Below are 56,206 nucleotides of genomic sequence, written 5' to 3'. Positions count from 1 at the left end.
TTTATTTTGATACACCTGATGGACGGATGATCTTTGCCATCCCGAGAGCCGGTAAAGCTTATGTAGGGACTACGGACACTTTTTATGATGGTGATCCTGCAGTGCCAACCGTTACATCCGAGGACCGTGCCTATTTATTAAAGTCGATACATTATATGTTTCCAGAAGTGGAAATTTCCGATGATGATATCGAATCAAGCTGGGCTGGAGTAAGGCCGTTGATTCTTGAAGAAGGAAAAGACCCTTCTGAAATATCAAGGAAAGATGAAATATGGGAGTCCGATTCGGGTCTTATCACGATTGCGGGAGGTAAATTGACCGGTTATCGCAAAATGGCAAAAACGACGGTCGATCTTGTGGCAGGGAAGCTTTCCCAGCAATCTAATAAGACTTACCCAACCAGCAGCACTAAAGGAATGCCGATTTCAGGAGGGGATGTCGGAGGATCAAGCAACTTCTCCGATTATATCAAGCAACATATTCAAATGGGAGTGGACTCAGGAATTGCCGTTAAGGACTCCGAAGAAATATTGGCCATGTACGGGTCCAACGCACCTGTGTTATTTGATATCGCAAAAAGCGAAGGAGACGGAGCAGCAAGCATTGGCCTTCCGCAGAAATTGTTCGTACAGCTGAAATACGCACTAGAACATGAAATGGCCGCAACTCCAGTGGACTTCTTCTTCCGAAGGACCGGGACCCTGTTATTCGATATCGATTTAGTCCAAACGCATAAAAGTGCAGTGATTGAATATATGGCTGGATACTTCGGGTGGACGGAATCAACAAAAATGGAGAGAACCAATCAGTTGGAACGGGAAATACTCGGTGCGATTAGAGTATCTTGACTTAAATGAAAAAAACATGACGCCGGCGGAATCGCTGGCGTTTTTTTCGATTCGGGAAGGAAAGGAAAGACGAAACTATTATGTTAGGTTTTCCATGTTCGCCTTAAAGCTCATCATACTAGCAGCCAGTTTCTATGGACCCGTCCGTACGGCAGAGCTTGCTTGGGCATTTGGGGATGCTGGCTTGGGCATTATGGTTTGGCTTAATGTCATTGCCATTTTAATTCTGGCCAAACCGGCGCTTATTGCGTTAAAGGATTACGAAACGCAAAAGAAGGCGGGGGTGGATCCGGTTTTCGATCCCAAAGCTTTAGGCATAAAAAACGCCGACTTTGGGAGCATGAATACACCGGAGACAAGGAAAACGTTTCATGAAGAGAAATGCCCTGAAATAAATTAATAAATATATGGAGATACATGAAAAACCAGCTCTAGGTATTTGAGAGCTGGTTTTTTATCATATTGCGATAACTAGGACAAAACTGAAATTGTGAACATAACCAGTGAGGCTTTAGTTTACATAGAAAGACTATAAGGATGGAATATTATTGAGAAAATAATCATATTATTTAAGATTGTAATTATATAAGTGTGTGGGGGAGTTTGATTAAAGATGAAGCTGACAAAGGTCGATACAGTATATCAACTATCTTTCATGCCACGCGTATTTCCCGTAAACTGTTATTTCATAGAAGAAGAGGATAGCCTTACACTAGTAGATGCAGCTTTACCCTACAGCGGAAAAAGTATTTTGAAGGCGGCGCGGATTATTGGAAAACCGATAACAAGAATAATAGTTACTCATGCACATGATGATCATGTCGGTGCACTAGACGGGCTAAAAGCATTAATGCCTGATGTGCAGGTGAGTATTTCTATCAGGGAAGCGTCATTACTGGCTGGTGATTCCAGCCCCTTACAAAATGAAAATCCAATCCGCGGTGGAGTCCCCAAAAACATTCAAACTCAACCAGACTTGCTGCTTAAAGAGGGCGACCGTATCGGTTCATTGGAAGTGATTTATTCACCTGGGCATACCCCTGGTTCAATATCGCTTCTTGATACCCGGAATCATAGTTTAATTGTCGGGGATGCCCTGCAGACAAGAGGCGGAACTGCAATTTCTGGAATCATTAAACCTTTATTTCCATTCCCGGCCTTTGCTACATGGGATAAACTCCTTGCCCTTGAAAGTGCAAAGAAATTAAGAAGTCTTAATCCGCATTTGCTTGCTGTAGGTCATGGAAAGATGCTAGAACAACCTGGGAATTCCATGGACAAAGCAATAATTGAAGCTGAATTAAAATTCCAGCAATGAAAGAATGGGAAAGTGCCGGCATATTGAGATGTTATCCCAAAAAGAGTGAGGAACACGGCTGATGGGTCTCCGTGCTCCTCACTCTTTAGCTGTTTGAATCTTTTAACCGTAAAAGCGAAATGCCTTAAGATTTTTGCTTTATAAGCTGTAAATCGATGTAGAGTTGTATTCTTGAGTGTAAGTCATCAAAATCGATTGAAGTGAGATCGGCTATTTGGTTCAATCTATATTTCAATGTGTTGGTATGAATGTATAGCTGCTCAGCTGTCGGTTTGATCCGGCAATTGTTCAACAGATATATTTCCAATGTTTGAAGGAGTTTCGTTTGGCTTTCCTGGTCCTTCTTTTGAAGAATCTGTAAATCCATATTGATATAATTCGTTTTAGTATGATGATGGGAGATCATTTCGAGGTAACGGAAAATCCCTAGCTTGCTATATTGGAAAGGAAGCTGTTCAGGTTTACCGATGAACTTCGCTGCATTGATCACTTCCAGGGCTTCGAGGTAGGATTTTCTTAATTGAAGAATCGAAGAATATTCATTTCCGATTCCCGGGAACACCCTTTGATCATTGAATTGGGAAAGAACCGTATTCGTTAAATCATTGGCGCTTTCAGAAAGGAGTTCTTTCCCTTTTCCGTTGCTGCCAATTAATACGATAATCTTCAATTGGTTTGTGAATACATGGGAAAAATGATTCAAAGCATTGGCGAATAGACTGACTGTATCCGTTAATTCATCGAAATGTTCCGCATCGGATTGAGCGATGGTAAAGACATTTACAAGGAAAGTTTCCGGAATGAGGAGATTCATATTGGCGGCTTCCCATTTTATTTGGTTTTCAGTTTGATAGACTTCATCAATGACCTTTTGATAAAACTCATTTTTTTCTTCATCTTTTTTCATGTTTATCTGTTTTTTCTGATAAAGGAGCTTGCCGATATGATGGGAAACCTCATGCAAAAATTCCAAGTCTGAATCAGTCATCATTTCCGTCTCTTGAACCCATATGAATCCGAAGACTTGCCCTTTGTGTACCGCGCTTACAACGACTCTTTGATTTAAACCGATTTCCTCGATTTGTTTCACTCTAAAGGGATGCTGCACCGTTTTAAGCTGTTCGACAATGCCCTCATCCATGAATTTCTCCAAGATTGGAATCGGCCAATGCTTTGTGAAAATGGTTTGCCGATTGGCTTGGTCGAAGTGATCGATATAATATGAACTATATGACAGCAATAAAAATTGGTCATTTTCGATGACCACTGGTTTTTTTAAATAAGTGCTGACCATATCCGTTATATCGTTGATGTTTGTGAGAGTAAGGATTTTTTCTAATGACATATATGGCCCCCTGTTTTTTGAATTGGATGATAACTTAGTCTAATAATACTTTTAAACGGATGATGTGTATAGGGGCAAGCACAAAGAAGGAACGGTATATGAAAAAAATTTCATATACCGTTCCTTTCAGGGGATTTATTATTGTTTTAATGTTCTTTCGAATTCTTCGAACTTTTCTTCTACTTCCCTAGATGGTTTCGCTGTAAGAAGACTGACCACGATGATGGCAATCAAGCTCGCGCCAAAACCAGGAATCATTTCATAAAGCGTATCGGATAATCCTGCCATGGACCAGAAAATTACAGTCCCGGCACCGACGATCATCCCGGCTAAAGCGCCCCATCTTGTCATCCGTTTCCAGCAGAGGCTTAGTATGACCAATGGACCGAATGAAGATCCGAATCCAGCCCATGCATAGCCGACAAGTCCAAGAATCGTGTCATTCTGTTCCCAAGAGAGAATGAGCGCTATGATGGATATGGTCAGTACGGAAAGTCTGCCCAGGAAAACAAGCTCTTTATCTGAAGCGGAACGACGGAAGAAAGTTTTGTACATATCCTCCGTTAAAGAGCTGGCCGTAACCAAAAGCTGCGAAGAAATCGTGCTCATGATGGCTGCCAGTATCGCTGAAATCAAGAAACCAGTGATAAGTGGGTGGAATAGTATTTCACCTAACTCTATGAAAATCGTTTCAGGATTATCTAACTTCAGGTTGTTCTGATGGAAATACGTGATACCGATGAATCCAGTCAGCATGGCACCGATACTGGAGAAAATCATCCAGCCCATCCCGATAGTACGGGCTTTCTTGATTTCCTTAATAGAACTGATCGCCATAAAGCGGACAATGATATGCGGCTGTCCGAAGTAACCCAGTCCCCAAGCAAATAATGAGATGATTCCTAAAAAGCTCGTCCCCGTGAAAATATTCAATAGAGCTGGATCAATGGAACGTGGCGTATCTATGGAAGGACCGAAACCGCCAACATGGAAAAGGGTGACGATCGGTACAAGAACCAAGGCAACGACCATGATGATTCCTTGAACAAAGTCTGTCCAGCTTACTGCCAGGAATCCACCGAATAAAGTATAGGCAACGGTGACGCCTGTTAAGATCCATAGACCTGTATGGTAATCAAGGCCAAATGTACTTTGGAATAAGACTCCGCCGGATACCATTCCGGAAGAAACGTAAAAGGTGAAGAAAATCAGGATAACCAAAGCGGAAATGAGCCTTAGGATCCGTGAACCCTCGCCAAAACGATTTTCCAGGAAAGCGGGGATCGTAATGGAGTTATTGGCGACTTCCGTATAGGTTCTTAATCTTGGCGCAACATACAGCCAGTTCGCATAGGCTCCTAGCGTCAGGCCGATTACGATCCAGATGGAACTGAGTCCTGTTGCGAACATGGCACCAGGCATCCCCATCAAAAGCCAACCGCTCATATCCGCAGCGCCGGCGCTTAATGCAGTGACAGCAGGACCAAGGCCCCGGTCGCCCAACATATAATCATTTAAATTGGAAGTCCGTTTGTAAGCGAAGTAACCAATGAAAAGCATGCCAGCCATGTAAATGCTGATGGAAATTATTAATGCGTAATCCATAAAAGACTCCCTTCAGGTTGAAATATATATTTTTTTGTTTTAAAAGAGGAAGCAACCTATTTGTCACTTCCTCCATTTACCCTCGTTTTGGTTTTGTATCGCAAAATGGAAGATACATAACCAAAACGAGTATTCAAACTGCTTGATGGAACATTATCAGAACGTTTCTGATGTTGTTTTAGCTTGCATATGAAGCTGCAAGTAGTCCGGTCCGCCTGCCTTGGAATCGGTTCCTGACATGTTGAACCCGCCGAATGGCTGATAACCTACGATTGCACCAGTACAGCCGCGGTTGAAATACAAGTTCCCCACATGGAATTCTTCACGTGCTTTTTCCATGTTAAGGCGATTTGTCGTAATGACAGCCCCAGTCAAACCATATTCTGTGTTATTGGCAATTTCAAGAGCTTCGTTAAAGTCTTTGGCTTTTGTAAAGGCAACGACTGGTCCGAAGATTTCTTCTTGCATCAAACGGGCTTTCGGATCGACATCAGCGACGATTGTCGGTTGAACGAAGTAGCCTTTAGAGCTATCTCCTTCTCCTCCAGTCAGAATGCGTCCTTCTTGGTTCCCGATTTCAATATAGCTCATGATTTTGTCGAAAGCTGCTTGATCGATTACAGGACCCATGAAGTGGTTCTCTGTAGGGTTACCGACAGTCAGTTGTTTAGTTAACTCGACAGCGCGATCCAAAACTTGATCATATACATCTTCTACAATGACAGCACGGGAGCAAGCAGAACATTTTTGTCCCGAGAAGCCAAATGCCGATTTCACGATCGATTGAGCTGCCAATTCCAGATCAGCCTCTTTGTCGACGACGATCGTATCTTTTCCGCCCATTTCAGCAATGACACGCTTCAGCCAAACTTGGCCTTCGTTCACTTCTGAAGCACGTTTGTAAATGCGCAGACCTACATCACGTGAACCGGTGAAGGAAATGAAACGTGTTTTTGGATGATCTACCAGGTAGTCGCCCACTTCGGCTCCGTTCCCTGGAACGAAATTCAATACTCCTGCTGGAAGGCCTGCTTCAAGCATCACTTCAACGAATTTCGCAGCAACAATAGGAGTAGTCGAAGCTGGTTTCAACAGGATTGTGTTACCAGTAACGATAGCTGCAACAGCTGTACCTGCCATGATGGCAAATGGGAAGTTCCAAGGAGAAATGATGATGCCGACTCCTAATGGAATGTAATCATAGCGGTTATATTCTCCTGGACGGCTTTGTACAGGCACACCATCTCTAAGCGTCAACATTTGACGGGCATAGAATTCAAGGAAATCGATTGCTTCAGCTGTATCGGCATCAGCTTCATTCCAAGGTTTTCCTGCCTCTTTTGTCAATAAGGCAGAGAATTCATGCTTGCGTCTGCGAATGATGGCAGCGGCTTTGAATAAAACGTCAGCACGGATTTCCGGCTTCACTTTTTTCCAGCTTTCAAAAGCTAAAGACGCTTCCTGCATGGCTTTTTCAGCAAGATCCCTGTTCGCTTTCGATACTCGGCCGATGACCTCTTCCTTATCTGCAGGGTTATATGAAACGATTTTCTCATCTGTCGTCACTTTCTCTGCCCCGATATAAAGAGGGTAGTCTTGCCCTAAGTAGCCTTCAACAGTTTGAAGAGCTTCCTGATACGCTTTTTTGTTTTCCTCGTTTGTAAAATCAACAAATGGTTCGTGTTTATATGAAATCATTGATTACTCACACCTTTTTATAGATTTTTTGTAACAATTAGAATATTAAATGTATATTTAGCTTTTGACCATCCCTTTGAAGGCAAAGGCAATATTGGATGGCCTTTCTGCAAGCCTTCTCATGAAGTATCCATACCAATCCAGACCATATGGTACATAGACGCGCATTTTGTAACCTTGCTTGACCAACTCGTATTGTGTTTTGTTTCTCATGCCATAAAGCATTTGAAATTCGAATTGTGTATTTGGAATGTTGTGCTTCTTAGCCAACTCTTTTGTATACTCGATGATTTTGTCATCATGTGAGGCAATGGCCGTATAATTACCGTTAAGAAGACTTTGCTTAATCAACTTTTTATAGTTTTCATCTACATCATCCTTTTCGGGAAAAGCCACCTCTGGAGATTCCTTGTAGGCACCCTTTACGAGACGCAGGAATGGCTTATATTGGGCAAGGTCCTCCAAATCTTTCTCTGTGCGGAATAAATATGCTTGCAGAACAGTACTTATGCAGCTGTATTTTTCCTTGAACTGTCTAAAAATGTCGATTGTTGCCTGACAGCGAACTTCATCTTCCATGTCGATCGTGACCATGACTTTATGCTTTTCTGCCGTATCAAGAATTTTCGTCATGTTCTCTATGACCAGATTATGATCGATATCGAGTCCCAAAGAAGTCATCTTTAGAGAAACTTGTGAATCAAGTTTTTCCCTGCTGATCATTTCGATGGTTTCGATGCATTCTGCCGTCCTTTCCTGAGTCACTTCCTTAGAATCAACGAATTCCCCAAGATGGTCGACTGTAACCGACAAGCCACTATTATTAAGTTGTTTAATAAATTTAATGGAACTTTGGAAATCAGTTCCCCCAATGATCTTTCCAGCAGCAAAATTTCCTCCGCTTTTTTTAGCAATATTATTAAGCAGATTATTTTTAGATAAAAATAAGAAAAAGTCCCTTGTAATGGCTTCCATATAAAGCGCACCCCCTAAGAAGATGTATTTCAATAAATTAAGCTTACGATTATTCGACAATATTCACAATGTTTCAAAAAAACAATAATTATGCCTTCCGTTTGTTGGTTATGGACAAATGAAAAGGTTTACATTTTTTCTTTTATGATCGGATAGAAACGAAGGTTTATATTTTAGCTTAAAGAGAAACGCTAGAAATAAAGGCTTTATCAGGAAGCGATGATGTGAAGGTCATCAATAAATACGTTTAAAAGTGGCACCTCGACCATAATCATCCAATGCGTTATAATGAACCTAATTTAACGGAATGGGTGCAAAGTTCGAAGATAAAACGATTAATGAAGCTTTCAGAAGTAAAATGGGTGATAAACCGTAAAATAAGTCGCATCGGCAAGCCGGGGAGGATAAGGAATGGATGCTGTACTTGAAGAACTTAGAGAAACATCGGGTTTGATAATAGGATTAATAATGGCCCTGGTAATATTGGGGCTGATCGGTTATGCCCTTACGAATGTACATGATTCCATTGTGTCGCCTGTGGTTCAGTTCATAAAGAAAATGGTTAGTCGAAAATAGCTGAAGCGAAATAAATAACCCTTTGTCCCTAATCGATAACAAGCCCTTGATAATAGAAATCCCTGCAGGGTTTGTCTAAAAGGAACAAAAGAACTGCAAGAAATGAAAATGAAGAAAATCCCCGCTCCTAATGGAGGTGGGGGATTTCAGACTGTAGGCAAATTCGAATAATTTGCCTACAGTCTTTTTATTTTATAAACGTTCCAGTTGATTTCAGAAATCCACTCCCTTTCTGCCGACTGGCTGCCAAGCCTCCTCACCGCAAGCGCCTGGACAATCTCCCGACCGGTATGATCTTTGGTGTATGTAAGCTTGAAAATTGTTTGAAGGTAATTGAAAATAACGGGATGCAGGCAATACTGGAAGATGGACAAGTGGAATCAAGGCAATGATTTTTTTTAGGAGCCTTCACAGTGGGAGAATACGCCTGGGAAGTTAAGGACATGAGGCTGTTCCAGCGAAAGGAAAGCTTGGACTAAGGGAACATGGATAATGAGAGTATCAACATTTAGCCCCGGCCATTACGCTGGGGCCTTTTTGTTTATAAATCAAAGTAGTCATCTGCCTTTGCGCCAGCATCTATACTTCGAACCGCCTTCATGATTTTCTTTAATACTCCGGCTGACGGCACATACTTGGGGTCGCTGCAAACTCTGCTTATCGTATTGCGTGAGATTCCGGACGCACTTACAAACTCCTCTTGTGAATATCCGTGCTTATCGATGAATTTGCCTACCTTACTTCGTGGCTTTCCCTTCCCGAATCTAAACATTTTGATAACCTCCTAGATTAATTTACTAGCAGTCTCGTCCAACTTTCACAAAAATATACGCATAGTTTCGCAAAAATTTGGTATACAAACGGTTGGTCGGAACAAACGAGATTTGAAATGCATTTTTTGTGGTCTTTCCAAATAGTTATGACAGGATGTATGATGAAGTTCTAAGTTCTTTGAATTTATTTCCATTTGAATTACAATAATAAATGGGCATTTGTAAGCGAACACAAACTGAATAATTTAAGGATATAGTTAATTCTTGTGTAAATTAGGAGGAAATCATGGGAAGAATAGTTCATTTCGAAATTCATGTGAATGACATGGAACGGGCAAAGAAGTTTTATGGAGAGGTATTCGGATGGACATTTCAAGACTGGAGTGAGTATGCAGGAATGCCTTACTTTGGAGCAGTAACTGGTGATGAGAATGAACCTGGGATCGATGGTGCTTTGATGCAGCGTCATAGTGCTCCACCGGAAACAAACCAAGCGTTAAATGCATTTGCTTGTACCATGGGAGTGGAAAGTTACGATTTAACGGAAGCTAAAATTATTGAAAATGGCGGCAAGGTCGCAATGCCCAAATTTGCCCTGCCCGGAATGGCTTGGCAAGGATACTATATTGATACCGAAGGCAATACTTTTGGAATTCATCAACCCGATGTGAATGCAAAATAGAGTTGATAATAGGTGAATTAAAACATGAAACACAAGGGCACGGCAGCCATGCTTTAAAATGTACGATATATCTGTCTGACCTATCTAATTCAAGAAGCCTATTTACGTGCGGCACCGAAGCGATTGGTTAAGAAATGGAATGAGTTGCATAAGTGAAGAAAGGCGGATGATCTGCCTTTCTTTATTTTTTCGTTCTTTTAATCAGCTTTACAAATACTGAGGACAATAATAACGACCTCATCCATACACACATAGTTTAAAATTGCATTGGAGCGACCAAGAAAGTCTTAGTAAAAGGGACTCCGGAATTTGCAAAATATAAAGAGTGATTGTTGTCTCTCATCAGAGGGTGTTTCTACAAAAGATTTATGCTTATATAAAATAAAGGAGTTAGCTTCAAAAATCGCGAATATCAATTAAGATTTGATTGAGACGGAAGGGGTATGGTTGAAGTGAATGTTGAATCTTTTTTTTCTGAAAACATTAAAGCGGCACTTAAGAATGATCCGCCCGGTGCATGGATGTCAGACCTGCCAGATGGTTGTATTCGTTTGAGTTCAGGCTATCCTGATCCTGCGCTCGTCCCTGCTGAGGAGCTCAAGGTAGCTGTAGCCGGACTTCTTGATGAGGAGCAGGATTTGCCGCTCCATTATATCGGAAGTCCAAGGATTGTAAGACTGAAGCAGCAACTCCAGAAAAGACTTGAAGATCGTGGAATTCGCGTTTTGGAGGAACAGCTTTTGATTACATCAGGTGCTTGCCAGGGGATTGATCTTATTGCCCGCATTCTCCTTGATGATAAAGCGGTCGTAGCTGTAGAATCTCCCACCTATATGGAGGCTTTAGAGATTTTTCAAAACTATACGAAGCAGATTATTAGTATACCTATAGATGAAAATGGACTCCAAACGTACCTATTAAAAGAAATGCTGGATGAAAGGAAACGTAAAGGTCTAACCCTCCCGCGTTTTCTATATACCATCCCAACCTTTCAAAATCCAACTGGGACGACTATGACAACTGAGCGGCGGAAGCATTTATTGGAACTTTCCATCGAGTTTGATTTCCTCATTCTAGAGGATGATGCATACGGAGAATTAGCCTTCGATGAAACTCCGCTGCCAATAAAATCTTTTGATACACGCGGACGAGTCCTCCACGTCGGTTCATTATCCAAAGTAGTGGCACCGGGAATGCGGATTGGATGGATAGCAGGAGAAAGTGAATTCATTAAGGCATTAGAGTGGTTTAAAAAAGATTTAGACCATCCATTTGCTCAAAGTACAATGGCTGTATACTTAGAAAACACGGATTTTGAGAAACGAATCGACCTTCTGAAAAATGTGTATCGTGCTAAATGTACTGCGTTAATCCATTCGTTGGAACAATTCCTTCCAGAATCCGTTTCCTGGTATGTACCAGATGGTGGTTACTTTGTATGGGTGAGAATTCCAGGTATGGATACGTCGCAATTATTATCACAGGCTCTAACTGAGGGTGTTTCGTATGTTCCAGGGAAGTACTTTTGCTTGGATGAAAAGGATGGAACCGAGTTTCTCCGGCTCTCGTTCAGTTATGCTAATGAGGAAGAAATAATCGAGGGAACTAGAAGACTAGGGCAGCTTATCGCATCTTTTTTTCATAAAATGTCCTGAACGATTGTTAGTTTTAAATTTGAATGCGCCTACTTCCTTAAAGGGGGTAGGCTTTTTTTATAAAAGGATTCTGTATCTCTTTCGCGATGATCATATCGACAAATTCTTTCAAATCTTAGCTGGGATATGCATGCAAAGAAAAGTGGCATCTGGGCAAATACATATTCACATGTTCTTCCAAACATGCAAGAAGAAGTGGTTTTAATTAGATGAAATCATTAAATTGTGACCGTTTTTATGACCAAAATATGATCAGTGCGCGACGTTTTTCTTTTAAGACAAAGAAAAAAACCCTTGCTACACAAGGGTTTTTCGGATATGGAGCATAGCGGGATCGAACCGCTGACCTCTACGCTGCCAGCGTAGCGCTCTCCCAGCTGAGCTAATGCCCCGAATTGAGGTACAATAATTATTTTATCGGATTTTGGGAAAAAGTCAATATAAAAAATGAGATTTTTGCAAAAACGATAAAAAAACCGTTTGATAGTAGTCAAACGGTTCTTTTATTATGAATTTTCGATTTCTACCCGTGCAATTTCCTTAAGATTGGAGACGGTGTAATACACTTCAGATGTTCTAACTTTATGATCGACCAAAACTTTAAGTGTCAAAAGGTGGTGGTCTTCTTCTACATCTTTGATTCTAAGGTTCTTGATGAATATTTTTTCCTCTTTGATTTTTTTCAATACGACGGCAATGTCATCTTTGTTTTTGACCACAAGCTGCAGAAAGATTTCTTTTTGCCGTAACTTCATCGGTCCGAGCCAGGTGACCATTGCTGGCACCAATTCGACACTGATGATCAATAGTATGACGCCAGCTATTGCCTCAAGAAAAAATCCTGCTCCTACGGCAATCCCGATTCCGGCCGCTCCCCATATGATGGCGGCTGTCGTTAAACCGGATATGCTGTTGTTGCCCCGCCGGAGAATGACGCCTGCCCCGATAAAGCCGACGCCAGAAACAATCTGAGCGGCTAGACGCAAGGGGTCCATTGTTATATTTACGTCGTCACTTCCTGGGAACTTATAAGCGGACTCCATGGAAACGATCGTTAATAAACAGCTGACTATTGAAATGACCAGGCTTGTTTTTAATCCAACGGGTTTTCGTTTCATTTCTCGCTCTAGTCCGATAATTAGTCCTAGGAGAGCTGAAATCCCCAATTTGATAAGGATTTGCAGTTCCGATTGAGGGTCGAATGTCCATTCCATTTTGTTTCACCACTTCCGAATTATTATCGAAGAAAAAGATCGTCTGTTGCCATATACCCGTTTTTCAAAAAAGCTTACCCTATTAATTTTAACATAGTAGAATAGAGTTCAATGTTAAGTAATTCCCTTTGATAGGAGGAGTTTGAAATGCAAATGCCAAAAGTGAATCCTTATGTTGCGTTGGCGATTGGTGTGGCATCCGTTTCATTTTCGGCCATCCTTGTTAAATTAGCGACTGCTCCATCGGGTGTTATAGCCTTTTACCGTTTATTATTTACTGTCCTTCTTATGCTGCCGTTTTTCTTGGTGAAATACCGCCATGAACTTAAATTCATTGGTAAAAAGGATTGGTTGTATTCGATTGCTGCAGGAGTGTTCTTGGCTTTTCATTTTATTTTATGGTTTGAATCGCTTAATTACACGTCTGTTGCGAGTTCAACTGTACTTGTCACCCTCCAGCCTTTATTCGCTTTTGCCGGAGCCTATTTGTTTTTTAAAGAAAGGTTTTCAATGAAGGCAATATTGAGCGGCATCATTGCGATAGCCGGCAGTCTTGTCATTAGCTGGGGAGATTTGAGAATCAGCGGCATGGCGCTTTGGGGAGATATTCTTTCGCTAATCGCATGTGCGCTTGTAACCGGTTATTTATTATTTGGGCAAAATGTTCGAAAACGCATCTCTTCTATAACATATACATTTGTCGTGTATGCTATCAGTGCAGTCACTTTGTTTTTTTATGTGATCTTCAAGGGAGAGGCATTGGCACCATATCCTGCTGCCGATTGGATCTATTTTGTTTTGCTTGCGATTTTTCCGACATTATTAGGACATTCTTTATTCAATTGGTCATTAAAGTGGTTAAGCACTTCGACTCTTTCGATGGGAATCTTACTTGAACCGGTTGGAGCGACGGTTCTGGCTTATTTCATATTAGATGAACCGATACTATGGACGCAGGTCCTGGGAGGTACCATCATATTGGGCGGTTTGATGATGTTCCTGAAGGATGAAAAGAAAAGTAGGGTACAGGAAGAAACACAAGTCTCCGTATAAAAGCAGTAAGTCTCCTGACTTACTGCTTTTATTTAATAGGGATGAAACAAATAGGTGATTCGTGTGAAAATCATAGCGAAAGTAAAGCTGAATAAAAACGTCGTACCATTCACCTTTCCTTTTTCTCTGCTGAACCTGATGGCTTCATAAAAAGCAGTACTGAATAAGTAAAGGGCCATACTGTAAGAAATGAGTAATCCGATTAATGATAGATTCATTGCTTCACCTCATGGGAAAAGATATCTTTATATGTCTATTTGTGTTTCTTTGGAAATATGCTTCGTTTATTTATGTACCATGCTATTGGCCAAGGAAGCAGGGGGGGATGATAATGAAGGATATTATAGAGGGAAAAAGAAAAAAACGTTTTTTTGAAAAAAGTTTTAAAAAACATATTGCAAACATTTTTGGTACATGGTATATTATTTCTTGTCGCTAAGACAGCAACTTAAACAGCTAACAAGTTGTTGAAAAATATTTTTAAAAAAGTTGTTGACGAAACGTGACAAAATGTGTTACATTATAGAGGTCGCTTCTGAGAGAAACGACAGAAATTGCTCTTTGAAAACTGAACAAAACAAAGCGCCAACGTTAAATTTTAAGTGAGCACACACTATCAAAAAAGCAAAATGAGCAAGTCAAACATTTCTTCGGAGAGTTTGATCCTGGCTCAGGACGAACGCTGGCGGCGTGCCTAATACATGCAAGTCGAGCGAATCGATGGGAGCTTGCTCCCTGAGATTAGCGGCGGACGGGTGAGTAACACGTGGGCAACCTGCCTATAAGACTGGGATAACTTCGGGAAACCGGAGCTAATACCGGATACGTTCTTTTCTCGCATGAGAGAAGATGGAAAGACGGTTTCGGCTGTCACTTATAGATGGGCCCGCGGCGCATTAGCTAGTTGGTGAGGTAATGGCTCACCAAGGCGACGATGCGTAGCCGACCTGAGAGGGTGATCGGCCACACTGGGACTGAGACACGGCCCAGACTCCTACGGGAGGCAGCAGTAGGGAATCTTCCGCAATGGACGAAAGTCTGACGGAGCAACGCCGCGTGAACGAAGAAGGCCTTCGGGTCGTAAAGTTCTGTTGTTAGGGAAGAACAAGTACCAGAGTAACTGCTGGTACCTTGACGGTACCTAACCAGAAAGCCACGGCTAACTACGTGCCAGCAGCCGCGGTAATACGTAGGTGGCAAGCGTTGTCCGGAATTATTGGGCGTAAAGCGCGCGCAGGTGGTTCTTTAAGTCTGATGTGAAAGCCCACGGCTCAACCGTGGAGGGTCATTGGAAACTGGGGAACTTGAGTACAGAAGAGGAAAGTGGAATTCCAAGTGTAGCGGTGAAATGCGTAGAGATTTGGAGGAACACCAGTGGCGAAGGCGACTTTCTGGTCTGTAACTGACACTGAGGCGCGAAAGCGTGGGGAGCAAACAGGATTAGATACCCTGGTAGTCCACGCCGTAAACGATGAGTGCTAAGTGTTAGAGGGTTTCCGCCCTTTAGTGCTGCAGCTAACGCATTAAGCACTCCGCCTGGGGAGTACGGCCGCAAGGCTGAAACTCAAAGGAATTGACGGGGGCCCGCACAAGCGGTGGAGCATGTGGTTTAATTCGAAGCAACGCGAAGAACCTTACCAGGTCTTGACATCCTCTGACAACCCTAGAGATAGGGCTTTCCCCTTCGGGGGACAGAGTGACAGGTGGTGCATGGTTGTCGTCAGCTCGTGTCGTGAGATGTTGGGTTAAGTCCCGCAACGAGCGCAACCCTTGATCTTAGTTGCCAGCATTCAGTTGGGCACTCTAAGGTGACTGCCGGTGACAAACCGGAGGAAGGTGGGGATGACGTCAAATCATCATGCCCCTTATGACCTGGGCTACACACGTGCTACAATGGATGGTACAAAGGGCTGCAAACCTGCGAAGGTAAGCGAATCCCATAAAGCCATTCTCAGTTCGGATTGTAGGCTGCAACTCGCCTACATGAAGCCGGAATCGCTAGTAATCGCGGATCAGCATGCCGCGGTGAATACGTTCCCGGGCCTTGTACACACCGCCCGTCACACCACGAGAGTTTGTAACACCCGAAGTCGGTGAGGTAACCTTTATGGAGCCAGCCGCCTAAGGTGGGACAGATGATTGGGGTGAAGTCGTAACAAGGTAGCCGTATCGGAAGGTGCGGCTGGATCACCTCCTTTCTAAGGATAATTACGAGAGCGCTTTTGTTTTGTTCAGTTTTGAATGAGTAATTCATTCAGATAGGGAAGAAAAACATCACGATGTGATGGATTCTTTCTGCTTTGTTCCTTGAAAACTAGATAATAGATAGAAGGCAATTAATTTTTTTCAAAGCATCTGTAAGATCTTTTTAACGGTTAAGTTAGAAAGGGCGCACGGTGGATGCCTTGGCACTAGGAGCCGATGAAGGACGGGACTAACACCGATATGCTTCGGGGAGCTGTAAGTAAGCTTTGATCCGGAGATTTCCGAATGGGGAAACCCACTGTTCGTAATGGAACAGTATCTTTACCTGAATACATAGGGTACTGAAGGCAGACCCGGGGAACTGAAACATCTAAGTACCCGGAGGAAGAGAAAGCAAATGCGATTTCCTGAGTAGCGGCGAGCGAAACGGAATTAGCCCAAACCAAGAGGCTTGCCTCTTGGGGTTGTAGGACACTCAACATGGAGTTACAAAGGAACGGGGTAAATGAAGTGACCTGGAAAGGTCCGTCAAAGAAGGTAAAAACCCTGTAGTTGAAACTTCGTTCCCTCCTGAGTGGATCCTGAGTACGGCGGGACACGAGAAATCCCGTCGGAAGCAGGGAGGACCATCTCCCAAGGCTAAATACTCCCTAGTGACCGATAGTGAACCAGTACCGTGAGGGAAAGGTGAAAAGCACCCCGGAAGGGGAGTGAAATAGATCCTGAAACCGTGTGCCTACAAGTAGTCAAAGCCCGTTAATGGGTAATGGCGTGCCTTTTGTAGAATGAACCGGCGAGTTACGATTTCATGCGAGGTTAAGTTGATAAGACGGAGCCGCAGCGAAAGCGAGTCTGAATAGGGCGAATGAGTATGAGGTCGTAGACCCGAAACCAGGTGATCTACCCATGTCCAGGGTGAAGTTCAGGTAACACTGAATGGAGGCCCGAACCCACGCACGTTGAAAAGTGCGGGGATGAGGTGTGGGTAGCGGAGAAATTCCAATCGAACCTGGAGATAGCTGGTTCTCTCCGAAATAGCTTTAGGGCTAGCCTCAAGATGAGAGTATTGGAGGTAGAGCACTGATTGGACTAGGGGCCCCCAACGGGTTACCGAATTCAGTCAAACTCCGAATGCCAAATACTTATTCTTGGGAGTCAGACTGCGAGTGATAAGATCCGTAGTCGAAAGGGAAACAGCCCAGACCACCAGCTAAGGTCCCAAAGTATACGTTAAGTGGAAAAGGATGTGGAGTTGCTTAGACAACCAGGATGTTGGCTCAGAAGCAGCCACCATTTAAAGAGTGCGTAATAGCTCACTGGTCGAGTGACTCCGCGCCGAAAATGTACCGGGGCTAAACGTATCACCGAAGCTGTGGATTGACACCATTAGGTGTCGATGGTAGGAGAGCGTTCTAAGGGCGTTGAAGTCAGACCGGAAGGACTGGTGGAGCGCTTAGAAGTGAGAATGCCGGTATGAGTAGCGAAAGAAGGGTGAGAATCCCTTCCACCGAATGCCTAAGGTTTCCTGAGGAAGGCTCGTCCGCTCAGGGTTAGTCGGGACCTAAGCCGAGGCCGAAAGGCGTAGGCGATGGACAACAGGTTGATATTCCTGTACCACCTATACATCGTTTGAACGATGGGGGGACGCAGAAGGATAGGGTAAGCGCGCTGTTGGATATGCGCGTCCAAGCAGTTAGGCCGGAAACGAGGCAAATCCCGTTTCCATTAAGGCGGAGCTGTGATGGCGAGGGAAATATAGTACCGAAGTTCCTGATTCCACGCTGCCAAGAAAAGCCTCTAGTGAGATGTAAGGTGCCCGTACCGCAAACCGACACAGGTAGGCGAGGAGAGAATCCTAAGGTGTGCGAGAGAACTCTCGTTAAGGAACTCGGCAAAATGACCCCGTAACTTCGGGAGAAGGGGTGCTTTTTAGGGTGAATAGCCCGGAAAAGCCGCAGTGAATAGGCCCAGGCGACTGTTTAGCAAAAACACAGGTCTCTGCGAAGCCGCAAGGCGAAGTATAGGGGCTGACACCTGCCCGGTGCTGGAAGGTTAAGGGGAGAGGTTAGCGCAAGCGAAGCTTTGAACCGAAGCCCCAGTAAACGGCGGCCGTAACTATAACGGTCCTAAGGTAGCGAAATTCCTTGTCGGGTAAGTTCCGACCCGCACGAAAGGTGTAACGATCTGGGCACTGTCTCAACGAGAGACTCGGTGAAATTATAGTACCTGTGAAGATGCAGGTTACCCGCGACAGGACGGAAAGACCCCGTGGAGCTTTACTGCAGCCTGATATTGAATTTTGGTACAGCTTGTACAGGATAGGTAGGAGCCTGAGAAGCCGGAGCGCTAGCTTCGGTGGAGGCGTTGGTGGGATACTACCCTGGCTGTATTGAAATTCTAACCCGCGCCCCTTATCGGGGTGGGAGACAGTGTCAGGTGGGCAGTTTGACTGGGGCGGTCGCCTCCTAAAGAGTAACGGAGGCGCCCAAAGGTTCCCTCAGAATGGTTGGAAATCATTCGTAGAGTGTAAAGGCACAAGGGAGCTTGACTGCGAGACCTACAAGTCGAGCAGGGACGAAAGTCGGGCTTAGTGATCCGGTGGTTCCGCATGGAAGGGCCATCGCTCAACGGATAAAAGCTACCCCGGGGATAACAGGCTTATCTCCCCCAAGAGTCCACATCGACGGGGAGGTTTGGCACCTCGATGTCGGCTCATCGCATCCTGGGGCTGTAGTCGGTCCCAAGGGTTGGGCTGTTCGCCCATTAAAGCGGTACGCGAGCTGGGTTCAGAACGTCGTGAGACAGTTCGGTCCCTATCCGTCGCGGGCGCAGGAAATTTGAGAGGAGCTGTCCTTAGTACGAGAGGACCGGGATGGACGCACCGCTGGTGTACCAGTTGTCTTGCCAAAGGCATAGCTGGGTAGCTACGTGCGGACGGGATAAGTGCTGAAAGCATCTAAGCATGAAGCCCCCCTCAAGATGAGATTTCCCATGGCGCAAGCTAGTAAGATCCCTGAAAGATGATCAGGTTGATAGGTCAGAGGTGGAAGCGTGGCGACATGTGGAGCTGACTGATACTAATAGATCGAGGACTTAACCAACGCTTTTTAAAAAATGAAATACCTTCTTATTATCTAGTTTTGAAGGAATGAAAATTTCTTCTTGCATTTTTTCGAAAAGACGTTATAATAATATATGTCTTGAAAAAATGTTAACAATGTTTGGTGACGATAGCGAAGAGGTCACACCCGTTCCCATTCCGAACACGGCAGTTAAGCTCTTCAGCGCCGATGGTAGTTGGGGGTTTCCCCCTGTGAGAGTAGGACGTCGCCAAGCAGGTTTTATATGGAGGATTAGCTCAGCTGGGAGAGCATCTGCCTTACAAGCAGAGGGTCGGCGGTTCGATCCCGTCATCCTCCACCATTTTACACCTGCCGGTGTAGCTCAACTGGTAGAGCAACTGACTTGTAATCAGTAGGTTGGGGGTTCAAGTCCTCTTGCCGGCACCATTTTTTGAAATAGTACAAGCACGAGCCATTAGCTCAGTTGGTAGAGCATCTGACTTTTAATCAGAGGGTCGAAGGTTCGAATCCTTCATGGCTCACCATTTTATATGCGGGTGTGGCGGAATTGGCAGACGCACCAGACTTAGGATCTGGCGCCGCAAGGCGTGGGGGTTCAAGTCCCTTCACCCGCATCTTTCATGCGGAAGTAGTTCAGTGGTAGAATACAACCTTGCCAAGGTTGGGGTCGCGGGTTCGAATCCCGTCTTCCGCTCCACTTTTCGTATGTGCCGGGGTGGCGGAACTGGCAGACGCACAGGACTTAAAATCCTGCGGTAGGTGACTACCGTACCGGTTCGATTCCGGTCCTCGGCACCATCTTAATATGCGCCCGTAGCTCAATTGGATAGAGCATCTGACTACGAATCAGAAGGTTGTAGGTTCGACTCCCGCCGGGCGCACCATGTTTTATTGCGGGAAGTAGCTCAGCTTGGTAGAGCACTTGGTTTGGGACCAAGGGGTCGCAGGTTCGAATCCTGTCTTCCCGACCACGTGATTTTTAATGAATGGGGCCTTAGCTCAGCTGGGAGAGCGCCTGCCTTGCACGCAGGAGGTCAGCGGTTCGATCCCGCTAGGCTCCACCATTTTTCAATCAGATACTTATATTATATTGGCGGTGTAGCTCAGCTGGCTAGAGCGTACGGTTCATACCCGTGAGGTCGGGGGTTCGATCCCCTCCGCCGCTACCAATAAATATAAGGACCTTTAGCTCAGCTGGTTAGAGCAGACGGCTCATAACCGTCCGGTCGTAGGTTCGAGTCCTACAAGGTCCACCATATGCATTTTTTAAAGCCGTGGAGGTATACCCAAGTTCGGCTGAAGGGATCGGTCTTGAAAACCGACAGGGGAGTCAAATCCCGCGGGGGTTCGAATCCCTCTACCTCCTCCATTTTTTAAAAAGCAGCAAGTTGTTTTGAAACAACCTTACATAGAGGAAGCGAAAAAACAATATACACGAAAACTTGATGCAAATCGTTTCATTAATACCGTCGCGGGGTGGAGCAGTCCGGTAGCTCGTCGGGCTCATAACCCGAAGGTCGCAGGTTCAAATCCTGTCCCCGCAATTATTAGGTCCCGTGGTGTAGCGGTTAACATGCCTGCCTGTCACGCAGGAGATCGCGGGTTCGATTCCCGTCGGGACCGCCATTTTTTAAATTTAATACAAATGTGGCTCAGTAGCTCAGTCGGTAGAGCAAAGGACTGAAAATCCTTGTGTCGGCGGTTCGATTCCGTCCTGAGCCACCATATCTTTCATATTACGGCGGTTGTGGCGAAGTGGTTAACGCACCTGATTGTGGTTCAGGCATTCGTGGGTTCGATTCCCATCAGTCGCCCCATTTCGCGGGTGTAGTTTAGTGGTAAAACCTCAGCCTTCCAAGCTGATGATGAGGGTTCGATTCCCTTCACCCGCTCCAAATATGGGCCTATAGCTCAGCTGGTTAGAGCGCACGCCTGATAAGCGTGAGGTCGATGGTTCGAGTCCATTTAGGCCCACCATATTTATATTGTTCCGCAGTAGCTCAGTGGTAGAGCATTCGGCTGTTAACCGAACGGTCGTAGGTTCGAGTCCTACCTGCGGAGCCATGGGGAAGTACTCAAGAGGCTGAAGAGGCGCCCCTGCTAAGGGTGTAGGTCGCGCGAGCGGCGCGAGGGTTCAAATCCCTCCTTCTCCGCCATTTGGCCCGTTGGTCAAGCGGTTAAGACACCGCCCTTTCACGGCGGTAACACGGGTTCGAATCCCGTACGGGTCATAACAAAAAAGGAAGCATACATCCATGTATGCTTCTTTTTTTCATTTCTTTTCATTGATATAAGTATCTTTTTGTTTATAAGGAATGTCTCCAAGCTGGGAATCGATATTTTCTTCATCTAATGTATCTTCATATTCCTTTTGCTTTTTGTTCGGTATATCCACCCTATTTTTTCCTTCGATATCATTTGCTGCAAATCCTTCATAGTCTTCTGGAAATCCATCCGTTTCATCTTCGGTTTTATAAAGATCATTATAATTGTCATGATCGCCGGTGTAATCAGATGGCGTTTCGGATGTACCGAATTTGGCGACTTCACCAAAGCTATCCTCTTTATCCACTATTTCATTTCCATGACGATTTTCAAAATGATCACCCTTGGATGGAATCAATATATCCTCTTCCACTGGTCGGTCTTGTGCAGTAGGCCGTTCTGGGGCATGCTCGACACAGTAAAGAGTGCTTGGGATCGCTTCAAGCCTATCGATGGGTATTTCTATATTGCAGGTTTTACAATGGCCATACGTACCCTCTTCTATGGCATACAATGCATCTTCGATTTTCTCCATTTCAGATTGTGCATGCTCATCCAGTGCTTGGTTCCGTTCCATCTCGAATAATTCTGTTCCTAGGTCAGCAGGATGATTATCATAGGATGATAATTCCCCTACGGATTCAGTCTGGCTTTTATCCAGAACGGATTGTTCATCATTTTGAATCCTGTTTCCAAGCTCATCTTTTTCTTGAAGCAGTTCTTTTTTGAATTTTTGAATTTGCTGTTTGGTTGCCATATCCGTTTCACTCCTTCTAAAGTCCATATCTTATTTTATTTTGGTAAGATGGTTGTATTATCTATTACCCGAATCGTAGTATAGGAAAACAAAATGGAACGGAAGATAGAAAAAAGACTGAGCGGATGAGCTCAGTCCTTGGAAATCATATTAGATAGCTGATGAATAATCCAATGGCCATGAGTAAGCCAAAGAAGGTGTTCGTCTGGGCCGTGGCTTTCATTGCTGGCACCATGGTGATCGGCTGCGTTTTACCTACGAAGCCTTTGATTGCGGCCATGGCTTTCGGGATGCTTAGGAAGGCAAGGAGAATCCACGCTGTTACGTTTCCGGTAAGGACTAACCCAACCAGCCATAGATAAGAGAAGGCAAACATGATTGCCATGAATTTCAGTGCGTTTTTCCTGCCCATCACTACAGGCATGGTTTTGCGGCCATGTGCCTTATCCCCATCATGGTCACGGAGGTTATTGGATAAGTTGATCAACCCGACCAATATTCCACTTGGAATGGCAATTAAGATGGCTGTTGAGGAAACATGACCGGTTTGAATGAAAAAGGCGATCAGGATTATCAAAAAGCCCATGAACAATCCAGAAAAAAGTTCCCCGAATGGTGTATATGAAATGGGTAGGGGACCGCCTGTATAAAGATAGCCGACAAGCATGCAAACCAGGCCTACTGCAGCAAGCCACCAACATGATGCGGCACAGATATAGATTCCGATTATGAGTGCGATGGCATACATGCCAAGGGCCAAGGTCATGATGAGTTTGGGGGTCATCCCATGACGGACGATTCCGCCACCGATGCCTACGGACTCCTCAGTATCCAAGCCTCGCTTGAAATCATAGTATTCATTGAATAAATTGGTTGCAGCTTGAATCAGGATACTTGCAATCATCATGGCAGCGAATAGTAACCAATTCACTCCATCATCCAAAAGTGCAATCACAGTTCCAAGTAAGACCGGGACAAAAGCTGCGGTTAGTGTATGTGGACGAATTAACTCCCACCAAATCTTCCAGGTCCGTTTAAGGGGAAGTCCGTCGTATTCTGTTTGCATTATTTCTCTCCTCAAAATCATTATTGGTTCTCTCGAAATTATAACAAATATTGAAATGTTGCACAAAAGGTTATCCTAATAAGGATAGGAAAATTAGGTAAGGGTGTCAATTGATTTCGTGGAAGATTCTCTTCCAAAATAAAGGATATTTCTCTTCATTCGTTAAGATTCATATAATAAGGAAAAAAGCAGGCATGAATCGTTCGGTAAAGGGGCGTTTTATTGACATGAGGTTGAATGGAGGTGTATCTTTAAATAGGTTAAAAAGCTTTTAAAATGTACATTTGGGGGGATTTTTTTGGCTATCTCAGAAGAAACTGGGCAGTTTCAGGGACTGGCTTCAGCTATACAAAAGGCGAAGGACTTGAATGATCAAGTTCTATTCAGTCATATTAAGAAAGTTAATTGCACGAACCCCCTTTCATTTTATCAAGCTGGAAGAGAACGGTACGCGGGTGAACGCTTTTTCTGGGAGGACCCTGCAAAGGAAATAACCATCACCGGCTTAGGCAATGTTAAGAAACTCAAAGCGGCATCGAATGCCGAACGTTATAGAGAAGTCGAAAAGAGCTGGATCAAACTGCAGAATACTGCTGTCAGAACAGGATTGACTGATGTAGAAGCGACCGGTCCTTTACTGTTTGGGGGCTTTTCTTTTGATTATGAAACCAACAGTACGCTCCTTTGGAATCAATTCGGGGACAACCTGTTTTATATACCTGCCTTCATGCTATCAATAGTGGGGAAACAAGCTTACTTAACGACAAACTTACTTTGTTCGCCTGATGATTCAGAAAAACTCTTCATAGATATGATAAATGAACGGGAAGCTTTTCTTTTCGAAAGCTTGGATGACACTGGATTGGGTCACAATTCCCTGGTTAAGCAGAGGGAAGTCAAACCTGACGAATGGAAACGGACGGTCGCTGAGGCTGTTCAGGAAATCAAGACGACAGATCTCGACAAAATCGTTTTGGCGAGGGAGCTTCGACTGGTTTTTGAGCGTTCCATCGATTCAGGGAAAGTGCTTGAACAATTGATTGCTGAGCAGCCATTAAGCTATATTTTCAGTTTGGAAGCAGGTGGTGACTGTTTTGTCGGTGCCACTCCTGAACGTTTAATTAAGAAACAGGGAAATGAAGTATTTTCTACCTGTCTTGCTGGATCGATGGGGCGAGGGAAAGATGAGCAAGAAGATGTTTGTCTTGGTGATGAATTGCTACAGGACCAAAAGAATTTACAAGAGCACCAATATGTCGTGTCGATGATATCAAATGCCTTTGATTCTGTATGCGAAAAGGTAATTGTTCCAGCCGAACCGAAACTTATGAAAAATCGTCATATCCAGCATTTGTATACACCGGTCCGCGGAATATCCAAGGAAGGTGTCACGATTTTTGAATTCGTCGAGAAACTACATCCTACACCGGCTATGGGCGGACTTCCAAAAGAAAAGGCCGTTGTGCGAATCCGGGAAATGGAAGGCCTTGAACGCGGCTTTTATGCAGGTCCTTTAGGCTGGGTGGATACGTATGGAAATGGGGAATTCGCTGTAGGGATACGTTCTGCGCTTATACAGAACAATGAGGCATCGCTTTTTGCTGGATGCGGCGTAGTGGAGGATTCGACTCCCGAAAGTGAATTCCGGGAAACGGGGATTAAATTCAATCCGATGTTAAGTGCTTTAGGAGGAAATCTTAATGAATGACCGAGATGCATTGACAGCATATGCTGCTTCATTTGTCGATGAGCTGGCACAAAATGAGATGAAGCATGTGGTGGTGAGCCCGGGTTCACGATCCACACCCCTAGCTTTGTTGCTAGTGGAACACCCTGATATCGAAGTTCATATTAATGTGGATGAGCGTTCGGCTGCTTTTTTTGCCCTTGGTTTGGCTAAGGCCTTAAAGGAACCTGTCGGACTTCTTTGTACGTCCGGTACAGCCGCTGCAAACTTTTACCCAGCCGTCATTGAGGCATTCTATTCAAGGGTGCCGCTTATTGTACTTACCGCTGATCGTCCGCATGAATTGCGTGATGTCGGCGCCCCACAGGCAATCGATCAGATTCATCTTTATGGTAGACAAGTAAAATGGTTTGTCGAAATGGCACTTCCTGAAAGCACGGATGAGATGATGAGGTATGCAAGAACGGTTGGTGCAAGGGCAGTGGCTACAGCGGCAAGTGAACCTGCAGGGCCTGTACATTTGAATTTCCCGCTTCGTGAACCATTGATTCCGGATCTGGAGCAAGCAAAGGAGTATCGGCAAACTAAAATGACGCCTGCAGTGTTGATTGACAGTGGAGAGCGGTCACTGTCCGCATCACAAATAGAAGCTATTGCAACTACTTTGTCACAAGCTAAGCAAGGGTTGATTGTATGTGGCGAATTACCGCATCCAGAGATGAAGGAAGCCATCGTCGCATTAGCGGATAAACTTGCTTTTCCGGTACTGGCTGACCCTCTCTCCCAGTTAAGGAGCGGGAGTCACGGCAAAGACGTCATAATTGATGCGTACGATACGTTTCTGCGCGATGAAGCGGTAAAGGCGGCTTTCAAGCCGGAAGTGATATTGCGTTTCGGGACAATGCCTGTTTCTAAACCCTTATTGTTATTCATGAAAAAACAAAAACAGGCAACCACTTTGGTCGTCGATGGCGGTGCAGGTTGGCGTGAGCCAGCAGGATTGGCAACTAACATGATTTACAGCGAAGAGAAGGATTTCTGCAAGCGTGTTGCTGAAAATATTACTGATGCCAATGATGATGAATGGCTTGGTTTATGGCAAACCGTCAACGGAGCGACGAAGAATGCCTTAGCCTCCATCAAGGATGAAGGGGAGTTAAGTGAAGGCAAGCTGTTCTCCCTGCTTGCTGATATGATGCCATCGGGATCCACCTTGTTTGTCGGGAATAGTATGCCCATACGTGATTTGGATACATTCTTTTTGAATAATGGAAAGGGAATCAAAACCTTTGCAAACCGAGGGGCGAATGGCATCGATGGTGTCGTTTCCACTGCGCTTGGCGTAAGTACGGTATCGAAAAATACTGTACTGGCAATCGGGGATTTAAGTTTTTTCCATGATATGAATGGCTTGCTTGCGGCTAAACTTCAAAAACAAAACATCACGATATTGTTGATCAATAATGATGGGGGCGGCATTTTCTCTTTCTTGCCACAGGCGAATGAGAGAGAACATTTCGAAACGCTATTCGGGACGCCTCACGGTCTCGATTTTTCCCATGCTGCCCAGCTTTACGGCGGTAAATACAGCAAGGTGCAAAATTGGGATGAGTTAAAGAATGTATTTACAGAGTCATTTGAAATACAAGGTCTGAAAATCATTGAAGTACCGACAGAAAGAGAGTCCAATTTACAAAAGCATCGAAATTTGTGGAGTTTTGTTTCCCAGGAAATAAAAATGGTGTTAGACAGGGAAATATCATGAATTATGTCATCAAGGATGTCAATTATGCTGTTGAAATAACGGGAAATGGAGATCCTCTTGTTCTTTTGCACGGATTTACGGGAAATCGGGATACATGGAAATTCCTCATTCCGCTTTTGCGTGAGCGGTATACCATGATCATGGTCGACATCATAGGCCATGGCATGTCTGCATCACCAGCTGATCATCGAAGGTATGAGATGGAGCGAGTTGCTGAAGATATTAAGGATATTTTGGATGCGTTACATTTCCCGAAAGCCCATATCCTTGGGTACTCGATGGGCGGAAGGCTTGGATTGGGATTTGCCTGTTTATATCCTGGATATGTTGATACATTGATATTGGAAAGCGCTTCACCAGGCCTTTTAACAGAAGAGGATCGGGAAATCCGAAGGCGAAATGATAGAAAGCTTGCCGAAAGGATTCTTGAAAATGGCATGGAAGCTTTTGTGGATCAATGGGAAAACATCCCGCTGTTTGAAAGTCAAAAACGGCTGCCGGCCAAAACCAGGTTGGCCATCCGGGAACAGCGGATGGCAAATGTCCCTGCCGGCCTTTACAATAGCCTTCTAGGTATGGGGACCGGCAGTCAAGCTTCTTACTGGGGAGAACTGAAAACCCTTGATTTTCCTGTGCTCCTTGTAACCGGTGAACTCGATCCTAAGTTTTGTGAAATTGCTGCCTCGATGAAAAAAAAGCTGAAGCGGGCTGAATGGAAAATAATAAATGGTGCGGGACATGCAATTCATGTGGAAGATGGAGAAAAGTTTGGTAAAATAATAAGTGAGTTTTTAAAGAGAAATCGAAGGAGGAATTAAGATGACGATACAATGGGAAACAATACGTGAGTATGATGAAATTTTATATGAAAAATATAACGGGATTGCAAAAGTGTCCATCAACCGACCGCATGTACATAATGCATTCACACCAAAAACGACTGCGGAAATGATTGATGCATTCGCAAGGGCGCGTGATGATTCCAGCATCGGTGTCATTATTTTAACGGGTGTAGGTGGCAAAGCATTCTGTTCAGGCGGAGACCAAAGTGTACGTGGGAATGGCGGATATGTAGGTGAAGATAACATTCCACGTCTAAACGTTCTTGATTTACAACGCTTGATTCGCGTCATTCCAAAACCAGTCGTAGCCATGGTCGCAGGTTATGCAATTGGTGGAGGTAATGTCTTGAATGTGGTTTGTGACTTAACGATTGCTGCTGACAATGCAGTCTTCGGACAAACTGGACCGAATGTTGGAAGCTTTGATGCTGGTTATGGTTCTGGCTACCTGGCACGTATCGTCGGTCATAAAAAGGCACGTGAAATCTGGTACCTATGCCGTCAATACAATGCCCAGGAAGCATTGGATATGGGATTGGTCAACACCGTCGTACCTTTAGACCAATTAGAAGCGGAAACGGTTAAATGGTGTGAAGAAATGCTTGAGAAGAGCCCAACGGCACTTCGTTTCTTGAAAGCGGCAATGAACGCTGATACTGATGGCCTTGCAGGTCTTCAACAATTGGCTGGTGACGCTACACTTTTATACTATACAACAGAAGAAGCAAAAGAAGGCCGCGATGCATTCAAAGAAAAACGCAATCCGGACTTTGGACAATTCCCTCGTTTCCCTTAATGAAACGCGTGAATCAATGAGACTGACAGCTTGGCGGATATTCGCCGGGCTGTTTTCTATATCCAAATGGAGGAGGCTAAGTAAACATGGCAGAAGAAAAGTTGCCGAACTGGCTGAAAAATCGGGCGCATCTTTCACCAGATCGTCCGGCAATTGAGTTTGAAGGTCATACCTATAGCTTTCTTGAACTGCATACATTATCGGAGAAGATGGCTGGCAAGCTTTCTAACATTGGTCTGAGGGCTGGCGATTCATGCGCGGTTTTACTCCGTAATCATATTGATGGTGTTGTCGCTATCCACGCACTATTTTATCTTGGTGTGAAAATTGTGATGCTGAATAATAAGTTAACGGCAAAAGAGTTGTCCTGGCAGCTTGAAGATAGTGAGGCCGTTTATCTGGTTTCGGAAGGTACCTTTACCGACAAACTCTCGGATATTGGCGGTATTCTCCCGGATTTAAACCTTCACTTAATGGAACTATTGCCGGATGAAGGCAAGGCAGAGATACTTCAAGAGTTTTACCTTGAGGATACCGCTACGATCATGTATACATCAGGTACGACAGGAAATCCAAAAGGTGTGATCCAAACCTTCGGCAATCATTGGTGGAGTGCCGTCGGGTCGGTTCTGAACCTTGGATTGCATGAGGAGGATTCTTGGTATTGCGCGGTTCCGATCTTTCATATTAGCGGCTTATCCATCCTGATGAAAAATGTGATTTATGGCATGAAGGTCGTTTTGGTGGAACGGTTCGATGAACGGGAAGCAAACCGGAGCATTCAGGAAAATGGCGTGACGATCATTTCGGTCGTGACGGCGATGCTGAATAGGATGGTGCAGGATTTGAAGGGAACTAGCTATCCGGAAACCTTTCGCTGTTTCCTGTTGGGCGGCGGCCCTGCACCCGTTCATTTACTTGAATCATGTAAGGAGAAAGGGATTCCCGTCTATCAGTCTTATGGGATGACCGAAACGTCTTCACAGATTGTGACACTGGCACCGGAGTATAGCATGACAAAAATCGGATCAGCGGGAAAACCTTTATTCCCTTCGCAATTACGTATAGAGAAAGACGGCAATATGTGTGAACCGGGGGAAGCGGGTGAAATCGTGGTTTCAGGTCCGAATGTGACAAAAGGCTATTTCAATCGGATGGATGCTACACAGCAGGCCATTACCGATGGCTGGCTTTATACTGGGGACCTTGGTTATCTCGATGAGGAAGGCTTTTTGTATGTGCTTGACCGACGCTCGGATTTAATCATATCCGGCGGTGAAAATGTCTATCCGGCCGAGATTGAAAATGTCCTTAGTAAGCATCCAGATGTATTCGAAGCGGGAGTGACGGGGACCGACGATGAAAAATGGGGACAGGTTCCACTCGCTTTTGTCGTCTTAAACCAAGGTGCAGAGCTTAGTGAGAGCGAACTGCTGGAGTATTGCAGGGAATCCTTGGCGGCCTATAAAATTCCCCGGAACGTGATTTTTTGCCAGGAGCTTCCGCGTAATGGCGCGAGCAAGCTTCTGAGAAGGGAACTGAAGAAGGGAATGGGGGAATGGCAATGATGTTATCCTCCATTTCACTAAAGCTCATTAAGGCCCCATTAAAGCGGCCATTTAAGACGCATCTCGAAACGGTAAGCGACCGGGAAGTGATAATTGTCGAAGCCATGGATGAAGATGGATTGATTGGATACGGGGAAGCGGTGCCATTTGCAAGTCCTTGGTATACCGAGGAAACGATCAAAACATGCTTTCATATGTTGGATGACTTCTTAATACCGCTGACATTGGCAAGTCAGATCAAGCATCCTGATGAGCTGCCGAACTTATGGAGCGGAATCAGACGGAATGCGATGGCCAAGTCAGCTTTAGAGCAGGCAATCCTTGATCTATATGCGAAGCAGAAAGAAGTCTATCTCGGACGGCTGTTTGGCGGCGAACGAAGTGAAGTGCCCGCTGGTGTTGTCGTTGCTTCCAATGATATTGAAGACGCGTTGCGCCAGATTGAGGATTTTTCCGGATCTGGTTATCAGCGATATAAGATAAAAATCAATCCTCAAAATGATCTGGAGTTAATTTCGGAAATCCGTCGGGCCTATCACGATATCCCGCTAATGGCAGATGCCAATTCAGCGTACACTCTTGATGACATCCCACACCTTCAGAAGCTTGATGTGTTTAATCTGATGATGATTGAGCAGCCGCTAGGACATGACGACATTGTTGAACATGCCATTTTACAGAAACAGCTGCAGACACCCATTTGCCTTGATGAAAGCATAAATTCCTTTCATGATGCCAAAAGTGCTCTGTCGCTTGTAAGCTGTGGGGTGATCAACATTAAGATGGCAAAAGTCGGCGGCTGGACGGAAGCTGTCAAAATACATGATCTATGCCTGGAAAATGAAGTGCCCGTTTGGTGCGGGGGCATGATTGAATTTGGCATTTCACGTGCACATAATATCGCACTTGCCACATTAAAAGGGTTCACGATTCCCGGGGATATATCATCCTCATCCCGCTATTGGGAAGGGGACATAATTGATCCGGAAGTCATTGTCAAAAATGGCATGATCCAAGTCCCCGATAAAGCTGGGATCGGTTTTGCCATTAATGAAAAGCGGCTAAAGGATTTGACTACATATAGTAAACTGTACAGGTGAAAACATCAAAGGAGGTGAATGCCCCACCTCTTTTGAACCAATATTGCAAATCCAACTACATTTTATAATAATCCTCTATCTCGCTATAAAGCTAATGTGCTTCATGCTTCATCCATTCGATATCAAGGTATATGGAACTCATCCATTTAGTACTTCTCGGACAAAAACCCCACCCTTTTGGAAAATGATTTTAATAGGATACTAACAAATATCAGTTTGTCGATAAAAGGAGCTCTCACCCAGAATCATGGTGTTAAAAGTTAACTCGGATACTCCTGCCGAATAACTGGCTAGCCAAGACCCCGCCAGATGCTTGGCAGAGCGGAAAGGGAACGGATTTCTGAAAAAGACTGGAACTCTTTTTTATTTGTCAGCAGACTACAAATATATTTTATCTCCAGTATTCCCTATTAAAAATGAGTTTTAAAGAAGAAAAATCATTTAAATGGCCCGATCAGTCATATTTTTTTTCGTAAAATGGGGCTTTGTCTATTTTTTCTTTACTGGATTATTTTGTATAATGAAATAAAAAGTATGCAAACAAGGGAGAGGGAGGGGAGAGCATATGAAAAGACCGTACCTTATTGCGGAAATTCTACTAAGAAGAGGCATGCCGGACTATGTCATAAAAGAAGTGACGGCATTGGCGGAGTGTGAACTGTTTCTTTTGAAGAGAAAGTGGGGCCTATATGATCGAAAGACGGGTGCGTAAAATGAATAAAAGGTAAAAGGGAACCGTTTCGGTTCTAGCCGGTCCCCATGCGTTTTAAGGTTTTTGAAGCCGGTACCTATTGACTGGACGGCCAATGCTGCCGTACTGAACGTCAAGCTGAAGGACTTCTTCGCCATGCAAGTATTCAAGATAGCGCCTTGCAGTAACTCTGGCTATTCCAATCCCATCAGCCACTTCTTCCGCAGATAAAGATCCAGGCTGGGTCTTTATGAATTTCGTCACTTGCTCAAGAGTCGCGCCATTCAATCCTTTCGGAACATCATATTTCGGACTCGATTCAGAAGGTGTTTTGTTTTGAAAGAGAATTCGGTCAAGCTGATTTTGAGAGATTTGATGGTCAGGTTCAACCTCCATCCGAAAAGCAAAATATTGTTCAAGCGTATGTTTTAGCCTTTCGAATTTGAATGGCTTGATTAAATAGTCAAAAGCCCCGTTCTGTACCATTTTTCGGATCGTTTTCTGATCATTTGCCGCTGAAATGATGATGACATCCACATCAATTTGTTCTTTTCTTATTTGATAAAGTGTATCTACCCCGTTTAAAGATGGCATGAAGATGTCCAAAATCACAAGGTCGGGTTTAGACTCCCTGATTTTTTTTAGACCATCAAGCCCATTGGAAGCTGTATCAACTACTTTAAAGGCAGACAGGCGCTCGATGAACTGTTTGTTGACCTCTTGGACCATTGGGTCGTCTTCAATTAAAAGTACACGAATTTCATTAGTCATTTTGGTTCTCCTCTATATCGTGCATGGGAAAAGAAAGAAAAAAGCTTGTTCCTTCATTAGGGCTTGTCGTGAATTTCATTTCGCCGTTCGCTTTTTTTACAATTTGGTCTATTAGGTAAAGACCAATTCCTGATCCTTCCGCACCTTTTGTTGTAAAACCATATTCGAATATATCTTTATGAATGTCCTCGGGAATACCGGGTCCATTATCCTCAAGCACGATTTGACAATTACGTTCATCCTGGTAGATGGATAGATAAACCTGTTTCGTTTCCTCAGAAAAATGCTTTAGTGCAGCGAATGAATTTTCGATCAGGTTTCCGATTATTAAAACAAAATCGTGATGATCCATATCAGCTGGGAAGTGGTCCAATTTCGTGTGCTTGTCCATGATTAGTTCGATTCCGAGTTCCCGTCCCAAGGAAATCTTGCTTAATATAAGCCCCACTAAATTATCATCGTGAATGTGCTTCGTTAAGAACCTGGTCAATTCCTCTTGCTCTTCCGTGATTTGAAAAATGTAATGCAGTGCTTCGTCCAGATTACCTAGCTGGATCAATCCAGCTATCGTATGAAGTTTGTTCATATGTTCATGGTTTTGGACGCGCAGGGCTTCAACGAAAGCTTTGACACTAGTCAACTCTTCAGCTAGCTTCGTCACATCGGTGCGATCCTGGAAAATGGCCACGGCACCGATCGTTTTATCCGCAATCTTTATCGGTACCCGGTTGCTTACAATATTCCTGTTTTGAACGGAGATTTCCTGATTGAAGATGGGAGATGACCGGTCGAGCACTTCCGGGAGACGGGTATCATGTATAATATCATTGATATTCTTGCCTATGACCGCACCGTCAATATTGAATATTTGCTTAGCCTTTTCATTGAAAATCGTGATTGTCTGATTATTATCTATGGCGATGACCCCTTCATGCATGGCATTGAAAGCGGCTGTCCTTTCAACCAACATCCGTGAAATTTCATGTGGTTCAAGTTGAAAGGTCTCTTTTTTTATCCGTCTGGCCATGAGCCATGAGCCGCATACACCGAATAGGAGTGTAAGGACCAGGATAATCGCGATTTCGCCTTTCAGATCCTTGATTAATTCCGGTATCGTAGGCAGGATATTCCCAACCAGAACGACGCCGATTTGCTCTCTATCTCTATCAAGGATCGGGACAAAGGCGCGGACGGAAATGCCAAGTTCGCCAGCGGCCTTTGAAAGGTATTCGTGTTCAGCGAACGCAGCGCTTTCGTCGCTGCTGCCCGAGGGGGTTCCCAATTGGCTGAACACAGGGTGGGAATAACGTATATGCTGATTGTTGAGTACAACTATATAATCCGCTTGATGGATTTTCCTTAAATTTTCAATAATCGGATTGAGCTGCGTCCATCCTTCGGGCTCACGGACCAATTTTTGTACTTCAGGGAGTTCGGCAATGGTATGGGCGGTGATCATCGATCGTTTGCCAATTTCATCTTCCCTGACTGAAACGATATTTCCAAATATAAAAATCCCGCCTATAAGTATCGAAAAAGCGACGATTACGAATGATAGCAGGGTGATCTTAACTTGAATGGGCATATGAAAGGATTTATCCATTGTTTTTCCTCCATTACTTCTATACCTAATAGTAACAGAATTACTATCACTTTTCGCTATTTTTCGCGCATTGTATTACGACAGCAAAAAAGCTGTGATAGAATAGTGATAACGTGAAGTGAGCGGTAAGGAGTTGTCGGTATGCGTGCATTATGGGGGTACTTCATATTAATTGGCTTGGGACTGTCGATAGCAGTATATATATCGTTTCAACCGTTCTTTACAAGCTTCGGTTTCAATTTGCCGAAGGATGAGGAGCAGGTAGGGATGAAGGATCAAATCGTAATTAAGTTCAGTCATGTCGTAGCCGAAAATACACCTAAAGGGCTAGCAGCGAACCGGTTTGCCCAACTAGTCGATGAATATACAGATCATCGTGTCAAAATTGAAGTTTATCCTAATCAGTCATTATATAGTGATCTTGAAGAAATTGAAGCATTACAGGAAAACAAGGTGCAGATGATTGCTCCAACTACATCTAAAATTACGAGTATATCAAAAAAATGGATGCTATTGGACCTCCCTTACGTCTTTCCAACGGACGCTGCCTTGCAGGAAGCTTTGAATGGGGAAGTGGGGGAAGAGCTGCTTAAGCAGCTGAATACCATTGATATCGAGGGACTCGCATTTTGGTCGAATAACTATAAACAGATTACAAGCAGTAAACCGATACGGCATCCAAGTGATTTTGCAGGAAAGAATTTTAGAATCATGCCAAGTGCAGTCCTGGAAAGCCAATTTAAGCATTTTGGGGCGACAACATCTCAGCTGGAGTTTAATGATACGTTTAAAAGCCTTGAAATCAATGAAACGGACAGCCAGGAAAATACGATTTCGAATATCTATTCCAAGAAATTATATGAGGTGCAAAAATATTTAACGATCAGTGATCACGGCTATTTAGGGTATGTCGTCATGATAAACAAGCCATTTTGGAACAAACTCCCGTTGGATATTCAGCAGCAAATCCAACGGGCGATGGATGATACAACGAAATGGCTATGGAACAAATCAACTGAATTGAATCAGGAACAGCTACGGGAAATTCAGCAAAAATCGAATATAGACATCTATACACTGTCAGATGAAGAAAAGAAAGAATGGATGGAAGAGATGACCGTCATCTATCCGGAATTTGAATCAACGATTGGAACCGAATTGATGACGAAAATGGAAAAGATTCGCGAGAAGCATTTAAAGGAATAATGAAAGCGGGCTTTTTAGTCCGTTTAAAAGGAAAAAAAAGCGGACCCATAAGGACCCGCTTTTTTTTTGACTATTGCAATGCAGTTTGCAGTGTCTTAATATTTTTTTCCATTAAACTGAAGTAATCTTCGCCAGCTTCGATATCTTTATCCGTCAGAACGGAAAGGTTATGGAGCTCAAGTGATTTCGCTCCCATTTCCTTTTGGATGATCTCGGTTAGTTTAGAACTGATATTCTGCTCAAAGATGACGTAATTCAAGTCCTCTTTTTCGGCCATGGTTACAATTTTCCCCAGTTCCTTTTGAGATGGCTCGTTTGAAGATGTTAGTCCTGTGACGCCAATCTGTTCAAGACCGTAGCGTTCCTCCCAATACCCATAAGCGGAATGGGAAACGATGATCTTATTGGTACGACCCGACTCGATTGTTGTCGCGAATTTTTCATCAAGTGACTTCATCTTTTCGGAAAGCTTGTTGAATTGGCTATCGAAATATTCTTCCTGTTCAGGCATTTTCTTCGTTAATTGGTCCTTGATGGTTTTAGCCATCTCTATGGAATAGATGGGATCTAACCATAAATGCGGATTGACGCCCCCATGGTCATGACCGTCTTCTTCATGTGCATGTTCATCTTCGTGTGCATGCTCTTCTTCATCAAGATGAACCGTTTCGCCTATCGCGACTGTGCCGACGCCTTCTTTGCTTAAAATTGGTTCAGCTTTAGTTACAAAGCCTTCAAGATTATAGCCAATGTAGAAAAATAGGTCTGACTCAGCCATTTTTACAATATCTTTTTGAGAGGGTTCAAATGAGTGTTCATCCGTTCCGGGTGGATAAACCGTTTCGACGTTCACGTACTCCCCACCAATGGCTTCCGTGAAGTATTGCAATGGGTAAACCGTCGTATATATATCTAAGGTATCCTTCTCTTTTTTAGTGGATTCTCCCTTTGTGTTGCCGCAGGCTGACAAAAATAGCGCAGTAACAAGGAAAAGTGAGAGCAATGCTCGATTTTTCATATGAAATGCTCCTTTATAATTCGTATTGATTACGATTTGAATTTTATGTGTAAAAACGAAATGATTACGATTTGACTTCTGTATAATACAAAAAATTGCAAAGGAAAGCAAGGGTTTTTTCTAATCCTCACCTTTTTTCTTTTTTTCAGGAACAAGGTCAATGCCTCCTGGATGAAACGGATGACATTTAAGAATCCGGATGAGTGCTAACCAGCTTCCTTTTATAGGTCCGAAACGGTTGATCGCTTCCAAACCATAATGGGAACACGTTGGGTAAAAACGGCAGGTAGGCGGTTTTAATGGAGAAATGGCAACTTGGTAAAAACGGATGATTCCCATTAATACTTTTTTCAACACGATGCTTTCATCTCTTTTCGAGTAAATTCACTACCCTCAATTATAGCATATTTTCTAAATTTCCAATAAGGTATAAGCATATTGGTAATCCGATAGATATAATGAGAATTAATTTTAAAGGATGAAATATATTGTTATTCAAGGTAAAATAGAGATGACATACAATTAAGGAGTGAATTAAATGCCTTCAGTTGAAAGCTTTGAATTAGATCATGACGCTGTTAAAGCCCCATATGTTAGACATTGCGGTGTCCATAAGGTAGGAACAGATGGTGTTGTTAATAAATTTGATATCCGTTTTTGCCAGCCGAATAAACAAGCGATGAAGCCGGATACGATCCATACACTGGAACATTTGCTTGCATTCAATATCCGTAAGCATTCTGAGCGTTACGATCATTTTGATATTATCGATATTTCGCCAATGGGCTGTCAAACAGGATATTACCTTGTTGTCAGCGGTGAGCCGACAGTAACGGAAATCATCGATGTTCTTGAAGATACATTCAAGGATGCCGTTACAATTACAGAAATTCCTGCTGCAAATGAAAAGCAATGCGGCCAAGCAAAGTTGCATGATCTTGAAGGAGCTAAGAAATTAATGAATTTCTGGCTTACACAAGATAAAGAAGAACTTCATAAAGTTTTCGGTTAATGAAAAAGGTTCCCGTCATTTTTTGACAGGAACCTTTTTTATTTTTCGGATTCTTCCTTATTCCGCTCATCCTCTGGCAAAGGGTCAATGGGATCCACTGTATGCTTGTAGCTGTAACCTTTTCCGATGGTTAGGACGGATAATGCCAATACAATCAGAATCACAATAATGGAGATAACTAAAACCGTAATCATACTTTACAGCCCCTAACGTTCACAATTTAGATTCATTTTAGCATAAGAACCGGAATAGATAATGTTTCAATTTTTGAATAGAGGGAATTATAAAGGTATAACCAACTTACGGAGGTAGATATTTATGGCTCAGAAAAAATTAGGAACTTTAGTGAATAAGGAAATTGCAAACTTCAGTGTTCTTTATACGAAAATTCATAATTACCACTGGTTCGTGAATGGACCGCACTTCTTTGAACTTCATCAAAAATTGGAAGAGCTATATAAAGAAGTGACAACTAATTATGACGAACTGGCTGAAAGACTATTGGCCATTGGTGAAAAACCGGTCGCTACCCTTAAAGAATACTTGGAATTAACCACGATTGAAGAAGCGACAGGGAAAGAAAATACAGAAGATATGGTTCAAAGTGTCATCAGTGATTTTGAGAAGCTTTCCGAAGAGTTCTTGGAAATTATCGAAGTTGCGGAACAAGAAGATCCGGTTACGGCTGATATGCTGACAGGCATGAAGAAAAGCTTAAACAAACATGCTTGGATGTTGCGTGCGTATTTAGGACATTAAGGTTTAAGGAAAAGCTCTACTTCGGTAGGGTTTTTTTTTGGGAGGAAAAAAACTAAAACAACAAAAAGGCATCCATCAAGAGAGGGACACCTGACAAGTATGTATTAATGAATATTCCGTGGCGGAAAATGTGTAGGTTTCGTGTCGTTCATGCTATTTTGTGCGAACTTCCCTTTTAAAGTTTCAATAATGTAAAGGCCCATTAGATTGGTTAGTTCCTGATCATCCATCTCTTGAAGCAATTCGAAAATTTCCTTGCGATCCAGTTGTTCCAGAACGGCAAAAGTAAGCATATCAATATCTTCTTCATCACCAGTCATCTTATTGCGGTACATATTGTATAATTCTTCAATTAACTTCAAAACTCTCACCTCACATTTATTAGAAATCCGTTATCTCTTTATATGTAGGTTATCAAAAAAACCTCTGGGTGCATATAAAAATCTGAAGGGATGCTTGGGCTTATTATATGTTTTACCCTTTGAAAGATACTTTAATCTATTATTTAACATCTTTGTTCTTCTTTAAGCAATATTTTCCATTGTATGAAGTGGGGAATTACGTGAAAAAATAAGCGTAGGATTTATGGAAAGGGTGGATGAATGTGTCTGAAAACAGGAAAAAGTATTACATTTGGCTTCCGAATGGGCAGATAACACAAGATAGGGAAAGTTCTCCATGGAATTTCGAAATCGAGGCGACTGATAATGAAGTCATCAAGCTACGTGAGTTATTTGATTATAATTATTCAGTAGGGGAAGAAAACTTTTACCGGGCACATGTCCCATACCTACAATATCATTTTGACCGGGAAAATGATAAACAGGACATCACACTCCAAAAAATTTACGAGATGATTTATGCACTAGGTACTGAAGAAGGAAGACGGCATATAGAAAGTATGGGGATTTTACAGGCAAAACCAACAGACGATGGCCTCGAATATTGAGGTACCATCGTTTTTTTGATGTGATGGAGATTCTTGCTGGATTATAATGAAAGATGGATCCAATAAAAATCAGCATTATTTCTTACATGGGGAGAAGGGGAAAAATGAAACGCTTTTTAGATAAGAACGGATATAAGGTGGAATACTCCGAGAATCCTGTTTTTGGTGAGTCCTGGCATGTTTTTGTGCTAAGCAGGTATAAGGGAATGTGGGTATTGACCAAACACAGAGAGCGGGGGCTGGAGTTCCCGGGAGGTAAGCGGGAAGCAGGGGAGTCGATAGAACAAACAGCCATACGGGAAGTGTATGAAGAAACAGGGGGGGTAGTGGAGGAGCTGCAATTTTTGGGACAATATAAAGTGCATGACCCAGTTAAGCCATTCGTTAAATCGATATACTATGCTTCTTTGCGTGAGGTCGAAAAGAAGGAAGATTACCTGGAAACGGACGGCCCGATCTTTTTGGAAGCATTTCCGGATGTACTGGGTGAGGAGTTTAGTTTCATCATGAAAGATCAGATTGTGCCTTTGAGCTTATCAAGGCTGGATGGCAGTATATAACTGAGAAACGAGTAGATGAGGAAAATTTACGGGTTTTTGACAATTTATAGGTAAAAACATCAAATTCACGAATTAAGGCTCGAATTCACGAGTAAAAGCACGAAACTCACGAGTAAATCGCGCAAATTCACGAGTAAATCGCCGAAACTCACGAGTAAAAGCACGAAACTCACGAGTAAACCGCGCAAATTCACGAGTAAAGGCACGAAACTCACGAGTAAACCGCGCAAATTCACGAGTAAATCGCCGAAATCCACGAGTAAAGCTCGAAACTCACGAGTAAATCGCCGAAACTCATGAGTAAAGCACCAAACTCGAGTAAACCGCGCAAACTCACGAGTAAACCGCGCAAACTTACGAGTAAAAGCACGAAACTCACGAGTAAATCACGCAAATTCACGAGTAAACCGCGCAAACTCACGAGTAAAAGCACCAAATTCACGAGTAAATCACGCAAATTCACGAGTAAATCGCCGAAACTCATGAGTAAAGCACCAAACTCGAGTAAACCGCGCAAACTCACGAGTAAAAGCACGAAACTCACGAGTAAACCGCGCAAATTCACGAGTAAATCGCCGAAACTCATGAGTAAAGCACCAAACTCACGAGTAAACCGCGCAAACTCACGAGTAAACCGCGCAAACTCACGAGTAAACCGCGCAAATTCATGAGTAAAGGCACGAAACTCACGAATAAATCGCCTGACATGAATGAAAAACTGCCGAGGGTTATCGGCAGTTTGGTTAGTCTTTGATTAGTTTTCGCTCGAGCAGTTCGACAAGTTGATACATGATGGTGGCAAAGACGGCGATGATCATCAAGGCAAGCATGACGAGGGTGAAGTTGAAGACTTGAAAGCCATAAATGATCAGGTAGCCCAGTCCTTTCGCCGAGACAAGGAATTCTCCGACGATGACGCCGACCCAGGAGAGGCCGACATTCACTTTCAATGTCGAGATGATCGTTGGGAATGAGGCGGGTAATATGGCTTCCCGAAAAGCTTGTGTTCTTGTGGCTCCAAAAGTTTGGAGCACCTTCAGGTAGTTCGGGTCCACTTCGCGAAATGCGGTGTAGACGACGATGGTGGTGATGATGATGGAGATGATTGCCCCCATCGAGATGATGGAAGGAAAGCCAGGGCCGAATGCTACGATGATGATGGGGCCGAGTGCCACTTTCGGCATGGCATTTAAAATGACGAGATAGGGGTCAAGTGTTTTTGATAATCTTGGCGACCACCAGAGCAGTGATGCCAGGACCGTTCCAAGAAAAGTCCCTATGATGAAGCCGAGAACGGTCTCGAATAGCGTCACTCCGGAATGGGAAAGCAGCGTTCCATCACTCAATTTCTGTATGAAAAGGTGCCACACTTTAGTTGGGGAGCTGAAGATGAGCGGGTCAATCCATTCCATCTTGGAAAAAAGTTCCCAACTACTGAAAAAAACTATGAAAATCAGGATCTGATAAAAGCGAATGAGCCTGTTTTCCTTTTTTAATGAGGTTTTATATTGGTTATGAAGTTGTTCAATATTCAAGGCTCTCAAGCTCCTTCCAGATCGTTTGGAATAGCATCGGATACTGTGGATGGTTGCGTGCATGGAAAGGCGTCAGTTCACGCATTTCATCGGGAACATCGAAAGTTTTGTGCACGCTACCCGGGTTCGCGGAAAACAGATAAATGCGGTCACTCATTGCAATGGCTTCACCGATATCATGGGTGACGAGCACGGCTGTCTTTCCGAAGGATTTCAAGGTTTCAAAAACAAGGTCTTCCAGCTTCAGCTTCGTTTGGTAATCAAGGGCCGAGAAGGGTTCGTCAAGCAAAAGGATTTTTGGATCAACCGCCAGTGTCCGTGCCAGTGCAGCCCTTTGCCTCATTCCGCCTGAGAGTTCGCGCGGATATAATTTTCCGGTGCCTCCCAATCCAACGTCACTTAATAGTTTCAGCGTCTTTATTCTCTCAAGGCCTTCATCCTTTTTAATCAGTTTCAATCCTAATAAAACATTTTCTTCTATCGTCTTCCATGGAAATAGATAATCCTGCTGCAGCATATAGCCGATTGAAAGGTCACTGTTGGCCTTCAGCGGTTTGTTTTCGAGCAGGATCTTTCCCGCAGTGGGCGGAAATAGCCCTGCGATGATGGAAAGCAGGGTGGTCTTTCCGCAGCCGCTGGGACCTAGAAAAGAGACGAATTCACCTTTTTCAATGTCGAGGGAAATGTCCGCGAGTGCGGTCGCTGCCGTCTGATTTGAAAAATAAGTATGGTGAATGTCTTGGATTTTTAAAAAGCTCATCGGACATCCTCCTTACCTTTAGCTATGCTATTTAGTGACTTCTTCAGCAAAATCTGTATTGACCAGCTCATCATGGCTTATACGTGAAGGCAGCTCTCCTGCTTCATCCATGATGTTTTGCAGATTGTTCCATTCTTCTTCATCAAGAATGGGGTCGGTGGCAAAGGATCCTTGTTCTTTGTAGCGGTTGATGACTGTTTCCATCGTCTCGATATTGGTATCTTCAAAATATGGCTGAATGACTTTGGCGATTTCGGCAGCGTCATTTTCCTGAACCCAATCCTGTGCTTTCTTCAATGCCTTCGTGAATTTCTCGACAGTCTCTTTGTCTTCTTTCAAATAGCTTTCCTTAGCCATATAAACCGTATAGGGAAGATGCCCGGACTCGGTGCCGAAAGAAGCGACGATATAGCCTTTTCCTTCTTTTTCAAACACGCTGGCTGTTGGTTCGAACAGTTGAACAAAATCGCCGGTTCCGGAAGCGAAGGCAGTTGCGACATTCGCAAAATCAATATTCTGGATGAGATTCAAATCTTCTTTCGGGTCTATGTTATGTTTTTTCAATACGAACTCGCCGGCCATTTGTGGCATCCCGCCTTTTCGCTGGCCTAGGAATGTAGAGTTTTTCAGCATATCCCATTTGAAGTTGTCGATTTTTTCACGTGAAACAAGAAACGTTCCATCCGTCTGTGTTAATTGGGCAAAGTTGATGACGGGATCGTTCGAACCTTGTGCCTGAACATAGATCGATGTTTCAGAGCCAACGAGAGCAATGTCCGCACCATTGGACAGAAGCGTGGTCATCGTCTTGTCGCCGCCTGCCGTCGTTTTCAAATCAATGCTTAGGCCCTCGTCTTTAAAAAATCCCTTTTCAATCGCTACATATTGCGGTGTATAGAAAAGGGAGCGGGTAACTTCGGCCACCCTGACCTTCGTTGTTTCCTGGTCCTTGTTGCCGCATGCTCCGAGCGGGATCACCAGCATACACAGAAGTAAAAATATGACACCTGCTTTACACCATTTTTTCAAAATTCCTTCCTCCTTGATAAATAGGTATTTTGCCTACCTTATCGTATGAATGGAAGAAAAAAATGTGAATGTCTCTTAGGGGATAAAAACAAGCGGATGTTTTACAATAAGATTAAAGAGAAAGGAGAGTGGAAATTGGAGAACGGAACGATTATTTCAAAACGGCGGTTTCCCTCACCGCATCCACAAATCCATCTTTATTCAGTTACATACATATCACAAGGCCTGAAAGTAAAGGGGTTACTGGCTGAACCGGTTGATGGTGAAATTCACGATGCCTTCTTATATTTACGCGGCGGGATTAAAAATGTCGGCAAGGTTAGGCCCGCAAGGATTGTGCAGTATGCCGTAGAAGGTTTTATCGTTTTTGCCCCTTTTTACCGCGGAAATCAAGGCGGAGAGGGAGATGAGGATTTTGGGGGAGAAGATAGGTTCGACGCGATATCAGGGTTCAATCTTCTTGAACAGCACCCCCGAGTGAACAAGGACCACATTCATATCCTCGGATTTTCCCGTGGCGGCATCATGGCGCTTTGGACTGGGATATACTGCAAGAATGCAGCTTCGATCGTCACATGGGGAGGTGTGTCGGATATGTTTTTAACATATGTCGAACGTGTCGATATGCGTCGGATGATGAAGCGGGTCATCGGCGGAACACCAAAAAAATGCCCTGATCAATATGAATACCGTACGCCATTGTTTGCGATTGAAGATTTGAATATACCCGTTCTGATCATTCATGGTGAAAAAGATGATAATGTCGCCATTGAACATGCGTACAGGTTGGAGAAAAGGTTGAAAATGCATGACAAAGAGGTCGAAAGCTGGTATTTTCCTCAATTCACGCATTACTTCCCACCGGCTATTAACAGAAAAGTAGTCGAAGATTTAACAACTTGGATGAAAAATAAAACCGAATAATGATAGAATGAAGTATATTCTAAGTATATTGGCAAGAGGAGGAGATACAACATGGGCATGCCTATGGAACTCAATACTATGATCGTTACAAAAGGGAATGAAACCCGGGAAGAAGAAAATATCTTTCGGCTATCGAAAGCAGGTTACCGGTTATATCCTATCGATATCCCAATCGATGTCCGCAAAACGATTCAATCTGACTCAAGCGGAACAGCCGTTATCCAAAAAATTGAATGGACCAGTGAAAAGACCATCATTACGTACCAACTTCTATCACTGAACTCAACTAACTAAATAGACAGCGCTTGCCGGGAATTCACTGCAAGTGCTTTTTTTTGTTGAGTTGGCAGAATTCGACCTTACGCGTTGATAAATCGACCTACACCCAAATAAATCGACCTTACGCATCCATAAATCGACCGTCGTCATTCGCCACACAGCAAAATTCCAATTGATATTCAATATTCGAAATGAATGACACTAAAAGAATGATAAAATGGTGTAAAAAGCATGAGGTGGGGTGATTTGGTGATTTTGGTAAGTTCTTGTTTAGCGGGTCTTGAGGTGAGGTACAACGGTACACACAGCCTGGACGATAGAATTATGGAATTAATGAGGGAGAAAAAGGCTGTAGCGGTTTGTCCTGAGTTGCTTGGCGGTTTTTCGACACCTAGGGAACCTGCTGAGATAATTGGCGGTGATGGTGGGGATGTCCTTGATGGAAAAGCGAAGGTAATTGAAAAGTCGGGTCGGGATGTAACGGAGTTGTACATAGAAGGAGCCAATCTTACATTATTGAAAGCCCAGGAGGTTGGAGCGACGCTTGTCGTTTTAAAAGAATATAGTCCATCCTGTGGAAGTGCGACGATTTATAATGGTGAATTCAAGGGGGAGAGGAGGGTCGGGAATGGAGTGACCGCGGCTTTGCTTAAACGCCATGGATTCACGGTTACTTCAGAGGAAGGGTTAGTCGATTATCTGGATGAAAAATGATTTAGATAGTGCTTTTGAAAGAAGGGGAATACATGGAGGATATCAATCTCTATACTTTGCTATTTTTAATTATTGCGGGTTTTATTGCTGCATTCATCGATTCCGTTGTGGGCGGAGGCGGCTTAATTTCCATTCCGGCTTTATTGTTCACGGGGATTTCGCCTTCTGCGGCACTTGCGACTAATAAGCTTGCGGGTACAATGGGATCTTTAACGAGTACGATTTCATTCATTCGGGCTGGCAAAGTCAATTTCAAATTCGTCATCAAGCTGTTTCCGATTACTGTGATTGGAGCGGCATTAGGGGCTTTTGTTGTACATTTCGTTTCCGCTGAAATATTAAAGCCCCTCATTTTGATCCTGTTGGTCATTGTTGCGATTTATACGATGGTAAAAAAGGATTGGGGTAAAGATGCAAGGTATAAAGGACTGACAAGGAAGAAAATGTTACTTCTGATTGCCATAATTTTTGCCATTGGTTTTTATGATGGTTTTCTTGGACCAGGGACAGGCTCCTTTTTATTATTTTCATTTTTGATCATTGGATTTGATTTTGTCCAGGCAGCTGGGAATGCAAGAATATTGAACTTTGGAAGCAATATAGCCGCACTTATCATTTTCTTATCGATGGGGACCGTCAATTTTGCCTATGGAATTCCGATGGGTCTTGCAATGGTCGCAGGAGCATTGGTCGGAACGAATTTCGCAATTAAGAAAGGTGCTTCCTATGTACGTTTATTATTCATTTGCGTCACGATTTTACTGATTGGAAAAAATGTCTTGAATTATTTTCATGTGTTTTGATGATATAAAAAATGGCCGGAGATACAAATTTGTATCTCCGGCCATTTTTTATATCATTTTGTGTAATTCAAGTCCCAGTGAACGCCAAATTGATCCTTGACTTTACCATACTTGGCCCCCCAAAAGGTATCTTGCAGTTCCATTAAGGATAATCCTTTTTCACAGATGGCATCATATAAATACTGGATTTCCGAGTCGCTTTCACATTCGAGGACCAACGATACATTATTCCCGACTTGAAGGGGATTGCCTGGAAACGTATCAGATACCATGATCAACATATCGCCTTTTTTGATTTTGGCATGCAAAACAAGGTCATTCGCTTCTTCAGGTGTTGGGAAACCAGCTTCACCGTAAGTTTGCAGGTCGGTAATCTCTGCTTGGAATACCTCTGCATAAAAGGCTAATGCGTCCTTTGCTTGTCCATCGAACATTAAATAGGGGGTAACCTGATTTTTCATATGAATCCTCCTTCTTGTACATGACTTTCATTTCGACGGAGATATCTTATCCTCCTTTATTTCATCACAGGGAATATGATTTGTGTGTTTTTTATTATAAAAACTTGCCTGACGAACGTTCGTTAGGGTATGATAGGTTTATCAGAAATACAAAAAAGAATATTCGGCAATGAAAGGTGAACCTTATTATGAAAAGCGATGAAATAAAAAAAGCGGCACTCAAATATTTTTCGATTCATGGGTATGAGGGGACTTCACTCTCACAAATTGCGGAAGAAGTCGGAATAAGGAAACAATCCATTTATTCTCACTTTAAAGGGAAGGACGATCTGTTTTTATCTGTCCTTATGGACGCCAAGGAAATGGAGCTTTCGTCTTATGTGGAGTATTTCAAAATGATGCGCAACAGTGATCCGGAAGAGACGCTATACGGATTTTTGGAAGAAATGATCAAGATGTTCCAGGAGGTAGAAAGTTTGAAGTTCTGGCTTCGCATGGGATTCTTTCCGCCAACACATCTATACAATGAAATACAGAAGGAGACTGATGATCTTCAGGTTCAACAGGAAGCCTTAATGGAAGAGATATTCCGATCATGGTTATCAGAGGGGGCTTTAAACACAGGGAATGCGCGGACCCTGACATTGGCGTATTCAGGTGTCATCGTGGCCATTATGGTTGAACTGGTTTATGCCGATAATCGAGAGCGGGTGGCGGAAAAACTTGCAGCGTCATGGTCCATTTTTTGGAGAGGTATTTCAAAGTAAGGTCGAATAGCAGGAGATGGTAAACATGTCATTAAGAGAAAAACAACAACAAAATCTACTGGAGATGGAATCGACGGGAAGGGTCTTTTTACGCTATTTGATTCCTTCCATGATAGGAATGGTATTGATGGCATTGAACTTTGTTGTCGATGGCGTGATGGTCGGCAATAAACTTGGATCGGTTGCCCTTGCAGGAGTTAATATAGCAGGGCCCATTTATACGATTTTTGTAGCGATGTCGATTTGGATTGGGGTAGGGGGCGCAACACTTTATTCACAAAGCATGGGGGCAAGGAATTATGGCCGTGCACGCTTTATTTTCACCCATTCCATCATTTTGATTACGATATTCACCGTAATCATTGGTCTGATTGCCTACGCTTTTCACCATCAGCTTGTTTATGCACTAGGGGCCAATGAAGCAACGGCTCCCTTTGCAACGGACTACATGAATGTTTTCTTGATGCTGGGCTTTGTTTTCACGTTGGAAAACACTTTAAGCATATTCGTCAGGAATAATGGCAATCCGAATTTGGCCATGGCCTCCCTTATCGTTACAGCCATATCCAATTTCGTTTTGAACTTCATTATTCTTTACGTACTTGAACTAGGGGTGCGTGAGACAGCTTATGGTACGATCTTGGCAGCAGCATTGGGGATACTGGTTCTAAGCCTGCACTTTTTCACGAAGAAGAATACGCTTCGTCTCGTCAAGTTCCGTTTTGAAAAGTCACTATTCATGATGACGATGATGATCGGTTTTCCTAGTTTCTTAGCGGAAATAGGTGTATCCGTCTTTACTATCGCTCATAATAATGCGTTCTCCCGACTTGCAGGCACCGATGGATTAGCTGCATTTTCGATTGTGAATTATGCCCATAGTGTCATGCTGTTGATGTTTCTCGGCATAGGGTCGGCGATCCAGCCGCTGGTAAGTTATTATCATGGTGCAAAAGATGAAAAGAGGAAGCGCGAAACGGTCCGCATTGCCATTTTTACCGCAATGGGGGCAGGAATATCCATTACCCTCATGGGACAGGTTGCCGCTCCTTTCATCGTGAATTTATTCGGTGATTTTTCAAGTGACGTTAAAGAACTTGCTACAATTGGAATTAGGATCTTCTTTAGCGGCTATATCCTAATGGGTGTCAACTTTGTCATGATGACCTATTTCCAATCAATTGGGCAAGTGAAGATGGCCGCCTGGATCACGATTGGGCGAGAGTTCATTTTCATGCTGATATTCTTGCTGACATTACCGCTTATATTCGGGACGAATGCAGCATGGCTGGCCATTCCATTATCAGAGGTGGTCATATTCTTAACAGTCCTACTTTATTTAAAAAGAAAAGGTTCGAAAATTTGGGGAAAAGCCCAGTTCAATAAAATGATAAATTGAGGATCACCCATTTTGGTGGTCCTTTTTATGCAAGGACTTAGTAAGGGAGATAAATTTAAATATCATATATTAGTTTTAAGCTTTATCAAAACACTCTTCACAGATGAAACTTCCTTCATTTTTTAAATATGCTTTTATTTCAGTCATCCCTCTACGCTTCGGATAACGCATTTTCACAAGAACAACTTCATCGCCTTTAATTTCTTTTCCACAATTAATACACTTTGGGTCTTCCCCGAACATTTAAACACCTCCAAGCAATGTAAATTTTTAAATCCAATGAACTTTGATATATCAAAACTATCATAAGTATCTGCCATTTCAAATACAAATTAATAGTGGTTTTTTGTCCTTCATTGCTTTAACTATTTTTGCGTCCCCTTTCGTAAATGATTCAAGTGATGACCCAGAATGTTAATGCTGGCGTGGATTCAATAAAAGAAATAGCTGTTATTTCGGGATAAGGGCAAATAATAGGTGTGCCGCGACTGAACAGATTTCCGAAGGTGCTCAAGTATAGACCTAACTAATTGGAAAAAGCCTGCCGGTAAAGTGGCAGGCTGATTTAATCATCTTTTTTATTGAACCATTTTCATATTGGAAGGGGGGATTTCATACTATGCTTTAATAGGATTTCAACAATCCGCTTTGAAGCAAGTCCATCTCCATATGGGTTGGAAGCTGTGGCCATTTTTTTATAGGCCTCTTCACTCGTAAGTAGGTCATTTGTTAATTGGTAAATTCTTTCTTCTTCGATCCCTGCCAATAATAGAGTGCCAGCTTCTATTCCTTCCGGCCGTTCCGTCGTATCGCGCAATACCAGAACTGGGACACCCAGTGATGGGGCTTCTTCTTGCACCCCTCCGGAATCTGTCAGGATCAGATGGGATCGCGCAGCGAAATTATGGAAATCAATCACCTCTAAAGGTTCGATTATATGCAGCCTATCGTTATCGTTGAAAATCTCATGAGCGATTTCGCGAACGACTGGGTTTTTATGAATCGGAAAAACAACTTGGATATCCCCATGTTCATCAAGAAGCCGTTTCACGGAACGGAATATTCCTTGCATGGGTTTTCCGATATTTTCACGACGGTGTACGGTCATCAATAGCATTCTATCGCCATTCAACCCGGAGAGGATCGGATGAGTGTAGTCTTTTTGTATCGTTGTTTTCAAGGCATCGATGACAGTGTTACCGGTAATGTGGATACGGTCATTCTGTTTGTTTTCCATTAGGAGATTTTCAGCAGCCTTCTTGGTCGGTGCAAAGTGCAAGTCAGCCAGGACTCCAGTCAACTGTCGATTCATCTCTTCAGGGAACGGTGAATGCTTATTCCAGGTACGGAGACCAGCTTCAACGTGACCAACCTGTATCTTATTATAGAAAGCAGCCAAGCTTGCGATGAAAGTTGTCGTTGTATCCCCATGAACGAGGACGATATCCGGTTTTATATTTTTCATGAGCGAACTCAACTTTTCAATGCCTCGAGTTGTAATTTCTTCTAATGTTTGCCTATCCTTCATCATATCCAAATCGTGATCTGGCTTTATTTGAAAACATTGCAAGACTTGGTCGAGCATTTCCCTATGCTGGGCGGTGACCACCACGATGGTTTCTATTTCTTCTTGATGTTTTTTCAGTTCCAATACGACGGGTGCCATTTTGATGGCCTCCGGTCTTGTACCAAATACGGTCATGACCTTTAAACGTTGTTTAGGCATGCTCATTTCCTCCCCTTCTAAATGTCCTCCCCATTATAGCGGGAAGTTCATGGAAAATATAAAAATGAAACAATAATTAACGGAATATTTACAATATTAATAAGGACTTTATATTTCTTTAACTTTCAGTTAATATCTGGCATTTACAATGAAAAGCAGGAACATAACAACCCAAGAATAGAGGTGATAGGCGAATATGAAAAGCGTCCTGATGATCGTGCAAAACTTTTATCCGGAAATCGGAAGTGCGGGAAATAGAATGAAAAATATATATCTCCATTTGAAAAGAAACGGATTTGAGGTAACGGTCATCACATTGAAGCCGAGTTATCCTAATCAAAGTTTATATCAAGATACAAAGTTTTGGGATGAAGATAGCATTGAAGAAGATGTCATCAGGATAAAGCCGGACAAAGTGAAGCGGTATACAAGCAATATGGGAAAGCGGTTGCTTCATTATCTTGAAGCGATGTGGCTTTTCATTTATACAATCATCCGTCTCGAAAAAAAATATGATTATGTGTTTGCCACGACCCCGCCGATCTTCCCGACATTGGCGGCGTTGATCGCCAAGAAAAAGATGAAGGCGAAACTCATTACCGATGTCAGGGATTTATGGCCGGAATCGTTGATAGGAGTAGGAGTGTTTACAAATAAGTGGGTTTTGAAAATCGCTTTCTTTCTGGAAAGGAAGCTATATCGGCATTCGGATTTTATCATAATCAATAGTCCTGGATTCAGGGATTATATCGTTTCAAAGGGAGTCAAGGAGGATACCATCCAATTCATCCCTAATTCGCTTACTGCGGATGAGCTGACTTTAAAGAATTTGCTTACACCCGTATCGGAAAAAATAATCAAGGTCGTTTATACAGGGAATATTGGACTGGCTCAAGACCTGAAAAAACTGATAGCCGTGGCTGAAAAGCTAAGGGAACATAAGCAAATCGAGTTCTCGATGATCGGATATGGATATCGGGTATCCGAAGTGGAGAAGGAGATCGGATCTAAAGGGCTGACTAATATAAAGGTGATTAATGCGATGAATAGAAGAGTGACTCTTCATGAAGTTTCAACTTCTCACATTGCATATGTAAGCTTGGTTGAAAAAGAGGTCTTCAACAAGGTGCTGCCTGGTAAAATCATCGATTATATGTGTGTCGGAAAGCCCATTGTCGGTGATGTTGCTGGAAGGGCCAAGAAGATGCTCACAGAGGCGAAATGCGGGTTGGTGGCAGACAGCCGAAATGTTGATGAAATCAGTCAGCATATCCTGACCATGGCCTCAGATCCAGCCCTTCGTAAAGAACTGGGGGAAAACGGTTATCAGTATGCTAAACAACATTTTCAATGGTCCAAAAATATTAAAGGTCTCATCAACGTGATGGAAGCGTCAGGCTGAAAATCTGGAATTGGAGGACAACATGGCGAAGAAAGTATGTATGTTTGTGTGGAATCACTTTACGAACGATGCAAGGGTTCTAAGAGAATGCACAGCACTTACTGAAGCGGGTTATGAAGTGGATTTGATTGCCATTCATAACTGGAAGATCAAGGATTTGCCCAAAAAGGAGAAACATCAAAATGGTTTCACTGTCACTAGGGTGAATAACCGCTGGGAGGCGCTTCATAGGATTCTCAGGATCGTAGGCAAATTGAAGAAAAAGAAGTTTGAAATCGTTCTACTGGCATTATTGGTTTGGAATACGTTGTGGAACTTAAATTTGATCAATGGCTGGGTGGGATCGGGAATATTGTTCGGTTCCCTTGCACTCCTTGCGATCGGCACCTTGATCATGAGTAAAACGAAGCTGCCGACCCTATTAACAAGGAGCTACATTTTTGGTCAAATGATCCACCATGGCCGGAAAAGGAAATATGATTTTTATCATTCGAATGACTTGAATACGCTAATGCAGGGAGCGATCAGCAGTAAATGGTTAAGGCGAAAAAAGCTGATATATGACTCACATGAGGTACAAACGAGCAGAACGGGATATAATAGCCGACTTTACGGGATGATGGAGAAATTCCTATTAATATTTGTTGATGAAATGATTGCCGAAAACCATACGAGAGCTAAATATAACGAAGACTTATATGGTTTATATCCCAATGTGGTCCATAACTACCCAATTCCAACCAATCCGGAGGAAAGTACGGCCGTGAATTTGCATGAGCTGCTCGATTTGCCAGCGAATGAGCCGATATTGTTATACCAAGGCGGCGTTCAAATGGGCAGAGGTTTAGAGCAATTGGTTGATGCTGTACCGATGATAGAGGGTGGGACAGTGGTTTTTATAGGAGATGGAAGAATCAAGGATGATTTGATGAAAAAAGTAAGCGACATGCATCTGGAACATCGTGTGAAGTTCTTACCGAAGGTTCCGGTCGACGAGCTGCTCCATTATACGAAAAATGCGTATTTAGGTTTTCAGGTATTGAATAATGTCTGTTTTAATCACTACTCCGCTTCTTCAAATAAATTGTTTGAATACATGATGAGCGGTGTGCCTGTGGTTGCCTGTAGTTTTCCTGAAATTCAAAAGGTGGTCGATGCGGAACAGATTGGCGTGTGTGTCGATTCACATGATCCAAAGTCAATTGCCGAAGGAGTCAATTACCTATTGAAACATCCTGAAAAAAGGGCGGAAATGAGCAGTAATTGCCTGAATGCCCGGCAAAAATACAATTGGAAACAAGAGAAGGAAATCTTTATCGATATTTATCAATCTGCCTAACAAAACGAGTGTAGCAGAAAAATAGGATAGGAGTGGTTAATATGAAACTTTGTACAATGGGACTAGGTTATATAGGGCTTCCAACTTCTTTAATGTTTGCGAAACACGGTGTCGATGTTATCGGCGTGGATATCCAGCCTGAGGTTATCTCCAATTTGAATAATGGTAAGCTCCATATCGAAGAACCTGGACTGGAGCAGGTATTACATGAGGTACTTATTTCCAATAAGTTTCGAGCTGCTTTAAGCCCGGAACATGCTGATGTTTTCATTATTGCAGTCCCTACTCCAAATAAAGATGATATGCATCAATCATGTGATTTAACCTACGTCTTAGAAGCGACATCCACCATTCTTCCTTTTATCAAAAAGGGAAATGTCATCATTATCGAATCGACGATTGCGCCAAGAAGCATGGATGATCATATCAAACCGATGATAGAAATGACGGGCCTCACGATCGGTAAAGACATCTTCCTCGTTCATTGCCCGGAACGTGTTTTACCTGGAAGGATTCTTGAAGAGTTAGTTCATAATAATCGTATCGTCGGAGGGATTACGGAAACATGTTCTTATAAAGGGAGCTTAGTTTATGAAACCTTCGTTCAAGGTGAAATCATTCAGACGGATGCGAAAACGGCGGAAATGTCCAAGCTGATGGAAAATACTTTCCGGGATGTCAATATCGCCCTTGCCAACGAGCTGGCGAAAGTCTGCTTCCAGCTGGACATCAATGTCTTGGATGTCATAGGGATGGCAAACAAGCACCCACGTGTCAATATTCACCAACCAGGCCCTGGAGTCGGGGGACATTGTTTAGCAGTCGATCCGTATTTCGTCGTAGCAAAGGCACCAGAGTATGCGAGAATCATTAAATTGGCCCGTGATACGAACGTATCGATGCCTTATTACATTGTCAATTGCGTAAGAATGATGCTCGAGGGAATCCGTCATCCAAAGGTAGCGGTTTTCGGACTTTCATACAAAGGAAATGTAGATGATATTCGTGAAAGTCCCGCCATTGATGTCGTCAATATCTTGATGGGAATGGAAAATGTGGATGTAGCCTTGCATGATCCGCATGTTCAATCTGGGAAAATGCCAATCGTTTCAGTGGAAGATGCTGTAAAAGGTGCCGACTTGATACTTGTCCTGACCGACCATGATGAATTTAAACGGATGGATTATGATAAGCTATCGGATCTTATGGCCAATAAATTGATTTTGGATACTCGGAATTGCATTGATGCGAACGAAACCGATGTCCCGGTGGCCAACCTGGGCAATATATATCAATACAAAACGATGTCCATGAAAAAAGCCAGGAATAAAGCGATCATCTAAAAACTTGGACAAACATCAATAATGGAATAAGGATAAAGGGGGCGCTGACTATGGACAGTGCCCTTTTTGTGGTTGAAAGTCAAGCTCTGCAACTGGCACGGGGGGGAGCAAAATGAAGAAAGGACCAAGCAAGAGCTTGGTCCTTTTGTGTACAATTTATTAAGCTGTCGGTCCGCCAAGTTCTTCGATTTCACTTGGAACGCTACCGAATTTCTTGAAGTTTGCACGGAATTGAGCTGCAAGAGCTGTTGCTGCTTGTTTATAAGCCGCAGGATCTGCCCAAGTCTTGATTGGTTGAAGCACTTCGTCAGGAACTCCAGGAACATGAAGCGGGATATCCAAACCGAAGATTTCATCTTTGATCGTTTCGATGTTCGCTAATTCACCTTCAAGTGCCGCTTGTACCATCGCACGAGTGTAAGCAAGTTTCATACGGCTTCCGGTTCCGTATGCTCCGCCAGTCCACCCAGTGTTGACAAGGTATACCTTTGCATTGTGCTCGTCAATTTTATCACCAAGCATCTCAGCATAGCGTTGAGCGGGAAGCGGTAAGAACGGTGAACCGAAGCAAGTGGAGAATGTAGCTTCCGGTGAAGTTACCCCTCTTTCAGTACCAGCCAATTTACTAGTGTAACCACTTAGGAAATGGAACATTGCCTGTTCTTTGGAAAGCTTGCTGATTGGAGGCAGAACGCCTGAAGCATCAGCTGTTAAGAAAATGATTGTATTTGGGTGTCCTGCAATACTTGGGTTCACGATGTTATCGATCGCTTGCATTTGGTATGCAGCACGGGTGTTTTCAGTCAATGAACTATCATCATAGTCCGCTTCACGTGTATCCGGATCCACAACTACATTTTCCAATACGGCACCGAAGCGGATCGCATCGAAAATTTGTGGTTCTTTTTCACGTGAAAGGTTGATCGTTTTCGCATAGCAGCCACCTTCGATGTTGAATACGCCGTTAGAAGACCAGCCGTGCTCGTCATCGCCAATCAGTTTACGGCTAGTGTCTGCGGATAAAGTTGTTTTACCTGTTCCAGACAGTCCGAAGAATAAAGCGACGTCTCCTTCACGTCCTACGTTAGCAGAGCAATGCATTGGAAGGATTCCAGCCTCTGGAAGTAAGTAGTTCATGATCGAGAAGATCGATTTTTTCATTTCTCCTGCATATTCCGTTCCGCCGATCAGGATGGTACGGCGTTCAAATGAAACGATGATGAAAGTTTCGGATGAAGTCCCGTCCACCTCTGGGTCTGCTTTGAAATTAGGTGCCGAAAGAATTGTGAATTCAGCTTCGTGACCTCTTAATTCCTCTTCGTTCGGACGGATGAACAAAGTATGGGCAAAAAGATTATGCCAAGCATATTCATTAACAACTCGGATGGGAAGACGTGATGATTCGTCTGCACCAGCGAAACCTTTGAAAACGAAAATCTCTTCTTTTGCTTTTAGGTAGTCAACTACTTTATTATATAGTTTATTGAAAACATCTTCAGAAATTGGCTGGTTCACTGAACCCCAATCGACTTTATCCTTAACGGATGATTCTTCCACGATATATTTATCTTTAGGTGAACGACCAGTATACTTGCCGGTTTCAGCTTTTACTGCACCAGTTGATGTTAGTACGCCTTCATTTCTGCTTAATACTTTTTCGACCAATTGAGGAACTGAAAGTTGAGTTTGAACATTGTTTCCTGTTAATAACTGGTGTAACTCATTAGAAACATCTACAGAATTCATATATGAGGTACCTTCCTTTGTTTAAGTTTTTATATTACAATTAGTATAACACATTCATTTAAATAGTCTATACTATTTCTTTTAATTTGTGATTATTTTCAACTGGTTTCGTTAATCATTTTTCCTTATTAAGGCGCAGGAACCGAGTCAATACAATTGCATATACTTACATGGAGTGAAAATTTTATTTTAAATAGGAAGTAATTAAGCAACATATTTCTAATTGGCCATTCCTGTTAGTATGCTTTATTTTCTATTATTAATGGCAATTTTCAACATTTCTATTCGCCTTCTACCTTGGAAACCCTTTGAAGACGCTGAAACAACCCATTTTTTCAAGTGGGCGGATATGTTCTTTTTAGAAAAACATTGACAAGTTCCAACCTGATACGATATTATCTTAAATTGTACGGATTCTCTTATCCCGAGTTGGTGGAGGGACAGGCCCTTTGAAACCCAGCAACCTGCCATATTGAACTTGACTCCAAGATCGATCGCCGAAAATAAAGCGATGGTTCTTCAAGGAATAGTGGT

At 43.2% G+C, this 56,206-nt stretch carries 52 protein-coding genes, 22 tRNA genes, 3 rRNA genes, 1 pseudogene and 1 riboswitch (2 of these 79 only partly in view); of the genes and pseudogenes, 52 read left to right on the top strand and 26 right to left on the bottom strand.

What is annotated here, in order from left to right; all coding sequences use genetic code 11:
* The 3 genes and pseudogenes from QUF78_RS24610 to QUF78_RS24600 form a co-directional block, all read left to right on the top strand.
* A protein-coding gene (locus QUF78_RS24610) for a glycerol-3-phosphate dehydrogenase/oxidase (RefSeq protein ID WP_289326745.1) crosses the window boundary here: on the top strand, window positions 1-848 show its 3' portion. The gene continues 805 nt to the left of window position 1, outside the view; 848 of the gene's 1,653 nt are visible here — the last part of the coding sequence; its start codon lies beyond the left edge, outside the window; the stop codon is at window positions 846-848.
* A 94-nt stretch (window positions 849-942) separates the two neighbouring features.
* A pseudogene (locus QUF78_RS24605) lies at window positions 943-1,223 on the top strand (alanine:cation symporter family protein); the annotation flags it as partial.
* Between the two features lie 238 nt (window positions 1,224-1,461).
* Complete coding sequence (locus QUF78_RS24600) at window positions 1,462-2,166, top strand: MBL fold metallo-hydrolase (RefSeq protein WP_289326744.1); 705 nt, start codon at window positions 1,462-1,464, stop codon at window positions 2,164-2,166.
* Window positions 2,167-2,290: 124 nt separating this feature from the next.
* Here QUF78_RS24600 and QUF78_RS24595 read toward each other — a convergent pair whose 3' ends face one another.
* From QUF78_RS24595 to QUF78_RS24580, 4 genes are all read right to left on the bottom strand, one after another.
* Window positions 2,291-3,511 carry a PucR family transcriptional regulator gene (locus QUF78_RS24595; RefSeq protein ID WP_289314622.1) on the bottom strand — a complete coding sequence of 407 codons (1,221 nt, stop codon included), beginning with the start codon at window positions 3,509-3,511 and terminating at the stop codon, window positions 2,291-2,293.
* A 138-nt stretch (window positions 3,512-3,649) separates the two neighbouring features.
* Window positions 3,650-5,116 (bottom strand): sodium/proline symporter PutP, encoded by a 1,467-nt coding sequence (putP, locus tag QUF78_RS24590; RefSeq protein ID WP_289326743.1) that lies wholly within the window; start codon window positions 5,114-5,116, stop codon window positions 3,650-3,652.
* A 156-nt stretch (window positions 5,117-5,272) separates the two neighbouring features.
* Window positions 5,273-6,814: an L-glutamate gamma-semialdehyde dehydrogenase gene (gene pruA, locus QUF78_RS24585; RefSeq protein WP_289326742.1), complete on the bottom strand. Its 1,542-nt coding sequence runs from the start codon at window positions 6,812-6,814 to the stop codon at window positions 5,273-5,275.
* Window positions 6,815-6,871: 57 nt separating this feature from the next.
* Window positions 6,872-7,789: a proline dehydrogenase family protein gene (locus QUF78_RS24580; protein ID WP_289326741.1), complete on the bottom strand. Its 918-nt coding sequence runs from the start codon at window positions 7,787-7,789 to the stop codon at window positions 6,872-6,874.
* 411 nt (window positions 7,790-8,200) lie between these two features.
* On the opposite strand from QUF78_RS24580, the gene QUF78_RS24575 reads away from it, so the two are divergent.
* Entirely contained in the window at window positions 8,201-8,365 is a 165-nt protein-coding gene (locus QUF78_RS24575) for a hypothetical protein (RefSeq protein WP_289326740.1), read from the top strand.
* Window positions 8,366-8,906: 541 nt separating this feature from the next.
* Here the strand turns inward: QUF78_RS24575 and QUF78_RS24570 are convergent.
* Window positions 8,907-9,137 carry a helix-turn-helix domain-containing protein gene (locus QUF78_RS24570; RefSeq protein WP_289326739.1) on the bottom strand — a complete coding sequence of 77 codons (231 nt, stop codon included), beginning with the start codon at window positions 9,135-9,137 and terminating at the stop codon, window positions 8,907-8,909.
* A gap of 287 nt (window positions 9,138-9,424) precedes the next feature.
* Between QUF78_RS24570 and QUF78_RS24565 the strand changes: the two genes are divergently transcribed.
* Together QUF78_RS24565 and QUF78_RS24560 are read left to right on the top strand one after the other, a co-directional pair.
* The gene (locus tag QUF78_RS24565) at window positions 9,425-9,820 is read left to right on the top strand and encodes a VOC family protein (RefSeq protein WP_289326738.1); all 396 of its coding nucleotides are present in this window, start codon (window positions 9,425-9,427) and stop codon (window positions 9,818-9,820) included.
* A gap of 452 nt (window positions 9,821-10,272) precedes the next feature.
* Window positions 10,273-11,475, top strand: coding sequence for an aminotransferase-like domain-containing protein (locus QUF78_RS24560; protein WP_289326737.1), 1,203 nt, complete (start codon window positions 10,273-10,275; stop codon window positions 11,473-11,475).
* A gap of 319 nt (window positions 11,476-11,794) precedes the next feature.
* Here QUF78_RS24560 and QUF78_RS24555 read toward each other — a convergent pair.
* Window positions 11,795-11,867: transfer RNA gene (locus QUF78_RS24555), tRNA-Ala, on the bottom strand.
* 114 nt (window positions 11,868-11,981) lie between these two features.
* Entirely contained in the window at window positions 11,982-12,689 is a 708-nt protein-coding gene (locus tag QUF78_RS24550) for an MgtC/SapB family protein (protein ID WP_289314630.1), read from the bottom strand.
* 147 nt (window positions 12,690-12,836) lie between these two features.
* Between QUF78_RS24550 and QUF78_RS24545 the strand changes: the two genes are divergently transcribed.
* On the top strand, window positions 12,837-13,742 hold the full coding sequence (locus tag QUF78_RS24545; protein ID WP_289326736.1) for a DMT family transporter: 906 nt from the start codon (window positions 12,837-12,839) through the stop codon (window positions 13,740-13,742).
* A gap of 32 nt (window positions 13,743-13,774) precedes the next feature.
* On the opposite strand, the gene QUF78_RS24540 is transcribed toward QUF78_RS24545, so the two are convergent.
* Window positions 13,775-13,960 (bottom strand): hypothetical protein, encoded by a 186-nt coding sequence (locus QUF78_RS24540; RefSeq protein ID WP_289314632.1) that lies wholly within the window; start codon window positions 13,958-13,960, stop codon window positions 13,775-13,777.
* Between the two features lie 429 nt (window positions 13,961-14,389).
* Here QUF78_RS24540 and QUF78_RS24535 point away from each other — a divergent pair.
* The 24 genes from QUF78_RS24535 (at window position 14,390) to QUF78_RS24420 (ending at window position 21,261) form a co-directional block, all read left to right on the top strand.
* Window positions 14,390-15,940: ribosomal RNA gene (locus QUF78_RS24535) — 16S ribosomal RNA — on the top strand.
* 175 nt (window positions 15,941-16,115) lie between these two features.
* Window positions 16,116-19,048 (top strand): 23S ribosomal RNA (locus QUF78_RS24530).
* Window positions 19,049-19,167: 119 nt separating this feature from the next.
* Window positions 19,168-19,283 (top strand): 5S ribosomal RNA (rrf, locus tag QUF78_RS24525).
* The 16S, 23S and 5S rRNA genes sit together here with 21 tRNA genes alongside, the layout of an rRNA operon.
* 11 nt (window positions 19,284-19,294) lie before the next feature.
* Window positions 19,295-19,370, top strand: a tRNA-Val gene (locus tag QUF78_RS24520).
* 10 nt (window positions 19,371-19,380) lie between these two features.
* Window positions 19,381-19,456, top strand: a tRNA-Thr gene (locus QUF78_RS24515).
* 22 nt (window positions 19,457-19,478) lie between these two features.
* Window positions 19,479-19,554 (top strand) — tRNA-Lys (locus QUF78_RS24510).
* Window positions 19,555-19,562: 8 nt separating this feature from the next.
* A tRNA-Leu gene (locus QUF78_RS24505) sits at window positions 19,563-19,644 on the top strand.
* A gap of 8 nt (window positions 19,645-19,652) precedes the next feature.
* Window positions 19,653-19,727 (top strand) — tRNA-Gly (locus QUF78_RS24500).
* 12 nt (window positions 19,728-19,739) lie between these two features.
* Window positions 19,740-19,828: transfer RNA gene (locus tag QUF78_RS24495), tRNA-Leu, on the top strand.
* 9 nt (window positions 19,829-19,837) lie between these two features.
* Window positions 19,838-19,914, top strand: a tRNA-Arg gene (locus QUF78_RS24490).
* A 10-nt stretch (window positions 19,915-19,924) separates the two neighbouring features.
* Window positions 19,925-20,001, top strand: a tRNA-Pro gene (locus QUF78_RS24485).
* A 17-nt stretch (window positions 20,002-20,018) separates the two neighbouring features.
* A tRNA-Ala gene (locus tag QUF78_RS24480) sits at window positions 20,019-20,094 on the top strand.
* Window positions 20,095-20,122: 28 nt separating this feature from the next.
* Window positions 20,123-20,199 (top strand) — tRNA-Met (locus tag QUF78_RS24475).
* Window positions 20,200-20,209: 10 nt separating this feature from the next.
* Window positions 20,210-20,286, top strand: a tRNA-Ile gene (locus QUF78_RS24470).
* A gap of 20 nt (window positions 20,287-20,306) precedes the next feature.
* Window positions 20,307-20,399, top strand: a tRNA-Ser gene (locus QUF78_RS24465).
* A 101-nt stretch (window positions 20,400-20,500) separates the two neighbouring features.
* Window positions 20,501-20,574, top strand: a tRNA-Met gene (locus QUF78_RS24460).
* A 6-nt stretch (window positions 20,575-20,580) separates the two neighbouring features.
* A tRNA-Asp gene (locus QUF78_RS24455) sits at window positions 20,581-20,656 on the top strand.
* Window positions 20,657-20,679: 23 nt separating this feature from the next.
* Window positions 20,680-20,755, top strand: a tRNA-Phe gene (locus QUF78_RS24450).
* Window positions 20,756-20,771: 16 nt separating this feature from the next.
* Window positions 20,772-20,847: transfer RNA gene (locus tag QUF78_RS24445), tRNA-His, on the top strand.
* A gap of 4 nt (window positions 20,848-20,851) precedes the next feature.
* Window positions 20,852-20,925, top strand: a tRNA-Gly gene (locus tag QUF78_RS24440).
* 5 nt (window positions 20,926-20,930) lie between these two features.
* A tRNA-Ile gene (locus QUF78_RS24435) sits at window positions 20,931-21,007 on the top strand.
* Between the two features lie 12 nt (window positions 21,008-21,019).
* Window positions 21,020-21,094, top strand: a tRNA-Asn gene (locus QUF78_RS24430).
* 1 nt (window position 21,095) lies between these two features.
* A tRNA-Ser gene (locus QUF78_RS24425) sits at window positions 21,096-21,186 on the top strand.
* Window positions 21,187-21,189: 3 nt separating this feature from the next.
* Window positions 21,190-21,261: transfer RNA gene (locus QUF78_RS24420), tRNA-Glu, on the top strand.
* A 41-nt stretch (window positions 21,262-21,302) separates the two neighbouring features.
* Here QUF78_RS24420 and QUF78_RS24415 read toward each other — a convergent pair.
* A complete protein-coding gene (locus QUF78_RS24415) occupies window positions 21,303-22,052 on the bottom strand; it encodes a TraR/DksA C4-type zinc finger protein (RefSeq protein WP_289326735.1) in 750 nt (249 codons plus the stop codon).
* A 145-nt stretch (window positions 22,053-22,197) separates the two neighbouring features.
* A complete protein-coding gene (locus QUF78_RS24410; protein ID WP_289326734.1) occupies window positions 22,198-23,118 on the bottom strand; it encodes a 1,4-dihydroxy-2-naphthoate polyprenyltransferase in 921 nt (306 codons plus the stop codon).
* A 298-nt stretch (window positions 23,119-23,416) separates the two neighbouring features.
* On the opposite strand from QUF78_RS24410, the gene QUF78_RS24405 reads away from it, so the two are divergent.
* The 7 genes from QUF78_RS24405 to QUF78_RS24375 all read left to right on the top strand — a co-directional run bounded on the left by QUF78_RS24405 (window position 23,417) and on the right by QUF78_RS24375 (window position 31,588).
* A complete protein-coding gene (locus tag QUF78_RS24405; protein ID WP_289326733.1) occupies window positions 23,417-24,826 on the top strand; it encodes an isochorismate synthase in 1,410 nt (469 codons plus the stop codon).
* Window positions 24,819-26,570 carry a 2-succinyl-5-enolpyruvyl-6-hydroxy-3-cyclohexene-1-carboxylic-acid synthase gene (menD, locus tag QUF78_RS24400; RefSeq protein WP_289326732.1) on the top strand — a complete coding sequence of 584 codons (1,752 nt, stop codon included), beginning with the start codon at window positions 24,819-24,821 and terminating at the stop codon, window positions 26,568-26,570. Before QUF78_RS24405 ends, menD begins: the two co-directional genes overlap by 8 nt.
* Complete coding sequence (gene menH, locus QUF78_RS24395; RefSeq protein WP_289326731.1) at window positions 26,567-27,388, top strand: 2-succinyl-6-hydroxy-2,4-cyclohexadiene-1-carboxylate synthase; 822 nt, start codon at window positions 26,567-26,569, stop codon at window positions 27,386-27,388. Before menD ends, menH begins: the two co-directional genes overlap by 4 nt.
* A 1-nt stretch (window position 27,389) precedes the next feature.
* Complete coding sequence (menB, locus tag QUF78_RS24390; RefSeq protein WP_289314639.1) at window positions 27,390-28,208, top strand: 1,4-dihydroxy-2-naphthoyl-CoA synthase; 819 nt, start codon at window positions 27,390-27,392, stop codon at window positions 28,206-28,208.
* An 86-nt stretch (window positions 28,209-28,294) separates the two neighbouring features.
* Entirely contained in the window at window positions 28,295-29,776 is a 1,482-nt protein-coding gene (locus QUF78_RS24385) for an o-succinylbenzoate--CoA ligase (RefSeq protein WP_289326730.1), read from the top strand.
* Complete coding sequence (gene menC / locus QUF78_RS24380) at window positions 29,773-30,876, top strand: o-succinylbenzoate synthase (RefSeq protein ID WP_289327399.1); 1,104 nt, start codon at window positions 29,773-29,775, stop codon at window positions 30,874-30,876. The genes QUF78_RS24385 and menC overlap by 4 nt, the downstream gene beginning before the upstream one ends.
* Before the next feature lie 565 nt (window positions 30,877-31,441).
* Window positions 31,442-31,588: a hypothetical protein gene (locus tag QUF78_RS24375; protein ID WP_289314641.1), complete on the top strand. Its 147-nt coding sequence runs from the start codon at window positions 31,442-31,444 to the stop codon at window positions 31,586-31,588.
* A 54-nt stretch (window positions 31,589-31,642) separates the two neighbouring features.
* Here the strand turns inward: QUF78_RS24375 and QUF78_RS24370 are convergent, their stop codons facing one another.
* Both QUF78_RS24370 and QUF78_RS24365 read right to left on the bottom strand, forming a co-directional pair.
* The gene (locus QUF78_RS24370) at window positions 31,643-32,338 is read right to left on the bottom strand and encodes a response regulator (protein ID WP_289326729.1); all 696 of its coding nucleotides are present in this window, start codon (window positions 32,336-32,338) and stop codon (window positions 31,643-31,645) included.
* The gene (locus QUF78_RS24365) at window positions 32,331-33,941 is read right to left on the bottom strand and encodes an ATP-binding protein (protein ID WP_289326728.1); all 1,611 of its coding nucleotides are present in this window, start codon (window positions 33,939-33,941) and stop codon (window positions 32,331-32,333) included. The genes QUF78_RS24370 and QUF78_RS24365 overlap by 8 nt, the downstream gene beginning before the upstream one ends.
* Before the next feature lie 141 nt (window positions 33,942-34,082).
* Between QUF78_RS24365 and QUF78_RS24360 the strand changes: the two genes are divergently transcribed.
* Entirely contained in the window at window positions 34,083-35,147 is a 1,065-nt protein-coding gene (locus tag QUF78_RS24360) for a DctP family TRAP transporter solute-binding subunit (protein WP_289326727.1), read from the top strand.
* A gap of 70 nt (window positions 35,148-35,217) precedes the next feature.
* Here QUF78_RS24360 and QUF78_RS24355 read toward each other — a convergent pair whose 3' ends face one another.
* Window positions 35,218-36,165, bottom strand: coding sequence for a metal ABC transporter solute-binding protein, Zn/Mn family (locus tag QUF78_RS24355; RefSeq protein ID WP_289326726.1), 948 nt, complete (start codon window positions 36,163-36,165; stop codon window positions 35,218-35,220).
* A 120-nt stretch (window positions 36,166-36,285) separates the two neighbouring features.
* Window positions 36,286-36,504 (bottom strand): membrane protein insertion efficiency factor YidD, encoded by a 219-nt coding sequence (gene yidD, locus QUF78_RS24350; RefSeq protein ID WP_370017110.1) that lies wholly within the window; start codon window positions 36,502-36,504, stop codon window positions 36,286-36,288.
* 199 nt (window positions 36,505-36,703) lie between these two features.
* Between yidD and QUF78_RS24345 the strand changes: the two genes are divergently transcribed.
* The gene (locus QUF78_RS24345; protein WP_289314647.1) at window positions 36,704-37,177 is read left to right on the top strand and encodes an S-ribosylhomocysteine lyase; all 474 of its coding nucleotides are present in this window, start codon (window positions 36,704-36,706) and stop codon (window positions 37,175-37,177) included.
* Between the two features lie 38 nt (window positions 37,178-37,215).
* Here the strand turns inward: QUF78_RS24345 and ytzI are convergent, their stop codons facing one another.
* Complete coding sequence (gene ytzI / locus QUF78_RS24340; protein WP_289326724.1) at window positions 37,216-37,371, bottom strand: YtzI protein; 156 nt, start codon at window positions 37,369-37,371, stop codon at window positions 37,216-37,218.
* Between the two features lie 124 nt (window positions 37,372-37,495).
* Here ytzI and QUF78_RS24335 point away from each other — a divergent pair, with 124 nt between their 5' ends.
* On the top strand, window positions 37,496-37,936 hold the full coding sequence (locus QUF78_RS24335) for a Dps family protein (RefSeq protein WP_289326723.1): 441 nt from the start codon (window positions 37,496-37,498) through the stop codon (window positions 37,934-37,936).
* Between the two features lie 104 nt (window positions 37,937-38,040).
* Here the strand turns inward: QUF78_RS24335 and QUF78_RS24330 are convergent, their stop codons facing one another.
* Window positions 38,041-38,307, bottom strand: a complete 267-nt coding sequence (locus QUF78_RS24330; protein WP_370016622.1) for a DUF6154 family protein — start codon at window positions 38,305-38,307, stop codon at window positions 38,041-38,043.
* 227 nt (window positions 38,308-38,534) lie between these two features.
* On the opposite strand from QUF78_RS24330, the gene QUF78_RS24325 reads away from it, so the two are divergent.
* Window positions 38,535-38,885 (top strand): hydrolase, encoded by a 351-nt coding sequence (locus tag QUF78_RS24325; protein ID WP_289326722.1) that lies wholly within the window; start codon window positions 38,535-38,537, stop codon window positions 38,883-38,885.
* A 104-nt stretch (window positions 38,886-38,989) separates the two neighbouring features.
* On the top strand, window positions 38,990-39,445 hold the full coding sequence (ytkD, locus tag QUF78_RS24320) for an RNA deprotection pyrophosphohydrolase (protein WP_289326721.1): 456 nt from the start codon (window positions 38,990-38,992) through the stop codon (window positions 39,443-39,445).
* Between the two features lie 65 nt (window positions 39,446-39,510).
* On the opposite strand, the gene QUF78_RS24315 is transcribed toward ytkD, so the two are convergent.
* From QUF78_RS24315 to QUF78_RS24290, 6 genes are read right to left on the bottom strand one after another with little or no spacing between them, the layout of a single operon-like run.
* The gene (locus QUF78_RS24315; protein ID WP_289326720.1) at window positions 39,511-39,702 is read right to left on the bottom strand and encodes a hypothetical protein; all 192 of its coding nucleotides are present in this window, start codon (window positions 39,700-39,702) and stop codon (window positions 39,511-39,513) included.
* Window positions 39,678-40,031 (bottom strand): hypothetical protein, encoded by a 354-nt coding sequence (locus tag QUF78_RS24310; protein WP_289326719.1) that lies wholly within the window; start codon window positions 40,029-40,031, stop codon window positions 39,678-39,680. The genes QUF78_RS24315 and QUF78_RS24310 overlap by 25 nt, the downstream gene beginning before the upstream one ends.
* Window positions 40,028-40,153, bottom strand: coding sequence for a hypothetical protein (locus QUF78_RS24305; RefSeq protein WP_289326718.1), 126 nt, complete (start codon window positions 40,151-40,153; stop codon window positions 40,028-40,030). The genes QUF78_RS24310 and QUF78_RS24305 overlap by 4 nt, the downstream gene beginning before the upstream one ends.
* A gap of 35 nt (window positions 40,154-40,188) precedes the next feature.
* The gene (locus QUF78_RS24300; protein ID WP_289326717.1) at window positions 40,189-40,980 is read right to left on the bottom strand and encodes an ABC transporter permease; all 792 of its coding nucleotides are present in this window, start codon (window positions 40,978-40,980) and stop codon (window positions 40,189-40,191) included.
* Complete coding sequence (locus QUF78_RS24295; protein ID WP_289326716.1) at window positions 40,970-41,740, bottom strand: ABC transporter ATP-binding protein; 771 nt, start codon at window positions 41,738-41,740, stop codon at window positions 40,970-40,972. The genes QUF78_RS24300 and QUF78_RS24295 overlap by 11 nt, the downstream gene beginning before the upstream one ends.
* 27 nt (window positions 41,741-41,767) lie before the next feature.
* Window positions 41,768-42,724, bottom strand: coding sequence for an ABC transporter substrate-binding protein (locus QUF78_RS24290; RefSeq protein WP_289327398.1), 957 nt, complete (start codon window positions 42,722-42,724; stop codon window positions 41,768-41,770).
* Window positions 42,725-42,865: 141 nt separating this feature from the next.
* On the opposite strand from QUF78_RS24290, the gene QUF78_RS24285 reads away from it, so the two are divergent.
* From QUF78_RS24285 to QUF78_RS24270, 4 genes are all read left to right on the top strand, one after another.
* Window positions 42,866-43,693, top strand: coding sequence for an alpha/beta hydrolase family protein (locus QUF78_RS24285; protein WP_289318281.1), 828 nt, complete (start codon window positions 42,866-42,868; stop codon window positions 43,691-43,693).
* A 51-nt stretch (window positions 43,694-43,744) separates the two neighbouring features.
* The gene (locus QUF78_RS24280; protein ID WP_101225571.1) at window positions 43,745-43,987 is read left to right on the top strand and encodes a DUF2584 domain-containing protein; all 243 of its coding nucleotides are present in this window, start codon (window positions 43,745-43,747) and stop codon (window positions 43,985-43,987) included.
* A gap of 234 nt (window positions 43,988-44,221) precedes the next feature.
* On the top strand, window positions 44,222-44,686 hold the full coding sequence (locus tag QUF78_RS24275; protein ID WP_289326715.1) for a 2-thiouracil desulfurase family protein: 465 nt from the start codon (window positions 44,222-44,224) through the stop codon (window positions 44,684-44,686).
* A 32-nt stretch (window positions 44,687-44,718) separates the two neighbouring features.
* Window positions 44,719-45,489 (top strand): TSUP family transporter, encoded by a 771-nt coding sequence (locus QUF78_RS24270; protein ID WP_289314657.1) that lies wholly within the window; start codon window positions 44,719-44,721, stop codon window positions 45,487-45,489.
* 53 nt (window positions 45,490-45,542) lie between these two features.
* Here the strand turns inward: QUF78_RS24270 and QUF78_RS24265 are convergent, their stop codons facing one another.
* Entirely contained in the window at window positions 45,543-45,950 is a 408-nt protein-coding gene (locus QUF78_RS24265; RefSeq protein ID WP_289326714.1) for a VOC family protein, read from the bottom strand.
* Window positions 45,951-46,138: 188 nt separating this feature from the next.
* On the opposite strand from QUF78_RS24265, the gene QUF78_RS24260 reads away from it, so the two are divergent.
* Together QUF78_RS24260 and QUF78_RS24255 are read left to right on the top strand one after the other, a co-directional pair.
* A complete protein-coding gene (locus QUF78_RS24260) occupies window positions 46,139-46,717 on the top strand; it encodes a TetR/AcrR family transcriptional regulator (RefSeq protein ID WP_289326713.1) in 579 nt (192 codons plus the stop codon).
* 25 nt (window positions 46,718-46,742) lie between these two features.
* Window positions 46,743-48,116 (top strand): MATE family efflux transporter, encoded by a 1,374-nt coding sequence (locus QUF78_RS24255; RefSeq protein WP_289326712.1) that lies wholly within the window; start codon window positions 46,743-46,745, stop codon window positions 48,114-48,116.
* A 75-nt stretch (window positions 48,117-48,191) separates the two neighbouring features.
* On the opposite strand, the gene QUF78_RS24250 is transcribed toward QUF78_RS24255, so the two are convergent.
* Both QUF78_RS24250 and wecB read right to left on the bottom strand, forming a co-directional pair.
* Complete coding sequence (locus QUF78_RS24250) at window positions 48,192-48,359, bottom strand: Fe3+ hydroxamate ABC transporter substrate-binding protein (RefSeq protein ID WP_289326711.1); 168 nt, start codon at window positions 48,357-48,359, stop codon at window positions 48,192-48,194.
* Between the two features lie 349 nt (window positions 48,360-48,708).
* Window positions 48,709-49,842, bottom strand: coding sequence for a non-hydrolyzing UDP-N-acetylglucosamine 2-epimerase (gene wecB / locus QUF78_RS24245; RefSeq protein WP_289326710.1), 1,134 nt, complete (start codon window positions 49,840-49,842; stop codon window positions 48,709-48,711).
* A gap of 196 nt (window positions 49,843-50,038) precedes the next feature.
* Here wecB and QUF78_RS24240 point away from each other — a divergent pair, with 196 nt between their 5' ends.
* The 3 genes from QUF78_RS24240 to QUF78_RS24230 are packed head-to-tail and all read left to right on the top strand — an operon-like array spanning window position 50,039 to window position 53,926.
* Entirely contained in the window at window positions 50,039-51,244 is a 1,206-nt protein-coding gene (locus QUF78_RS24240; RefSeq protein WP_289326709.1) for a glycosyltransferase family 4 protein, read from the top strand.
* 22 nt (window positions 51,245-51,266) lie between these two features.
* On the top strand, window positions 51,267-52,583 hold the full coding sequence (locus QUF78_RS24235) for a glycosyltransferase (RefSeq protein WP_289326708.1): 1,317 nt from the start codon (window positions 51,267-51,269) through the stop codon (window positions 52,581-52,583).
* A 41-nt stretch (window positions 52,584-52,624) separates the two neighbouring features.
* On the top strand, window positions 52,625-53,926 hold the full coding sequence (locus QUF78_RS24230; RefSeq protein ID WP_289326707.1) for a nucleotide sugar dehydrogenase: 1,302 nt from the start codon (window positions 52,625-52,627) through the stop codon (window positions 53,924-53,926).
* A 159-nt stretch (window positions 53,927-54,085) separates the two neighbouring features.
* Here QUF78_RS24230 and pckA read toward each other — a convergent pair whose 3' ends face one another.
* Window positions 54,086-55,672 carry a phosphoenolpyruvate carboxykinase (ATP) gene (pckA, locus tag QUF78_RS24225; protein ID WP_289326706.1) on the bottom strand — a complete coding sequence of 529 codons (1,587 nt, stop codon included), beginning with the start codon at window positions 55,670-55,672 and terminating at the stop codon, window positions 54,086-54,088.
* Between the two features lie 416 nt (window positions 55,673-56,088).
* Window positions 56,089-56,206: riboswitch (SAM riboswitch) on the top strand; it runs 46 nt beyond the window's last position.

Origin of the sequence: Peribacillus sp. ACCC06369, assembly GCF_030348945.1 — a bacterium.
Classification (GTDB): domain Bacteria; phylum Bacillota; class Bacilli; order Bacillales; family DSM-1321; genus Peribacillus.
Note: the sequence above shows the minus strand (reverse complement) of the source record. Positions and strands in the feature narration are given on the sequence as shown.

Excerpts from the sequence above, each read along its gene's own strand:
- QUF78_RS24600 (WP_289326744.1), top strand. The coding sequence starts at position 1,462 with ATGAAGCTGACAAAGGTCGATACAGTATATCAACTATCTTTCATGCCA.
- QUF78_RS24595 (WP_289314622.1), bottom strand. The coding sequence starts at position 3,511 with ATGTCATTAGAAAAAATCCTTACTCTCACAAACATCAACGATATAACG.
- putP (WP_289326743.1), bottom strand. The coding sequence starts at position 5,116 with ATGGATTACGCATTAATAATTTCCATCAGCATTTACATGGCTGGCATG.
- pruA (WP_289326742.1), bottom strand. The coding sequence starts at position 6,814 with ATGATTTCATATAAACACGAACCATTTGTTGATTTTACAAACGAGGAA.
- QUF78_RS24580 (WP_289326741.1), bottom strand. The coding sequence starts at position 7,789 with ATGGAAGCCATTACAAGGGACTTTTTCTTATTTTTATCTAAAAATAAT.
- QUF78_RS24575 (WP_289326740.1), top strand. The coding sequence starts at position 8,201 with ATGGATGCTGTACTTGAAGAACTTAGAGAAACATCGGGTTTGATAATA.
- QUF78_RS24570 (WP_289326739.1), bottom strand. The coding sequence starts at position 9,137 with ATGTTTAGATTCGGGAAGGGAAAGCCACGAAGTAAGGTAGGCAAATTC.
- QUF78_RS24565 (WP_289326738.1), top strand. The coding sequence starts at position 9,425 with ATGGGAAGAATAGTTCATTTCGAAATTCATGTGAATGACATGGAACGG.
- QUF78_RS24550 (WP_289314630.1), bottom strand. The coding sequence starts at position 12,689 with ATGGAATGGACATTCGACCCTCAATCGGAACTGCAAATCCTTATCAAA.
- QUF78_RS24545 (WP_289326736.1), top strand. The coding sequence starts at position 12,837 with ATGCAAATGCCAAAAGTGAATCCTTATGTTGCGTTGGCGATTGGTGTG.
- QUF78_RS24540 (WP_289314632.1), bottom strand. The coding sequence starts at position 13,960 with ATGAATCTATCATTAATCGGATTACTCATTTCTTACAGTATGGCCCTT.
- QUF78_RS24415 (WP_289326735.1), bottom strand. The coding sequence starts at position 22,052 with ATGGCAACCAAACAGCAAATTCAAAAATTCAAAAAAGAACTGCTTCAA.
- QUF78_RS24410 (WP_289326734.1), bottom strand. The coding sequence starts at position 23,118 with ATGCAAACAGAATACGACGGACTTCCCCTTAAACGGACCTGGAAGATT.
- menD (WP_289326732.1), top strand. The coding sequence starts at position 24,819 with ATGAATGACCGAGATGCATTGACAGCATATGCTGCTTCATTTGTCGAT.
- menH (WP_289326731.1), top strand. The coding sequence starts at position 26,567 with ATGAATTATGTCATCAAGGATGTCAATTATGCTGTTGAAATAACGGGA.
- menB (WP_289314639.1), top strand. The coding sequence starts at position 27,390 with ATGACGATACAATGGGAAACAATACGTGAGTATGATGAAATTTTATAT.
- QUF78_RS24385 (WP_289326730.1), top strand. The coding sequence starts at position 28,295 with ATGGCAGAAGAAAAGTTGCCGAACTGGCTGAAAAATCGGGCGCATCTT.
- menC (WP_289327399.1), top strand. The coding sequence starts at position 29,773 with ATGATGTTATCCTCCATTTCACTAAAGCTCATTAAGGCCCCATTAAAG.
- QUF78_RS24375 (WP_289314641.1), top strand. The coding sequence starts at position 31,442 with ATGAAAAGACCGTACCTTATTGCGGAAATTCTACTAAGAAGAGGCATG.
- QUF78_RS24370 (WP_289326729.1), bottom strand. The coding sequence starts at position 32,338 with ATGACTAATGAAATTCGTGTACTTTTAATTGAAGACGACCCAATGGTC.
- QUF78_RS24365 (WP_289326728.1), bottom strand. The coding sequence starts at position 33,941 with ATGGATAAATCCTTTCATATGCCCATTCAAGTTAAGATCACCCTGCTA.
- QUF78_RS24360 (WP_289326727.1), top strand. The coding sequence starts at position 34,083 with ATGCGTGCATTATGGGGGTACTTCATATTAATTGGCTTGGGACTGTCG.
- QUF78_RS24355 (WP_289326726.1), bottom strand. The coding sequence starts at position 36,165 with ATGAAAAATCGAGCATTGCTCTCACTTTTCCTTGTTACTGCGCTATTT.
- yidD (WP_370017110.1), bottom strand. The coding sequence starts at position 36,504 with ATGGGAATCATCCGTTTTTACCAAGTTGCCATTTCTCCATTAAAACCG.
- QUF78_RS24345 (WP_289314647.1), top strand. The coding sequence starts at position 36,704 with ATGCCTTCAGTTGAAAGCTTTGAATTAGATCATGACGCTGTTAAAGCC.
- ytzI (WP_289326724.1), bottom strand. The coding sequence starts at position 37,371 with ATGATTACGGTTTTAGTTATCTCCATTATTGTGATTCTGATTGTATTG.
- QUF78_RS24335 (WP_289326723.1), top strand. The coding sequence starts at position 37,496 with ATGGCTCAGAAAAAATTAGGAACTTTAGTGAATAAGGAAATTGCAAAC.
- QUF78_RS24325 (WP_289326722.1), top strand. The coding sequence starts at position 38,535 with ATGAATGTGTCTGAAAACAGGAAAAAGTATTACATTTGGCTTCCGAAT.
- ytkD (WP_289326721.1), top strand. The coding sequence starts at position 38,990 with ATGAAACGCTTTTTAGATAAGAACGGATATAAGGTGGAATACTCCGAG.
- QUF78_RS24310 (WP_289326719.1), bottom strand. The coding sequence starts at position 40,031 with ATGAGTTTCGGCGATTTACTCGTGAATTTGCGCGGTTTACTCGTGAGT.
- QUF78_RS24305 (WP_289326718.1), bottom strand. The coding sequence starts at position 40,153 with ATGTCAGGCGATTTATTCGTGAGTTTCGTGCCTTTACTCATGAATTTG.
- QUF78_RS24295 (WP_289326716.1), bottom strand. The coding sequence starts at position 41,740 with ATGAGCTTTTTAAAAATCCAAGACATTCACCATACTTATTTTTCAAAT.
- QUF78_RS24290 (WP_289327398.1), bottom strand. The coding sequence starts at position 42,724 with ATGCTGGTGATCCCGCTCGGAGCATGCGGCAACAAGGACCAGGAAACA.
- QUF78_RS24285 (WP_289318281.1), top strand. The coding sequence starts at position 42,866 with ATGTTTTACAATAAGATTAAAGAGAAAGGAGAGTGGAAATTGGAGAAC.
- QUF78_RS24280 (WP_101225571.1), top strand. The coding sequence starts at position 43,745 with ATGGGCATGCCTATGGAACTCAATACTATGATCGTTACAAAAGGGAAT.
- QUF78_RS24270 (WP_289314657.1), top strand. The coding sequence starts at position 44,719 with ATGGAGGATATCAATCTCTATACTTTGCTATTTTTAATTATTGCGGGT.
- QUF78_RS24265 (WP_289326714.1), bottom strand. The coding sequence starts at position 45,950 with ATGAAAAATCAGGTTACCCCCTATTTAATGTTCGATGGACAAGCAAAG.
- QUF78_RS24260 (WP_289326713.1), top strand. The coding sequence starts at position 46,139 with ATGAAAAGCGATGAAATAAAAAAAGCGGCACTCAAATATTTTTCGATT.
- QUF78_RS24255 (WP_289326712.1), top strand. The coding sequence starts at position 46,743 with ATGTCATTAAGAGAAAAACAACAACAAAATCTACTGGAGATGGAATCG.
- QUF78_RS24250 (WP_289326711.1), bottom strand. The coding sequence starts at position 48,359 with ATGTTCGGGGAAGACCCAAAGTGTATTAATTGTGGAAAAGAAATTAAA.
- wecB (WP_289326710.1), bottom strand. The coding sequence starts at position 49,842 with ATGCCTAAACAACGTTTAAAGGTCATGACCGTATTTGGTACAAGACCG.
- QUF78_RS24240 (WP_289326709.1), top strand. The coding sequence starts at position 50,039 with ATGAAAAGCGTCCTGATGATCGTGCAAAACTTTTATCCGGAAATCGGA.
- QUF78_RS24235 (WP_289326708.1), top strand. The coding sequence starts at position 51,267 with ATGGCGAAGAAAGTATGTATGTTTGTGTGGAATCACTTTACGAACGAT.
- QUF78_RS24230 (WP_289326707.1), top strand. The coding sequence starts at position 52,625 with ATGAAACTTTGTACAATGGGACTAGGTTATATAGGGCTTCCAACTTCT.
- pckA (WP_289326706.1), bottom strand. The coding sequence starts at position 55,672 with ATGAATTCTGTAGATGTTTCTAATGAGTTACACCAGTTATTAACAGGA.